42 protein-coding genes are annotated in these 50,132 nt (G+C 62.1%); 19 read left to right on the forward strand and 23 right to left on the reverse strand.

The genetic code is table 11. The annotated features are described in order from the left end of the window. Nucleotides 1-1,237 (reverse strand): serine hydrolase domain-containing protein (locus VJR68_RS02805; RefSeq protein ID WP_324146028.1); only part of this gene is annotated, 1,237 nt, incomplete at its 3' end. Between the two features lie 259 nt (nucleotides 1,238-1,496). On the opposite strand from VJR68_RS02805, the gene VJR68_RS02810 reads away from it, so the two are divergent. After that, nucleotides 1,497-2,762, forward strand: a complete 1,266-nt coding sequence (locus VJR68_RS02810; protein WP_324146029.1) for an NTP/NDP exchange transporter — start codon at nucleotides 1,497-1,499, stop codon at nucleotides 2,760-2,762. A 37-nt stretch (nucleotides 2,763-2,799) separates the two neighbouring features. Here VJR68_RS02810 and VJR68_RS02815 read toward each other — a convergent pair whose 3' ends face one another. The 3 genes from VJR68_RS02815 to mtgA form a co-directional block, all read right to left on the reverse strand. Next, complete coding sequence (locus tag VJR68_RS02815; RefSeq protein ID WP_324146030.1) at nucleotides 2,800-3,228, reverse strand: CBS domain-containing protein; 429 nt, start codon at nucleotides 3,226-3,228, stop codon at nucleotides 2,800-2,802. Between the two features lie 43 nt (nucleotides 3,229-3,271). Next, nucleotides 3,272-4,240, reverse strand: coding sequence for a glycosyltransferase family 2 protein (locus VJR68_RS02820; RefSeq protein WP_324146031.1), 969 nt, complete (start codon nucleotides 4,238-4,240; stop codon nucleotides 3,272-3,274). Nucleotides 4,241-4,304: 64 nt separating this feature from the next. Then, nucleotides 4,305-5,051: a monofunctional biosynthetic peptidoglycan transglycosylase gene (gene mtgA / locus VJR68_RS02825; RefSeq protein WP_324146032.1), complete on the reverse strand. Its 747-nt coding sequence runs from the start codon at nucleotides 5,049-5,051 to the stop codon at nucleotides 4,305-4,307. A gap of 300 nt (nucleotides 5,052-5,351) precedes the next feature. Here mtgA and VJR68_RS02830 point away from each other — a divergent pair, with 300 nt between their 5' ends. Further along, nucleotides 5,352-6,245: an Hsp33 family molecular chaperone HslO gene (locus VJR68_RS02830; protein ID WP_324146033.1), complete on the forward strand. Its 894-nt coding sequence runs from the start codon at nucleotides 5,352-5,354 to the stop codon at nucleotides 6,243-6,245. A gap of 113 nt (nucleotides 6,246-6,358) precedes the next feature. Here VJR68_RS02830 and VJR68_RS02835 read toward each other — a convergent pair whose 3' ends face one another. Beyond that, on the reverse strand, nucleotides 6,359-9,223 hold the full coding sequence (locus VJR68_RS02835; RefSeq protein ID WP_414647726.1) for a bifunctional diguanylate cyclase/phosphodiesterase: 2,865 nt from the start codon (nucleotides 9,221-9,223) through the stop codon (nucleotides 6,359-6,361). Between the two features lie 286 nt (nucleotides 9,224-9,509). Here VJR68_RS02835 and VJR68_RS02840 point away from each other — a divergent pair, with 286 nt between their 5' ends. Then, nucleotides 9,510-10,403, forward strand: coding sequence for a hypothetical protein (locus VJR68_RS02840; protein ID WP_324146034.1), 894 nt, complete (start codon nucleotides 9,510-9,512; stop codon nucleotides 10,401-10,403). A 74-nt stretch (nucleotides 10,404-10,477) separates the two neighbouring features. Here the strand turns inward: VJR68_RS02840 and VJR68_RS02845 are convergent, their stop codons facing one another. The 5 genes from VJR68_RS02845 to VJR68_RS02865 all read right to left on the reverse strand — a co-directional run bounded on the left by VJR68_RS02845 (nucleotide 10,478) and on the right by VJR68_RS02865 (nucleotide 15,222). After that, nucleotides 10,478-11,386 (reverse strand): DUF4097 family beta strand repeat-containing protein, encoded by a 909-nt coding sequence (locus VJR68_RS02845; protein ID WP_324146035.1) that lies wholly within the window; start codon nucleotides 11,384-11,386, stop codon nucleotides 10,478-10,480. Nucleotides 11,387-11,407: 21 nt separating this feature from the next. Beyond that, nucleotides 11,408-11,866 carry a hypothetical protein gene (locus tag VJR68_RS02850; protein ID WP_324146036.1) on the reverse strand — a complete coding sequence of 153 codons (459 nt, stop codon included), beginning with the start codon at nucleotides 11,864-11,866 and terminating at the stop codon, nucleotides 11,408-11,410. Next, entirely contained in the window at nucleotides 11,863-12,414 is a 552-nt protein-coding gene (locus tag VJR68_RS02855; RefSeq protein ID WP_324146037.1) for an RNA polymerase sigma factor, read from the reverse strand. The genes VJR68_RS02850 and VJR68_RS02855 overlap by 4 nt, the downstream gene beginning before the upstream one ends. A gap of 279 nt (nucleotides 12,415-12,693) precedes the next feature. Next, nucleotides 12,694-14,463 (reverse strand): phosphoenolpyruvate carboxykinase (GTP), encoded by a 1,770-nt coding sequence (locus tag VJR68_RS02860; protein ID WP_324146038.1) that lies wholly within the window; start codon nucleotides 14,461-14,463, stop codon nucleotides 12,694-12,696. A gap of 180 nt (nucleotides 14,464-14,643) precedes the next feature. Then, the gene (locus VJR68_RS02865) at nucleotides 14,644-15,222 is read right to left on the reverse strand and encodes a helix-turn-helix domain-containing protein (RefSeq protein WP_324146066.1); all 579 of its coding nucleotides are present in this window, start codon (nucleotides 15,220-15,222) and stop codon (nucleotides 14,644-14,646) included. A 120-nt stretch (nucleotides 15,223-15,342) separates the two neighbouring features. On the opposite strand from VJR68_RS02865, the gene VJR68_RS02870 reads away from it, so the two are divergent. From VJR68_RS02870 to VJR68_RS02880, 3 genes are all read left to right on the forward strand, one after another. Continuing rightward, nucleotides 15,343-16,215, forward strand: a complete 873-nt coding sequence (locus tag VJR68_RS02870) for an alpha/beta hydrolase (RefSeq protein WP_324146039.1) — start codon at nucleotides 15,343-15,345, stop codon at nucleotides 16,213-16,215. Nucleotides 16,216-16,238: 23 nt separating this feature from the next. Beyond that, a complete protein-coding gene (locus VJR68_RS02875; RefSeq protein WP_324146040.1) occupies nucleotides 16,239-18,707 on the forward strand; it encodes an acyl-CoA dehydrogenase in 2,469 nt (822 codons plus the stop codon). Nucleotides 18,708-18,821: 114 nt separating this feature from the next. Then, nucleotides 18,822-19,295: a hotdog fold domain-containing protein gene (locus tag VJR68_RS02880; protein WP_324146041.1), complete on the forward strand. Its 474-nt coding sequence runs from the start codon at nucleotides 18,822-18,824 to the stop codon at nucleotides 19,293-19,295. Here the strand turns inward: VJR68_RS02880 and VJR68_RS02885 are convergent. The 12 genes from VJR68_RS02885 to VJR68_RS02940 all read right to left on the reverse strand — a co-directional run bounded on the left by VJR68_RS02885 (nucleotide 19,261) and on the right by VJR68_RS02940 (nucleotide 33,403). Continuing rightward, nucleotides 19,261-20,193, reverse strand: a complete 933-nt coding sequence (locus tag VJR68_RS02885; RefSeq protein ID WP_324146042.1) for a type II CAAX endopeptidase family protein — start codon at nucleotides 20,191-20,193, stop codon at nucleotides 19,261-19,263. The two genes, VJR68_RS02880 and VJR68_RS02885, sit on opposite strands and share 35 nt — an antisense overlap. Nucleotides 20,194-20,305: 112 nt before the next feature. Then, nucleotides 20,306-21,304, reverse strand: a complete 999-nt coding sequence (locus VJR68_RS02890) for a diguanylate cyclase domain-containing protein (protein ID WP_324146043.1) — start codon at nucleotides 21,302-21,304, stop codon at nucleotides 20,306-20,308. Then, nucleotides 21,301-21,867, reverse strand: coding sequence for a chemotaxis protein CheB (locus VJR68_RS02895; RefSeq protein WP_324146044.1), 567 nt, complete (start codon nucleotides 21,865-21,867; stop codon nucleotides 21,301-21,303). Before VJR68_RS02895 ends, VJR68_RS02890 begins: the two co-directional genes overlap by 4 nt. Further along, nucleotides 21,864-22,709, reverse strand: coding sequence for a CheR family methyltransferase (locus tag VJR68_RS02900; protein WP_324146045.1), 846 nt, complete (start codon nucleotides 22,707-22,709; stop codon nucleotides 21,864-21,866). The genes VJR68_RS02895 and VJR68_RS02900 overlap by 4 nt, the downstream gene beginning before the upstream one ends. A 20-nt stretch (nucleotides 22,710-22,729) precedes the next feature. Beyond that, nucleotides 22,730-26,383, reverse strand: a complete 3,654-nt coding sequence (locus VJR68_RS02905) for a response regulator (protein ID WP_324146046.1) — start codon at nucleotides 26,381-26,383, stop codon at nucleotides 22,730-22,732. 145 nt (nucleotides 26,384-26,528) lie between these two features. Next, nucleotides 26,529-28,130: a peptide chain release factor 3 gene (locus tag VJR68_RS02910; protein WP_324146047.1), complete on the reverse strand. Its 1,602-nt coding sequence runs from the start codon at nucleotides 28,128-28,130 to the stop codon at nucleotides 26,529-26,531. Nucleotides 28,131-28,438: 308 nt separating this feature from the next. Beyond that, nucleotides 28,439-28,684, reverse strand: coding sequence for a BrnA antitoxin family protein (locus VJR68_RS02915; RefSeq protein ID WP_324146048.1), 246 nt, complete (start codon nucleotides 28,682-28,684; stop codon nucleotides 28,439-28,441). 68 nt (nucleotides 28,685-28,752) lie between these two features. Then, nucleotides 28,753-29,034 carry a BrnT family toxin gene (locus VJR68_RS02920; protein ID WP_324146049.1) on the reverse strand — a complete coding sequence of 94 codons (282 nt, stop codon included), beginning with the start codon at nucleotides 29,032-29,034 and terminating at the stop codon, nucleotides 28,753-28,755. Between the two features lie 89 nt (nucleotides 29,035-29,123). Beyond that, nucleotides 29,124-31,262 (reverse strand): elongation factor G, encoded by a 2,139-nt coding sequence (gene fusA, locus VJR68_RS02925; protein ID WP_324146050.1) that lies wholly within the window; start codon nucleotides 31,260-31,262, stop codon nucleotides 29,124-29,126. A gap of 154 nt (nucleotides 31,263-31,416) precedes the next feature. After that, on the reverse strand, nucleotides 31,417-32,088 hold the full coding sequence (locus VJR68_RS02930) for a M24 family metallopeptidase (RefSeq protein ID WP_324146051.1): 672 nt from the start codon (nucleotides 32,086-32,088) through the stop codon (nucleotides 31,417-31,419). Nucleotides 32,089-32,090: 2 nt separating this feature from the next. After that, the gene (locus VJR68_RS02935) at nucleotides 32,091-32,450 is read right to left on the reverse strand and encodes a DUF1304 domain-containing protein (protein ID WP_345786038.1); all 360 of its coding nucleotides are present in this window, start codon (nucleotides 32,448-32,450) and stop codon (nucleotides 32,091-32,093) included. A 17-nt stretch (nucleotides 32,451-32,467) separates the two neighbouring features. Further along, on the reverse strand, nucleotides 32,468-33,403 hold the full coding sequence (locus VJR68_RS02940) for a carbohydrate kinase family protein (RefSeq protein ID WP_324146052.1): 936 nt from the start codon (nucleotides 33,401-33,403) through the stop codon (nucleotides 32,468-32,470). A gap of 224 nt (nucleotides 33,404-33,627) precedes the next feature. On the opposite strand from VJR68_RS02940, the gene VJR68_RS02945 reads away from it, so the two are divergent. The 13 genes from VJR68_RS02945 to VJR68_RS03005 all read left to right on the forward strand — a co-directional run bounded on the left by VJR68_RS02945 (nucleotide 33,628) and on the right by VJR68_RS03005 (nucleotide 48,077). Next, nucleotides 33,628-34,674 carry a rod shape-determining protein gene (locus VJR68_RS02945; protein ID WP_188793345.1) on the forward strand — a complete coding sequence of 349 codons (1,047 nt, stop codon included), beginning with the start codon at nucleotides 33,628-33,630 and terminating at the stop codon, nucleotides 34,672-34,674. A gap of 194 nt (nucleotides 34,675-34,868) precedes the next feature. Beyond that, nucleotides 34,869-35,873 carry a rod shape-determining protein MreC gene (mreC, locus tag VJR68_RS02950; protein ID WP_324146053.1) on the forward strand — a complete coding sequence of 335 codons (1,005 nt, stop codon included), beginning with the start codon at nucleotides 34,869-34,871 and terminating at the stop codon, nucleotides 35,871-35,873. Continuing rightward, entirely contained in the window at nucleotides 35,870-36,358 is a 489-nt protein-coding gene (gene mreD / locus VJR68_RS02955) for a rod shape-determining protein MreD (protein ID WP_324146054.1), read from the forward strand. The genes mreC and mreD overlap by 4 nt, the downstream gene beginning before the upstream one ends. After that, nucleotides 36,355-38,373 (forward strand): penicillin-binding protein 2, encoded by a 2,019-nt coding sequence (gene mrdA, locus VJR68_RS02960; protein ID WP_324146055.1) that lies wholly within the window; start codon nucleotides 36,355-36,357, stop codon nucleotides 38,371-38,373. The genes mreD and mrdA overlap by 4 nt, the downstream gene beginning before the upstream one ends. Next, entirely contained in the window at nucleotides 38,373-39,488 is a 1,116-nt protein-coding gene (rodA, locus tag VJR68_RS02965; protein ID WP_324146068.1) for a rod shape-determining protein RodA, read from the forward strand. Before mrdA ends, rodA begins: the two co-directional genes overlap by 1 nt. Before the next feature lie 19 nt (nucleotides 39,489-39,507). Next, nucleotides 39,508-40,518 (forward strand): lytic murein transglycosylase B, encoded by a 1,011-nt coding sequence (gene mltB / locus VJR68_RS02970; protein WP_324146056.1) that lies wholly within the window; start codon nucleotides 39,508-39,510, stop codon nucleotides 40,516-40,518. Further along, nucleotides 40,515-41,438 (forward strand): septal ring lytic transglycosylase RlpA family protein, encoded by a 924-nt coding sequence (locus VJR68_RS02975; RefSeq protein WP_324146057.1) that lies wholly within the window; start codon nucleotides 40,515-40,517, stop codon nucleotides 41,436-41,438. Before mltB ends, VJR68_RS02975 begins: the two co-directional genes overlap by 4 nt. A 67-nt stretch (nucleotides 41,439-41,505) precedes the next feature. Then, a complete protein-coding gene (locus VJR68_RS02980; RefSeq protein WP_324146058.1) occupies nucleotides 41,506-42,735 on the forward strand; it encodes a D-alanyl-D-alanine carboxypeptidase family protein in 1,230 nt (409 codons plus the stop codon). 104 nt (nucleotides 42,736-42,839) lie between these two features. After that, entirely contained in the window at nucleotides 42,840-43,130 is a 291-nt protein-coding gene (locus VJR68_RS02985; protein WP_324146059.1) for a YbeD family protein, read from the forward strand. Between the two features lie 167 nt (nucleotides 43,131-43,297). Then, entirely contained in the window at nucleotides 43,298-43,966 is a 669-nt protein-coding gene (gene lipB / locus VJR68_RS02990; protein WP_324146060.1) for a lipoyl(octanoyl) transferase LipB, read from the forward strand. Nucleotides 43,967-43,974: 8 nt separating this feature from the next. Beyond that, nucleotides 43,975-44,997 carry a lipoyl synthase gene (gene lipA, locus VJR68_RS02995; RefSeq protein WP_324146061.1) on the forward strand — a complete coding sequence of 341 codons (1,023 nt, stop codon included), beginning with the start codon at nucleotides 43,975-43,977 and terminating at the stop codon, nucleotides 44,995-44,997. Between the two features lie 10 nt (nucleotides 44,998-45,007). Further along, nucleotides 45,008-47,296: a carboxy terminal-processing peptidase gene (locus VJR68_RS03000; RefSeq protein ID WP_324146062.1), complete on the forward strand. Its 2,289-nt coding sequence runs from the start codon at nucleotides 45,008-45,010 to the stop codon at nucleotides 47,294-47,296. 187 nt (nucleotides 47,297-47,483) lie between these two features. Next, on the forward strand, nucleotides 47,484-48,077 hold the full coding sequence (locus VJR68_RS03005; RefSeq protein ID WP_324146063.1) for a DUF4126 domain-containing protein: 594 nt from the start codon (nucleotides 47,484-47,486) through the stop codon (nucleotides 48,075-48,077). A gap of 65 nt (nucleotides 48,078-48,142) precedes the next feature. Here VJR68_RS03005 and VJR68_RS03010 read toward each other — a convergent pair whose 3' ends face one another. Then, nucleotides 48,143-49,855: a M1 family metallopeptidase gene (locus VJR68_RS03010; RefSeq protein ID WP_324146064.1), complete on the reverse strand. Its 1,713-nt coding sequence runs from the start codon at nucleotides 49,853-49,855 to the stop codon at nucleotides 48,143-48,145. Nucleotides 49,856-50,132 lie beyond the last annotated feature (277 nt).

Here is a 50,132-nt window from a genome sequence, read left to right on the forward strand (position 1 = left end):
AATCCACATGTGGCAAGTTCAGCATCGCATCGAACACCATCGGCATCAGGTCGGTGCCGACCGAACCTGGCGAATTCCACATCGAGACGATGCCGACGTGATACTTCGGCAGGAACGCGATCATCGTGCGATACCCCTCCACGGCGCCGGCGTGGAAGATCATGGTTTCGCCTGCGTAATTGAACACGCGCCAGCCCAGCGCGTAGCTCGCCGACATGAGGCGGGCGCGTCGCCATGGCGAGCCGTGCATCTCGCCTGGCGTCGGTACGCCCGGTTCGTGCAGAACATCCAATAACGATTGCGGCAGTACGTCGGGACGGCCGCCCATCTGCGCGATCAGCCATTGCTCCATGTCGCGCAGGCTGGCGTTGACGCCGGCGGCGGGAGCCACGCGGTAATAGGCTTCCTTCGGCTCGAACGATTCCCACTCGTGCGCGCCATGCGGGCGATGCGGATGCGCCCAGCTCTTGCTGCTTTCCAGTGCTTCGCGGCCGTAGCTGGCGGTGGTCATGCCCAATGGAAAGAACAGCCGCTTATCCACCTGGTGATAGAAAAAGTCACCGGTCTCGGCATAGATCACATCGCCGATCAGGCTGAAGGCAACGTTCTGGTAGCCGTAGCACTCACCGACGTTGCAGGTCAGCGTCACTTCGTCGAGCTTGCGCACCAGTTCCTCGTAGGGAACGTTGTCTTCCAGCATCTGATCGTAGGTGTTGTGCGGTAGCCCCAGGCGTTGTCCGAGGATGTCTCCCACCGTGGCAGCACCAGATGCTTGCGCGTCTTTCAGCTGGAAGAACGGCAGCACGCCGGCCAGCTTGGTATTCCAGTTGAAGTGGCCATCGTCGATCAGCAAGCCGGCAACGGCGGTGGCAAACGCTTTGGAAAGCGACGCCAGACGGAACACCGTGGCGGGTGTGACCGGCTCCTGCGTGGCCACGTCCGCGTAGCCGATCGTGCGTTCGAAAGCCACCTTGTTGTCCACTACTACCGCAGTGGCCATGCCGGCCACTTCGTTACGCTGTGCCACCACGTCCAGCCAGTGCGCATATGCATCCGTGGCGGCCTTGATGCGTTCGGGTGGAAGGCTGGTGATGAGCGCCGTGGCATCCTGGCTCGGCGAGCGGATGTCCGGCGTGGATGTCGTGCTCGTCGATGCGCACAGGACGGAAGCGGGTAGCCAGGTGGTGGCGAGGCCGAGCAAGCCGGCGATCAGCAGGGGAAGCTTACGAAACTGCATGCGACTCGCTTCTTGCAGGTGTATTGCCAGGCTAGCAGCCAGTTGGAATCGTCCATGGATAAGTGCCGGAATTGTGCTGTACTTCGGGCGGCGTCACAACGCTGTGATGCCGCCGGGCTCGGCGTGCTGCACTGCGTCGGAACAGGCCGTTACGACCCCGGGTTCAGCAGGCCGGCGTGCTAGTCTTGCGCCGCCTCCCGCTGGAACCTGACCGGTGCGTTTGCCGCTCCCTGATTCTCCACGCCGAGACGCCACGCCCATGGTGTCGGCACTCGCGTTCTTTTTCCTGCTGACCTCGTATTACATCGTCCGCCCGGTGCGTGATCAGTTGGGCGGAGCGGTGGGCTCGGCGCAATTGCCGCTGTTCTATCTGGCGACGTTCGTGGCCATGCTGCTGCTGACGCCGGTGTTCGGCATGCTGGTGGCGCGCTTTCCTCGGCGGCGCTTGCTGAGTTGGAGCTACAGCTTCTTCATAGTCTGCCTGCTTGGTTTTATCCCGGCGTTTCTGGCGCAGGATCGCATCGGCGCGCGTGTCCTGGGCGTGGTGTTCTTCATCTGGGTCAGCGTGTTCAACCTGTTTGTGGTGTCGCTGTTCTGGAGCTTCATGGCGGATGTCTTCGACAGCCGCCGCGCGCGCGAGGTGTTTTCGCTGATTGCGCTGGGCGGCATGGCTGGCGCGATATTTGGTCCATCGATAACGAGCCTGCTGGTGGGCTTGATCGGCGTGGCGCCTCTGCTACTGGTTTCGGCCACCATGCTGGGTATGGCATTGCTCCTGTTGTTGCGTATTTCGGTGCAACGCGCGGAAAGCGACAACGCGGAACAACCGATCGGCGGTTCGCTCTGGGCTGGCATACGGGAACTGTGGTCGCGCCCATTCCTCCGCTTGATGGCCATCCTGATGCTGCTGGGCGACGGTATTGGCACGCTGGCCTATGCATTGCTGGCCGATTACGTCAAAGCACACATGGCATCTGCGCCCATGCGTACGGCGTTCTATGCGCACATTGACTTGGCGGTGAACCTGCTGGGGGCGCTATTGCAGCTCACCTTGTCACCATGGCTGCTGATGCGCCGCGGTGCCGTGTGGGCGCTGGTGCTGCCGCAACTGGTGAATTTCGGCTTGCTGGTCATGGTGATGATCGGTGGCCACGCGGAGTTAAGCGTGCTGGGCTATAGCGTGCCGCTGCTGGCACTGATGATGGTCGGCACGCGCGGCTTCATGTACGGCATGACCAAGCCCGCCAGCGATGCGCTCTACACCCGTGTGCCGCGCGAGACGCGCTACAAGGGCAAGAACTTCGTGGAAACGGCAGTGTGGCGCTTCGGCGATGTGGTGATCACCACCAGCATCAGCGGCTTGGTAAAACTCGGTATCGCCGTGGGCAGCATTGCACTGATCGGCGTGGGGGCTTCGTCACTGGCCGCGTGGATTGCGCGCAAGGCAGCGACTTCGCCGGATCTGGCGCCGGAGACCAAGGCGGGCAAGGGGCAACAGCGAACGGGGAACGAAAGCCTCGCCTGACGCTTCGCGTTCCCCGTGGCCGTCCTGATCCAACTTGTTAGCTGGTGATGTATCGCTGCAACTGCTCGATCTGTTCCGCTTGCGCACTGATCACTTCCTTGACCAGGTCGCCGATCGAGATCACACCCATGACGCGATGGCCGTCCACCACCGGCAGATGGCGTACGCGGCTGTCGGTACACATGCGCATGCAATCGAACACGTCGGTGTCCGGTGTCACGGTCAGCACCGGATTGCTCATGATTTCCGACACCGGCGTCTGCGCTGATGACCTGCCCTGCAGAATGACTTTGCGTGCGTAATCGCGTTCGGAAATGATGCCCACCAGCTGTTCGCCACGCATCACCAACAATGCGCCGACACGCCGTTCCGCCATGTGTTTGATCGCTTCCAGTACCGGTGCTTCCGGTGCGATCGCGTAGATGTCGTTGCCTTTCCTGTCCAGCAAATGCTTGACCTGACGCATCAGACCTCCCCGGCGGCCGCAGCAATGGCCGCGTGGGGACAGTTTAGCGCTGTGCCGTTGCGTCGGTGTGAACCGGCGTGCGTGCGGCGGGAAAATGTTCTTCCTCGATGAAATACAGCGGCCGCTGCTTGGTCTCGTTGTAATTGCGGCCGAGGTATTCGCCGATCACGCCGAGCGCCAGCAGCTGGATACCGCCGAGGAACAGGATCACCACCATCAGGCTCGGATAGCCAGGCACGGGGTCGCCGTGCAGCAGTGCTTTCAGCATCACCTTCAGCCCAAACAGGAAAGCCGCCACGGAGGCGACAAGGCCGGTCCAGGTGGCCAGCTTCAGCGGTGCGCTGGAAAACGAAGTGATGCCTTCGATGGCGAACTGGGTCAGGCGCCAATAGTTCCACTTGGTTTTGCCGGCCAGGCGCGGGTCGCGCAGATACTTCACCGCGGTCTGGCGATAGCCGATCCAGGCAAACAGGCCTTTCATGAAACGCTGCCGTTCGCGCAGCTGTGACAAGGCCTGCAGCGCGCGGCGCGAAAGCAGGCGGAAGTCGCCGGTGTCGCGCGGCACGGGAACCTCCGAGAGCGATTCCATCGTGCGGTAGAACGCGGCAGCGGTGAATCGCTTCAAGCCGGTCTCGCCGGCACGCGCGGAGCGGGTGGCGTACACCACGTCGTAGCCGGCTTGCCATTGCTCCACCAGTTGCGGAATCACTTCAGGCGGATCCTGCAAATCCGCATCGATCACCACCGCGGCGTCTGCATCGACGTGATCCAGGCCCGCGGTAAGTGCGGCTTCCTTGCCGAAGTTGCGTGACAGCTTCAGCGTGCCCACGCGCGGGTCGGCCGCCGCCAGCGATTGCATGATGGCCCAGGTGTCGTCGCGGCTGCCGTCGTCGACGTACAACACGTCGCACGTCAGTGGCAGCTCGTCCAGCACCTTGGAAACCCGCGCATGGAAGGCGGCGAGCACGGCTGATTCGTTGTACGCAGGAACGACAACCGTGAGTCGCGGCATGCCGGGTAACCCTGTTCAAGTCGGTGGATGCGCAAAGTGTAAACGCAGGCGCGTAGCGCGTGCTCTAACGGCGTCGCGCAGGACGCACATCGCGCGGCGGCTGCCGGCTTTCCAGGTAGGCAGGACCACCCAACTGGCGCATCTGCTGCTCGATCCAGCGTGCGCGCTCCAGTACGTAACCGCTGGGGCGATCGACGCGGAAGCGATCCGGATTGGGCAGCACCGCGGCCAGCCGTGCCACCTGCGCCGGGCTGAGTTGCGCGGGCGCGGCATGGAAAAACGCGTCGCTGGCGGCACCCACGCCGTAGATGCCATCGCCGAACTGCGCGATGTTCATGTACACCTCCAGGATGCGCTGCTTCGGCCAGGTCAGTTCCAGCAGCACGGTGAAATACGCTTCCATTCCTTTGCGCACGAAGCTGCGTCCGTTCCACAGGAACAGGTTCTTGGCCGTCTGCTGGCTGATCGTGCTGGCGCCACGCAGGCGCTTGCCATCGTCTGCCGCATCGATCGCGTTTTCGATGGAGCCGAAGTCGAAGCCGTGGTGGAACGGAAATTTCTGGTCCTCGCCGGCCACCATCGCAATCGGCGCCCATGGCGAGATGCGCGACCAGGGCACCCAGTGGTGCTGCAGTTGGAAATCCTTTTCACCATGGATGAGCGCGTCGAGCCGGCGCTCCATGATCACCGCCGAAGTCCACGGTGATACGAAGCGCAAGACCAGCACCACGAACCAGCTCAGGGCCACCCATGACAGGACCACGATACCGGCGTAACGCAACAGGCGACGAAAAGGCGGAAGATGCGGCATGGCGTCGATCGGCAGGGAAAGCCGGTGAAGTATAAAAGCTGCTAGGAGCCTGTCGGACTTTGGTGGTCGAGGCGAGGCGCTTTACAACAGCGGAGCTGGTCAAATGCGTTTACGCGAGGACAGATTTTCAGCGGTTCGCAGGCCCATAGTGGTTCCATGGGTCAAGGATCGACGGAAATATGGACCGCGTAGGCGCATTTGCAGCCCGGCCAACCAAAGTCCGGCAGGCTCCTAGTGGCCATTGTTCACACCGGCGCCCATCCCCATATCCGAACCTTTGCATTTGTGAGGTAGTCCTGCGTGGAAAACGTGCTTGCCGAGGATGTGCTCCATCGTTTCCTGTTGGAACGTGCCGGCGTCCGGGGCGTCATCGTGCGGCTGGGCTCCGCCTGGCGCGAGGTGGCCGGCCGTGCCGACTATCCCGCACCGTTGCTGGATCTGCTGGGCCAGACCCTGGCTGCGAGTGCGCTGCTTACCGGCAACATCAAGTTCGAAGGCGCGCTGTCGGTCGAACTGAAGAGCCAGGGCGCACTGCGTTTGCTGTTTGCCGAATGCACCGATGCCGGCCGCCTGCGCGGCTTGGCACGCTGGAACGCAGAAATTCCAGAATCGCTCACCTTGAACGAACTGCCGCAAGCGCTGATGGCCATCACCATCGGCAAGGCCGAGCGCGGACAGCGTTACCAGGGGCTGGTCGATCTGAACCATCCCGACCTGGCCGGGGCGCTGGAGAATTACTTTCAGCAATCCGAGCAGTTGCCCGCCCGCTTCGTGCTGGCGGCCAACGAGCAGCATGCGGTCGGCTTGATGCTGCAGAAAGTGCCGGGCGAGGGTGGTCACGATGCCCAGCACGATGAAGATGGCTGGCCGCGCGTCGAACATCTCACCGCCACCTTGGGACGCGACGAACTGCTAAGCACGCAGCCGGAAGAATTGCTCTACCGCCTCTATCACGAGGAAACCGTGCAGTTGTTCAAGCCGCGTCCCTTGGCCTTCGGCTGCAGTTGCTCACGCGAGCGGGTGGAGGCCATGCTGCGTTCTCTGGGCCGCGAGGAAATCGAGGCAACGCTGGAAGCCCAGCAGGGCACGATCGAAGTCACCTGCGAGTTTTGTGCGCGCACGTATCACTTCGACCGCGTGGATGCGGAGCATTTGCTGAGTGGTGGTACGGCGGCAAATTCCACCGTGCAGTGATGGTGTAGGTTGGGGTGAGCGGAACGCGAACCCCAACATGCCGGTGGCTTGTTGCCATGTTGGGGTTCGGCTGCGCCTCACCCCAACCTACATTTGCGGGGCAGGTGAGGCGGCTATTTCACCCACACTTCCACCGGCCGCGGCTCGGCAAACAAAAAGCCTTGTCCAAAGCGGCAACCGATCTGTCGCAACATCCGGCGTTGCTCTTCGTCCTCGATGCCTTCGGCAATCACCTGCATCTGCAGCGAATCGGCCAGCACCTGGATCGCACGTACGACCGGTACGCTGTGGCTGTTGTCCTTGGCCAGTTCGATGATAAAGCTGCGATCGATCTTCAAGGTTTCGATCGGATACTGATGCAGGTAACTCAGCGACGAATAGCCGGTGCCGAAATCGTCGAGCGCAATGCTCACGCCGTGCTGGCGCAGATTGTCGAGCATGCGCTTCACCTGGGCCGGATTTTCCAGCAGCGTGCGCTCGGTGACTTCAATGCGTAGCGAGCGTGGATTGACGCGATAGGTGCTCAGCAGATTGAGCAGCCGGTCATCCAGATCGGGCTGGCGGAAATGCCGGCCCGATACATTGAGACTGACGAAACCTTCGGTGCCGGCCAACGTGCCGACCTGCGAAGCGATCTGTTCGAAAATCTGCCAGTCGATACTTTCCGCGCTGCCGTTTTCTTCGGCCACGGCAAGAAAATCGCCGGGACACAGCAAGCCGCGTACCGGATGATGCCAACGCAGCAGTGCTTCGTAGCCGACGGTACGGCCGTCTTCCAGCGCGACGATCGGCTGATAGAAAGGCACGAACTCGTTACGGCTCAGCGCGCGGCGCAGATCGCCTTCCATTTCCAGCAACGACAGCACTTCGCGACGCAGGCGATCGTCGAACACGGCAGCGCGGTGGCGGCCTTCGTCCTTCGCGCGGTACATCGCGGCATCCGCGTCACGCAGCAATTCTTCCGGTTGCTGGTAATGCGGGCCGGGCAGGGCGATGCCGATCGAGGCGGAGGTAAAGATCTCTTTCACGCCCAGGCGGAACGGCACGTGCAACTCGGCGATGATGCGCTCGGCCACGAGTTTGGCCTTGCCGACGTCGCTGATGCCTTCCAGCAGCACGGCAAATTCATCACCGCCCAGTCGCGCGACCAGGTCGCGCGTTTTCAGGCAGGCGCGGATGCGGCTGCCGGCCTGGAACAACAGGTCATCGCCGATCAGATGGCCGACCGAATCGTTGATCACCTTGAAGCGATCCAGGTCGATAAACAGCACGGCGAACAGCTTGTTGGTATCGGCGTGATACGCCTGCAGCGCCTGGCCCAGACGCTGCAGCAACAGCGTGCGGTTGGGCAGGCCAGTGAGCGAGTCGTGCAGGGTTTCGTACATCAGCCGGCGTTCGACGCGCTCGCGCTCGGCAATTTGTTCGCGCAGGTCGCGGTTGGCCAAGGCGAGCGCGCGGGTGCGTTCGGTAACGCGGCGCTCCAGATTGATGTACGCCTGCTTCAGCGATTCGCTGGTCTGCTTGCGCTGTAGCGCGTTGGCGATGTGGTAACTGACGAAAGTGAGCAGTTCCTGGTCGCGTGCGTCATAAATGTGCTTGGGCGAGTAGCTCTGCACGGCGAGCACGCCTTTGACGCGGTCGTCCCACATCAGCGGCACGCCGAGCCAGCACACCGATTTGGTGCCCATCTCCACGCACTCGCCTTCGGCGGCCAGCCGCTCGAAGGTTTGTCCGTCTGCCAGCAACGGCTTGCCGTGCTTGAGCACGTATTCGGTGGCGCCGTTGGCGACAGGTCGCGAGATGCGTGTGTCGATCTCGTCCACCGAATAAGGAAAGGTGATGTTCTGGTTGTTGTCATCCAGCAGCGCGATATAGAAATTTCGCGCGTAAATCAGGCCGCCGACCACGCGATGCACGGCGGCGTAGAAGTTCTGTTGGCTTTCCGGCGCACTGGCCAGCTCGGCAATGCGGAACAGCGCGGATTGCAGGCGCTCGCCGCGTTGGCGCTGCAACACCTGCTGGCGCAGCACGCGGTTGGTGGCACGCAGCGCCGCGGTGCGATCGGCCACGCGCCGTTCCAGCTCGGCATGCGCTTCGCGTCGTTCCAGCGCCGTCTGCATATGTTGCGCGACGTAATTGAGCAGGTCGCGATCGTGGTGGGTGTAGTGCGTATCCGGCCGGTAACTTTGCACGACGATGCCGCCGACCGCCTGACTACCGCGCAACAGCGGCACGCCCAGCCAGTGCTCGCAGGCCGGTCCCACCAGGGTGAAGCGGCCCTCGAACTGGCGTGCGAGCTCTTCCACCGAACCGATGACCGGTTGGCCGCTTTGCAGCAGGTTCCAGGTCAGGCTGTAGCGCATGTCCTGCAGCGGATAGTTTTCGTCCGGCGCCGGCGGCTTCTGATCGACCGTGTCCATGTAATAAGGGAAGCGCACGCTGTCGCTCGCCGGGTCGTACAGGAAGATGTAGAAATTCTCCGCGTACATCAGCATGCCGACGATGGAATGCAGCGATTGCATCATCTCGGCCATGTTGTGCGCGGTGCCAGCCAGCTCGGCGATGGCGTAGAGCGCGCGCTGCAGGCGCTCGGCCATGGCCAGGCGCGAAATGGATTCGTACAGCCGACCGGTTTCGCTGAGCTGCCGCAGGCGAATGCCGGCAAGGCGGCCCAGCCAGGCCAATTCCGCGCTGGCGTCCTGGCCGGGTACCAAATCTCCTTCCCACACCAGCATTTGCAGGTTTTGCGGATCCACGGCCAGGTTGATCCGGCCTGGTCCTTGTGTGCTGTCGGCCTCGGGCGGCAACCAGCGAAGGGCGCCATGCAGCCCCAGGTGGCCCAGCGCCGTCTCACAGATCTCCAGGACGCTGGAGGCATCGGCCGCGCGGAACAGCCGTTCCAGCGTTTCGCGCAGCAGCGCCGGCAAGATCTCACCGGAGGCTGAGGCAAAATGGCGGCTGTCTGGCACGGAACTCATAACCTATGAGCGGGGTCCATCGCGGTACGTCGGGCGACTATATAGTGAAGATACCGTCATGTGGCGGTGCTCATGGTTTTCACAAACCTGTACGGCGGGACTGCCTTCCCCATGCATCCGCCGTGCCAGCAAATCCTTGTTCGCAAGACCGTTTTTGTCAGCCCTGCCACAGAAAAACCTTCCTCTTTCAGGTGTTAGTAAAAAGTAAAGTAAGGTATACTTAACCCAGGGTGTCCGAGCTCGATGGTGAGCCCGGACGGGGTTGTTGGAAGGTTTTCGAATTTTCATGCGCCGATTGCTGCTCACGTTACCGCTGCTCTGCATGCCGCTCATCGCGGCAGGACAGACGCTGCCGGGCGATCCGCTGAGCAACCCGACACTGGCCCAGCAACCTCAGACTTTGCTGAAAACTGGCCAGCAGCAGCCGATGCAGGGTTCGCTGCTGGTGCAATCGGAAAACGGCGCCACGGCAGACGTGCAGAACAGCAACAACGGTTCGCTATCGCTCAACCCGCTTGCTGGTGGCGCCGTCAACAGCAGCACTGTGCAATATGGCGTCACCCCGAATGTTTCTGCGCAAGCAGGTATCACGCAGCGTTCGTGGGCCACGCAGCCGCGCATCATCAGCAGCGAAGTGGGCGCCACCTATAACGCTGGCCGTTACAGTCTAGGTGTCAGCGTGGCGCAGGATCAGGTTCCCAACGCCACGCCACTGCCGCGCGTGTTGCCGGGCGCCGTGACTGGCGTCAATGGGCTGCCGGACTTTGACAGTGCGACGCAAGTCAATGCGCGCGGGCGTTTTGCCTTGAACGGCAACAGCGGCGTGCTGCTCGGTGCAAGCATGGGCCGCATCCGCTTGCTGCCTGGCAATCAATTGGGTTTGACCACGCTCGATCAGAAGGCCCTGAGCTTCGGCATCGAGCACGGTTCGGTCAGCACCAGCATCGTCGGCCGCACCATGCAGCCAGAGCCGGGTACGGCAGTGCCGGGCATGCTCAATACCGATCGCCATTGGAACAGCATCGATCTCGGCGTGACGTGGCATTTGCCGTGGCAGGGTTCGTTGAGCTTCGGTGCGCAGAACCTGTGGTCGTCCGGCAACGCGGCAAACACGCCGGCCGGTCCGCCGGAACCGGATCAGTCACGTACACCTTACGTGCAGTACCACCAGGATCTCTGATCTATTCCGCTTAAATAAAAATGCCCCCGTTTGCCGGGGGCATTTTTTTGGCGAGAGCCTGGCGTGCCGTCTCGCTAACGCTCGCCCTTCTTGAGTCGTATATCGCCGCTGAAGGTCTCGATGTGGATAGTGGCAGAGCCATCGCCGGCTACCGTATCGAGCGTGCTGCCAGGACCATGTTCGGGATGCGTGGGTTCACCGAAGTCGGTATGCACGCTGCCGCTGAAGGTGCTTGCATGCACGTTGCTGTTGAGTGGAGCAGGGAACAGCAATTGCACGTCACCGCTCATGCTATTGACGTTCATGCTGCCGCCCTTGGCCACCACGCCAGTGAGCTGCACGTCGCCTGATACCGCACTGAGACTGAGCGACTGCCAGGGACCCCCACCGGCTTGGATGCGGCCGGAAACGGTTTGCAAGTCGACCGTGTTGCCGAGCGACGGCGCAAGAATGTCGCCGCTTACGGTTTGCAGCTTCGCTTGTTTCGCGTTGCCGGAGAACGCGATATTGCCGCTGACGCTGACGGCGTTGAGCATCGGCGTTTGTGCGTTGACACGTATGCGGCCACTGATCGAGTTCACGTCAATGTCGCCACCGTCGATGCCGTCCACGCTCGCCTCGGCACTCACTACGCTTACCTTTAGCGACGCGCCGTGCGGCACGGTCACATCCAGATGGGTGGGCCCCATCGCGTTCTCGCCGCTCCAGTTGAACCAGCCGCTATGTCCCTTGGCCTGTACATTGATGGTGAGGTTGTTGTCGCTGCCTTCGATGGTCAGCGGATCGGCCCCATCGCCGAGCTTGCCGGCCACATGCACTTCATTGCGGTTCCAGGTGGTGACGGTGACCTCGCCCTTTACGTTGGTGATCGTGATATGCGCGGTGGGTGCAGCCGGATGGCTGATATCCAGTGGTGTGTCGGCCAACGCCTGCCCTCCTGGCAGCAGGCAGAGCAGCAGCGGCAGATATCGGGTGGTTTTCATCGTTGTTATGTCCTGATGGCTTCAGCCGGCTTGTTTCTCGAGTTCGCGCAGATAGTTCTGCTGCGCGTGGGTTTGCTGCAGCAGGCGCTGCAGGGCGGGTGAATCGGGAGCTTGCTGCATGGCCTGTTGCAATTCCATGCGCGCGGCATCCAATTCGAGTGCGGCGCCGGCCAGACGTGGATCGCTCGGCTTCCAGTGGCTGTCTTCCGTGTGGGTCGCGGTATCGGCGATCTGCGGCGCGTTCTGCGATATCGCATGCATGCGCCAGATGACACCGCAGGCGAGTAGCGCGACCGCGGCAAAGCTGGCAGCCATGGCCCAGACGCGAACGCGTCGCGCACGTGATGGTGTTGCCGGCGTCGCGGCAGGAAGCGATGCGGTGTCGTCCAGCGCGGCATCGATACGCGACCACAGATCGCTCAGTGGCGCGACCGGCTGGTTCAATTCGCGCATCTGGCGCAGCCATTCGAATTCATTCATCGCGTTTCTCCCAGTACCTTGCGCAACAAACCCCGTGCACGATGCAGTTGCGCTTTGGACGAGCCTACTGCCATCTCCAGTTCGCTGGCGATTTCCTCGTGGCGCCAACCCTCCACGTCGTGCAATACCAGCACCGCGCGCGCTCGCGGCGGCAGCTTGCCGATCGCGCGTTCCAGTTCCTCGCGCTCGGCGGCGCAGAATGGCGTTTCGCCATGTTCCGGAACGTTGTCTTCGTCGACATAGCCGACCGGATCGGCGCCGCGCGCGCGGATGTCCATGAGTGCCACATTCACCGCCAGCCGGTAAAGCCATGTACCGAACGAACTTTGCTCGCGAAAGCTGTCCAGCTTCTGCCAAGCGCGTACGAATGCATCCTGCGTAAGATCCTCCGCCCGCGCATGATCGTAGCCGGACAGCCGCAGCATGGCGCCATGGATACGCCCCGCATGCTGCCGATACAGACGTTGGAACGCCTGACGGTCGCCTGCGGCTGCCGCACGCACGTCATCCTTATCGTTGTTGTTTCCCGCAGCGAGCGCAGGGGGCATGGCGCTTCCGGTGGCGATACAAGCGGCGATCATCTTGCCAGCTTGGATGCCGGTGAGGGCAGGAAGGTTTAGACGCTTGAACGTCCCTCTCCCCGAAAGAGAGAGGGATGAGGAGCCTGCCGGGCTTTGGTTGGCCGGGCTGCAAATCTGTCTACGCGGTCCATATTTCCGTCGATGCTTGACCCATAGAACCACTATGGGTCGGCGCATCGTCGAAAATCTGTCCTCGCGTAGCCAGCTTTTCGCCTCGACCACCAAAGCCCGACAGGCTCCTAAACATCAGGCATTCGCCGCTTTGCGCGGCATCTGCAGGGCCTGATGGACACGTTGCTGTTCCTGCCGCAGCCGGGCGGGCAGGCGATCGCCGAAACTGTCCAGGTATTCGCCGATGGCATGCAGTTCGGCATCCCAGCCGGCATGGTCGATATCGATCAGTTCGGCCAGGGTTTCGCGCGGTAGATCCAATCCGTCCAGCTTGAGTTCGCCGGTGGCGGGCAGTGTGCCGATGGGGGTGGCGACACCGCGTGCCTTGCCTTCCACACGGGCGATCATCCACTCCAGTACGCGCAAGTTTTCGCCGAAGCCAGGCCACAGGAACTTGCCGTCGCGGCCTTTGCGGAACCAGTTCACGTGGAAGATCTTCGGCAGCTTGGCGCCGGGTTTGTCGAACGACAGCCAATGATTGAAGTAGTCACCGTAGTGATAGCCGCAGAACGGCTTCATCGCCATCGAATCACGGCGCAGCACGCCTACGGCACCGGTCGCGGCAGCTGTCGTTTCCGAACCCATCGCCGCGCCCATCAGCACGCCATGTGTCCAATCCTGTGCTTCCATCACCAACGGCAGCAGCGATGGACGGCGGCCACCGAACACGATGGCGCTGATCGGCACGCCTTGCGCCTCTTCAGCCTTCGGCGACCAGGTCGGGCATTGCTTGGCACTGACGGTGAAGCGCGAGTTCGGATGTGCGGCCGGGCCGTTGGCCGAATCGTACGGACGGCCTTGCCAGTCGGTCACCGGCGTACCCGGCAGACCTTCCCACCATGGCTGGTTGTCGGCAGTCACGGCGACGTTGGTAAAGATGGTGTCGTGTGAGATCGAGGTCAGTGCATTGGGATTGCTGCTCATGCTGGTGCCCGGCGCCACGCCGAAGAAACCGGCTTCCGGATTGATCGCATAGAGACGGCCATCTTCGCCAGGACGCATCCAGCAGATATCATCGCCGATGGTCCACACGCGCCAGCCGTTCTTGCGATAACCCTCCGGCGGAATCAGCATCGCCAGGTTGGTTTTGCCGCAAGCGGAAGGGAAGGCAGCGGCGATGTAGTGCGTCTGGCCCTGCGGATTCTCGATGCCGACGATCAGCATGTGTTCGGCCAGCCAGCCTTCGCGTCGTGCCTGGAAACTGCCCAGACGCAACGCATGGCACTTCTTGCCGAGCAGCGCATTGCCGCCGTAGCCGGAGCCATACGATTTGATCGTCAGCTCTTCCGGGAAATGCATGATGAAGCGGCGCTCCGGATCGAGTTCACCGGTGGAGTGCAGGCCTTTCACGAAATGACCTTCGCGCTCGATGCGTGCCAGCGCTGCCGCACCCATGCGCGTCATCGTGCGCATGTTCACCACCACGTAGGGGGTGTCGGTGATTTCCACACCGCAACGCGAAAGCGGCGAATCGATCGGCCCCATGCAATACGGAATCACGTACATGGTGCGGCCTTCCATGCAGCCTTCGAACAGCGCATCGACCTTGGCGTGCGCCTCGGCCGGCGCCATCCAATGGTTGTTCGGGCCTGCATCTTCTTCGTGTTCAGTGCACACGAAGGTGAGGTGCTCCACGCGCGCAACATCGGACGGGTTGGAACGATGCAGATAACAGCCCGGATGAGTCTGTTGGTTAAGTTCGATGAGATCGCCGGTCTGCAGCATCTGCTGCACCAGCGCGTGATATTCGGCGTCCGAACCATCGCACCAATGGATCTTCGCCGGGCGAGTTTTTGCTGCCACGTCGTTGACCCATTGCGCGAGCGCCATGAGCTTGCTCGTCATGCTTTCCTCACTTTTGGTATGCCCATAAAAGATAGGCGCGACGCTAAGTTACGAGTACTGGCATGGCAAGGTGTGGTGCAGCATAAGTACGACTAAATCGAAAACGGCGCACTCAAAAACCGTAGAGGCGGCGTGTACCGCTTCTACGGGTCTCAAACTCGGTTTCGATGCGCGGCTTGCTTACGAAGGAATCAGCGTGGCGATCATGTGTTCGACGTAGGCGTCGAACTCTTCGTGGCTCAACCTGGGCAGGCCGAGCGTGAAATTCAGCTGCAGAAAGCCGACATAGGCGGCGTAGGTAAGACGTGCGCGGTTGAGCGCTTCGCCGGCTTCCATACCTGCTTCGGTGTAGGCCGTGTGAAGAAATTCGGTGCGGCGCTTGGAAACGCGTGCCATCACGGGCACCACCAGAGGATGATCCAGCGCTTTCAACAGCGCCGCATAGACGCGATGCGGATGCAGTTCGTGCGCCACACGGCGGAACAATTCCGGCAGGCGTTCACGCGGGTCGGGTATCGCCTCGATCTGGCCGATGATTTCGCGTTCGCCGTATTGTTCCCAACGTTCCAGCGCCGCTTGCAGCAAGGCCTCGCGCGTACGGAAATGCCAGTAGAAGCTGCCCTTGGTAACGCCCAGCTGACGGGCCAGCGCTTCAACGGCCAGCGCTCCCACGCCTTGTTCGGCGATCAGGTTGAGGGCGGCGTCTTCCCAGTCTTCGGCGGAAAGGCGCGTACGTTCGGGTTTCTGGCGGACATTCATACCCGTATGGTAGCCCATGCCGGTCCCCAACTGGGGCCGGCGCGATCCCTGGAACGGCGAGAATTGGCCGATTTTGTGTCGGGTTGACGGCGCCCGGGCGCGCCTCCCATACTCGTGCGTATGGAATCCAGCCAAGCCAACCCAACCACGTTCAGCGCTGCTGACGGCCTGCCTTTGGCGGTGGACGTGCGTCACGCATCGGGCAAGCCGACGTTGTTGTTTGCGCATGGTTTTGGCCAGACCCGTGGGGCCTGGCATGCCGCGGCGGCCACGATGGCGGCGCGCGGTTGCCGTTGCGTGAGCTTCGACAGCCGTGGGCACGGTGAAAGCGGTCGCATGCCGGGCGGCGACTATCACATGCAGTCCTTCGTCGATGACCTGCTCGCGTTGGCACATGCCCAGCCTGAGCCGCCGATCCTGGTCGGCGCCTCGATGGGTGGATTGCTGGGCCTGGTCGCTGGCGGCGAGATGCGTCCGTCACCGTTCCGCGCGCTGGTACTGGTGGACATCACCCCACGCTGGGAAACCGCTGGGGTGGAACGTATTCTCGCCTTCATGCAAGCGCATCCGGATGGCTTCGCCAGTTACGCCGAAGCGGCGGAGCAGATTGCCGCCTATTTGCCGCAGCGTCGCGAACGCAAAAGCGAGCAGCAATTGCGTCCCTTGCTGCGCGAAGGCGCCGATGGCCGCCTGCGCTGGCATTGGGATCCGGCCTTGCTCAGCGGTGACCTGATCGGCGAAAGCGAACGCTATCAGCCACGCCTGTTCGCCGCCGCCGCGAACGTCGACGTGCCGGTACTGCTGCTGTCGGGCGAGCGCAGCGACGTCGTCTCGCAGCACACCGTTGAAGAATTCCTCGCCCTGGCGCCGCACGCCCAACATAGGCAGGTGCCGGGCGCGACCCATATGTTGGCCGGCGATGCCAATGACGCATTCATTGCTGCCATCGCCGGTTTTATCGAAGACCTGGAATCCGCCGTGGATGCGGCGTAGCTCATTGCCATGAGGTGTTGCATATGTCCGTTCTACTGACCGTGTTGGCCGCGCTGATTGCGACCGGCGCCTGCGCTTATCATCGCAGCAGTCTGCGCACCTGGGCGATCGCCACGATTGTCACCACGCTCGCCGTGGGTCTGTTGGCGCACGCACCGATCACGACGGTGGTGCTGCTGATCATCGAATTGGCGATTGCGCTGCCGTTGTTGAACATTGCTTTTCGCCGTAAGCAGATCAGCGCGCCGTTGCTGAAGGTCTTCGCGAAAGTGACGCCGAAACTCTCCGATACCGAGCAGACGGCGCTGGAAGCGGGCACCGTCGGTTTCGAGGGTGAATTGTTCTCCGGCAAGCCGGACTGGCACGAATTGCTCAAACAGCCCAAGCCCGAACTGAGCGTAGAAGAAAAAGCCTATCTCGACGGCCCGGTCGAACAACTGTGCGCCATGATCGATGATTGGCAGATCACCCACGAACTGGGCGATCTGCCGCCGGAAGTATGGGACTTCATCAAGAAGCACAAATTCTTCGGCATGATCATTCCGAAGCAATACGGCGGCTTGGGTTTCTCCGCGCTGGCGCACTCGGCGGTGTTGCAGAAACTCGCCACCATGTCGGCCACGGTGGCTTCTACGGTGGCCGTGCCGAACTCGCTGGGGCCGGCCGAATTGCTGCTGCATTACGGCAGCGATGAACAGAAGAACTACTACTTGCCGCGCCTTGCGGTTGGCGAAGAAATTCCCTGTTTCGCGCTCACCGGTCCTTATGCCGGTTCGGATGCAACGTCGATTCCCGATTATGGCGTCGTCTGCAAGCAAGTCGTCGATGGCGTCGAAACGATCGGCATGCGGCTGAACTTCGACAAGCGTTACATCACGCTCGCGCCGATCGCCACCGTGGTGGGTTTGGCCTTCCGTTTGTACGACCCGGAACATCTGCTTGGCGACAAGGAAGACCTCGGCATCACGCTTGCGCTGCTGCCGCGCAGCACGCCGGGTCTGGAAATCGGCCGTCGTCATTTCCCCTTGAATATTCCCTTCCAGAACGGGCCGGTGCGGGGCAAGGACGTATTCGTACCGATGTCCACCCTGATTGGTGGTCCGCATATGGCCGGCCATGGCTGGCGCATGTTGGTCGAATGCCTGTCGGTAGGTCGCGCGATTTCACTGCCCTCCAACGCAACCGGTGGTGTGCGCATGGCCGTGGCGGGCACGGGTGCCTATGCACGCATGCGCAAGCAGTTCGGCCTGGCGGTCGCACGTTTCGAAGGCGTGGAAGAAGCGCTGGCGCGTATCGGTGGGCTTACCTATGCAACGGCAGCACTGTCGCGTGCTACGGCAGCCGCCGTGGATCGTGGCGAGAAGCCGGCCGTGCCTTCCGCGATTGCCAAGTACCACGCGACCGAATGGGGTCGCGCCATCGCCGGCGATGCGATGGACGTGCACGGCGGCAAGGCTGTGCAGCTCGGCCCCAAAAATTACGCCGGACGTGCATGGCAGGGCGTGCCGATCGCGATCACGGTGGAAGGCGCGAACATCATGACGCGCAGCCTGATGATCTTCGGCCAGGGTGCGATCCGCTGCCATCCGTATGTATTGAAGGAAATGCAGGCACTCTCGATCGCCGATTACAGCGAGCGTCTGAAAGCGTTCGACCGCGCGCTGTTTGGCCATCTGGGTTTCGGCATTTCCAATGCGGTACGCAGCCTCGTGCTCGGCCTTACCGGTGCGCGCATCGGCGATTCGGCCGGCGATGCGTATGTGCGCCGTTACTACCGCAAGCTCAACCGCTACTCCGCGGCCTTGGCGCTGTGTGCGGATACGTTCATGGGTGTGCTGGGCGGCAAGCTGAAGTTCAAGGAAAAACTTTCGGCGAGGCTTGGCGACGTATTGAGTTATCTCTACATCGCCAGCGCCATGTTGAAGCGTTACGAAGATACCGGCCGTCCGGAAGCGGATCGCCCGCTGTTGGCCTGGGCGTTCCACGAGTGCATGTGGCGCACGCAGATGGCGCTGGATGGTGCGATCCGCAATTTCCCCGTGCGTCCGGTTTCGTGGCTGCTGCGCGTGCTGGTGTTCCCGTTTGGCCGCCGCGAAGTGCCGCCGTCGGATCGCCTGGGGCGCCGCGTTGCCGCGATCATTACGGCGCCCGGTGAAGCACGTGACCGCTTGCTGGAGTGGACATATCTCACGCCGACGTCCAACAACACTGTTGGTCGCATGAACGAATTGCTGCCGGAAGTCATTGCCGCCGAACCGGTCGAGCGCAAATTGCTCAAGGCGCAGAAGGCAGGTCAGGTCACTTCGCACGATTACCTCGGGCAGTTGGACGAAGCGGTCAAGGCCGGCGTCATCGATGCTGCAGAAGCGGCCTTGCTCAAGCGCGTGCGTGAAGGCGTATTCGAGTTCATCTCGGTGGACGATTTCGATCCGGCGGAATTGCAATCGGCGATCACGCGCAAGGATGCGAAAAAGCTGGCTGATGCTGCATAAGTCTGTAGGTTGGGGTGAGGCAACGCCGAACTCCAACATTGCTGTGTGTGCAGATATCCGATGGTTGGGGTTCGCACCCCAACCTACGCCGCAGAGGACGAAAAGGGGAGTCACTTGAGCGCATCACTACTGTCCTTGTACCGGCGCATCACCCGCTGGCCATGCGGCCACTGGCTGTTCTCCCGCGCCGTCTGCCTGCGTGCTCCCTACTTCGCCACCATTGCTCCTCTATTCATTGCGCTCGAACCGGGACGTTGCGAAGTGCGCATTCGCGATCGCCGCCGCGTGCATAACCATATCGGCACCGTGCACGCCATTGCGCTTTGCAATCTCGCCGAACTGAGCGCCGGCGTGATGACGGAAGTTACTATTCCTGCAAACATGCGCTGGATTCCCAAAGGCATGAACGTGGAATACCTGAGCAGAGCGAAAGGCAGCATGCATGCCGTCGCCACGCCGGAGACGCCGCTCGAAGAGGTTCATGCCGGCAGGGAATGGCCGGTGCAGGTGGAAGTTATCGATCCATCAGGCACGCCGGTGTTCCGCGCACGCATCATGATGTGGGTATCGCCCCGTAAGCCGCACTGACACGACGCGACCAGAATGGCCGCACGATGCTCTTGCGCCGGATGGCGATCACCAGCAACACCAGCGACACCGATGTGCATACGGCCAACGCGACGACGGAGGCTTCCGCACCGAATATGCCGCCGCTCAACCAGTCTGGCCCCGTACGAGTCGATTGCAGCCAGCCTTTGACATCACCGCCCGAAACCGGAATGCCATAGATCGTGCCTTGCGAGATGTTCCATGCCGCATGCAAGCCGATACACGCCCAGAGCGTGCGTGTCACATGAAAAACCAGGGCGAGCAGGATGCCTGCTTCGATGGCGATGGCGGCGGAACTCCACAGCGTGGCGCCGGGATTGAAGATATGCGCGCCGCCAAAAAATACGGCGGAGATGGCCAGTGCCCACCACGTGCCGAGCCCTTCTTCGATAAGACGGAACAGCACACCGCGCGTAATGATTTCTTCGCCGATGCCGGCGCTGACACCGGCCACCAGCACTTCGGGCAACCAATCCACGTGTGCATTAACGCCCAGCACGTGATAACTGCCACACAGCCACAGCACGCCCACCACGGTGCTGAAGAGCAGGAAGCCGCCGAAAAACCATGCCAAGCCATAAGTGGGCAATGCGCGCAAGGACAACTCACGCGGTGATCGCCGTTCAACCCCGTACACCAGCACCAGATAGCCGATTACGGAAGACGAAAGTTCGATCGAGAGGATGTCCAGCGCGCGTTGCATCGGTGTCACCGCATTGCCAAGCCAGCCCAGTGACGACAGCGCGCCATGGACTGCATAACCAACCGCAAAGGCCACGGCGGCAAAGATGACGATGCGTGCAAGCGGCGAATAGATCAGCCAGCGCTGCCATGTGGGTACGAGCGGGGGGCGAAAGGCGGATTGGTTGGACACCATGGGTTCCCTTGATTGCATAGGTTGGTTTGGCGCTGGTTGGCGCAGCGTCACCGTATGATGCGCTTGGACCGTGTTGGGTTTATGCGGCGCTTACCCAAACGATTCATCCGCGTCACACGGATGCCAGCACGCACCCGTTCTTGCCGTTTTCCTTGACCTGGTAGAGCGCGCGATCGGCGGCCTGGATCAGCGCCTCGTCGGTGTCGATCTTCGCGTTCCACAAGGCGATGCCGATGCTGGCGCTTACATGGGCCAGAAACGCGCCATGTTCGCCTTGCAAGGGATATGGCTGCGCCAGCACCTTGCAAATTTCCTGGCAACGTTGCAACAGCGGCTCGATCTGGTCCGCGCCCTGGAAGATCAACGCGAACTCATCGCCGCCGAGGCGCGCCGCGGTATCGTCGGCACGTACTTGGCCCACCAGCCGCGACGAAATCGCCTGCAACAGTGCGTCGCCTGCAGGATGGCCGTAGGTATCGTTCACCGCCTTGAAGCCGTCGATGTCGACCAGTGCCAGCGCAAACGGAATGCCATGCAGCATGCTGTATTGCACTGCCGAGCGCAGCCGCTCATGGAACAACATGCGGTTGGGCAGGCCGGTCAGCATGTCATGCGTCGCCTGATGCCGCACTTGCGCCTCGACCCGCTGGCGTTCGGCGATCTCGGCTTGCAATTGCTGGTTGCGTGCCGACAGTTGCTCCAGCGTTTCCTGCAATTGCATGCGCGCGTTGTGCAGTTCCAGGAATACACGCACTTTCGAAGTGAGGATGACGTCGTTGATCGGTTTGGCGATGTAATCGACTGCGCCGGAGCGATAGCCCTTGAGCCGGTTGATGTCGTCGGAGTACGCGGCGGTAACGAAAATCACTGGCGTATCGCGCAGCTGTTCGGTTTCGCCAAGCAGGCTGGCCACTTCGAAACCATCCATGTCCGGCATGTTCACGTCGAGCAGGATCAACGCGAAGTGTTGATCCAGGCAGCGCGACAAGGCCTCATTGCCGCTGCTCGCCTCCACCAGTTCGGCGCCGCAGTCGGCCAAGAGGTGGCGCATGGCAATGAGGTTTGCGCGTGTGTCATCGACAACCAGAATCTTTGGGATGTGTGTATTCATGCCAGGCAAAGTCGGTTGAGCAGCGGGGCGATATCCGATAAGGGCAAGCAGTAATCCGCACCGGCCGCATCCAGCGCGGCCTGCGGCATGGCCGGGGCTTCGGCATCGGCGGGAGATTGCACCACCGCCACGCCACCCAGTTGCCGAATGCGTCGCAATCCGGCGGCACCGTCGGCATTGGCGCCGGTGAGGATCACGCCGACCAGGCCTTGGCGCCATGCTTCGGCGGCGGAATAAAACAGCACGTCGATGGAGGGTCGCGCATAGTTCACCCGCGCGTCGGCGGATAACGCGAACTGCATCTCGCGCTCCACCAGCAGGTGGTAGCCCGCTGGCGCCAGGTACACCACGCCTTTGCGCACCGGTTCGCGTTCGACGGCGTCACGTACGGGCAGTGTTGCGGCTCGACCCAGCACGTCGCTAAGAATATCCATCGTGTCGGAACGATGGCAGCACACCACGATCGCTTGCTGAAGCCCGTTGTCGAGGCCGCCAAGCAGGGTCATGAGTCCATCCACGCCACCCGCCGAACAACCGATCGCGATAGCGGCAGGTACGTTCATTCGACGAGATCATCCAGGTGGCTGGCGAGCCGGTAAATGCGCTCAGGCTCGATGAAGGGCACGAAGGCTTGCGCCACCGGAGATCGATCCATGTTTTCGCGGACGCCCAGGCATAGAAAGCCGGCGCGTACCAGGCTGTCACGAAACAGCGAGAGGGCGCGGTTTTGTAACGAGTTGGAAAAATAGATCAGCACGTTGCGGCAGAGGATCAGGTGCGCTTCGCAGAATACGCCGTCTGTCGCGAGATTGTGCACAGCGAACGTAACGTTTTTGCGTAGACGCTGATTGAGCTTCAGCAGCTTGTAGCCGGCACTGCAGTAATCGGCCAGCGAGCGTTTGCCGCCGGCGGCCTGGTAGTTGCGCGACCACTGCTGCGCTTCCTGCGCTGGATAGATGCCTTCACTGGCGCGTTGCAAGGAACGGTCGCTGAGGTCGGTGGCGAAGATCTGCGTGCGTTCGTACAGCCCGGCTTCTTCCAGCAGGATGGCCAGCGAATACACTTCCTGTCCATGCGCGCAGCCGGCCTGCCAGATGTTGATGTGCGGATAGGACGCCAGCAACGGAAACACTTGCTCGCGCAGCGCGCGGAACATGACCGGATCGCGAAACATGTCCGACATGGGCACGGTAAGGCCTTCCAGCACGCGCGGCAGCAGTTCCGGCTCGTGCAGCATGCGGTTGGTCAGGGCGGTGAGGGTCTTGCAATCAAGCTGGTTGGCCAGCAGATGCGTGCGGCGTTTGAGCGAGGCGGGTGCATATTGGCTGAAATCGTAGCCATGGCGCTTCTGCAGCGCCTGCACGAACAGGTCCATTTCGATGCGTTCCAGCTCGGCGGCGTCCATGATCGCTTAGGCCCTCCGGGTCAGTCGCGCAACCACATGCGCATCAGCGACGCGAGCTTGTCCACGTCGATGGGCTTGGACATGTAGTCGTTGGCGCCCGCTTCCAGGCAGCGCTCGCGATCGCCGCGCATGGCTTTCGCCGTCAAGGCGATGATCGGCAGGCTGGCAAGGCCCGGCTGGGCGCGAATGGCGCGTGTGGCTTCGTAGCCGTCCATGCCGGGCATCATGATATCCATCAGCACCAGTTCGATCTGTGGATTCTCGGCCAGGGTCTGCAAGGCTTTCTGGCCATCCTGCGCCATGTTCACGCGCATGCCCCAGTCGCGCAGCACCTTGGAGAGGGCAAACAGGTTGCGCATGTCGTCGTCCACCAGCAGCACGTGATGATCGCGCAAGCCGTCATGGCTGGGCGCCGGGCCGGGGCTGTCGTGCGCATGCTTGGTGTCGCGGATGCTGTGCAGGAACAGGCTGACTTCGTCCAGCAGCCGCTCCGGCGAGCGGGCGCCCTTGATGACGATGCTGTCGGTGTACTGGCGAATGCGCAGGTTTTCCTCGCGGCTCAGTTCACGCCCGGAATACACCACCACCGGCGGAATGCTGCCACCGGCGGCCAGCTTTTCGAGCAGGTCGATGCCGGACATGCCGGGCAGGGTGAGATCGAGCACGATGCAGTCGTAGCTGGTACCGGCGATTTTTTCCAACGCCTCCTCGCCGCTGCCGGCTTCGTCGACTTCCACGTCATCGTCCAGGCTCAGCAAGTCGTGCACGGCGCTACGCGCGGAGACGTCGTCGTCGATGACCAGCACGTGGCGCAGCCGGCCCTTGGCGAAGTGCAGCAATCGTTCGAACGCCTGGTTGATCGCTTCCCGTGTCACCGGCTTGGTGAGGAAGCCCACGGCGCCCAGCTCGCGTCCGCGGCTGGCGTCATCGGTGGCGGTGAGAAAGTGCACGGGAATGTGGCGGGTGGCTGGATCGCCCTTCAATCGCTCGATCACGGTCCACCCGTCCATGCCCGGCAGCATGACGTCGAGCAGGATGCCGATCGGGTGATAGCGGCGAGCCAGCTCCAGCCCGGCTTCACCGTGCGGAGCGTGCAGCATGCGATGACCTTTCTGCCGCACCATGTCGGCAAGGATGCGCGCGAAGGCTGGATCATCCTCCACGATCAGGATCACGCTGTCGCCCGGTTCGATGCGATCGCGATCGTCCTGCATGCCCTCGGCCGGCAGCATGGCGCGCGTCACGGGTCTCGGCGCCGGCGGACGGCTGGCCACGGGAACGGGCGCCTTGGCGGTGGTCGGCGGACTGATGCTGTGTTCCGGCAGCAGCAAGATAAATTCGCTGCCCTGGCCGACTTCGCTACGCAGCAGGATATCGCCACCCAGCAAGGTCGCCATGCGGCGCGAAATGCTCAAGCCCAGGCCGGTGCCGCCGAATTGCCGGCTGGTGCTGCTGTCAGCCTGTTCGAACGCGTTGAAGATGCGTTCCAGCTTGTCGGCAGCCACGCCAATGCCGGTGTCTTTCACGCTGATCGCCAGCAGGGATTGGCCGTGCAGGGAATCAGGCACCGATAGCGTGCTGGCCGGCCGGCCGATATGCACGCGGATGCTGCCTTGCTGGGTGAACTTGAAGGCATTGCCCAGCAGATTGTTGATGATCTGCTCCAGGCGCGTCGGGTCGGTGTGGATGACTTCCGGCAGGCCGTCGTCGAGCGTTACCTGGTAATCGAGTTTTTTCTCGCGCGCCACGTGATCGAAATTGCGGCGCACGCTGCGGAGCAGGCTCTGCAGCGGGTAATCGACCAGCGCCAGCTCCATCTTGCCGGCTTCGATCTTGGACAGATCGAGAATGTCATTGATCAAGCGCAGCAGGCCTGAGCCGGCGTCGTGAATGATGCGTGCCGATTCCACTTCCTCCCCGTCCAGATGGCCTTCGCGGTTGTCGGCCAGGCTGCGTGACAGGATCAGCAAGCTGTTGAGCGGCGTGCGCAGCTCGTGCGACATGTTGGCCAGGAACTCGCTCTTGTACTGGCTGGCGCGCGCCAGTTCCTCGGCCTTCTGTTCGGTGTCGCGCTGCAGCTCTTCCACCTGATGCTTCTGCTGGCGCAGCGAGTCGGTCATCAGGCGCAACTCTTCGTTGGAGGCCTGCAGTTCGTCGGCCTGCACGCGCAGTTCTTCCTCGGAAGCGAGCAGGCGCTGGGATTGCTCTTCCAGTTCGATCGTCTTGGCTTGCAGCGTGTCGTTGGCGGCACGCAATGCTTCCTGTTGCTGACGCATGGTGACGGAAGAGATGCGCAGCTCATCGGTTTGCTCGCGCGTCTGCTCCAGCAGCTGCTCGGTATTGACGGCGCGATTGAGGTTTTCCAGCGTCAACGCCGCCAGCGGCAGCAGTTCTTCGAGCAGTTGTTCGTTATGGGCTGTGGGTGCGGCGAAGCCGGCGAATTCCAGCACGCCGACCAATTGGCCGCGCACCAGCAGCGGCAGGATGGTGAGATGGCTCGGTGCCGCCGAACCGCTGCCCGAGTCGATGCGGAAATAATTGGCCGGAACGTGATCCTGCTCGATGGGTTGGCGCGATGCTGCGCATTGCCCCACCAGTCCTTCGCCAGGCATGTAGGCATCCGGACTGTTCTGCATGCGCAAACCATAACTGCCGAGCAGATCCAGCCGCTGGCGTGATTCATCGAAGCCATAGAACAAGGCCACGCCGGCGTTGATCAACGGCGCCACCTGGGTGACCAGCCGCTCTGCAAAGTCGCGATGGTTGGTGGCCGATTGCAGGCTGGTGGAAATGGCCGCGGCGTGGCTCTTCAGTTGCGACTGCAGATGCGATTCGATCATCATCTGCTTGAACACTTGCAAGGCGCGCGAGATTTCACCGATTTCATCGCGCCGCTCGACACCGCGGATCTGGATATTGTGATTGTGATTGGCGAGCCGGGTCATCGATTCACCCAGGCGGCGAATCGGCCGCGCAACCATGCGCGTGGTCAGCGAGATCACGATCAGGCCTAGCGTGAACTCAATCAACGTGCTGGCGATGTTGAGGTAGATCGAGTTGTTGATCTGGCTATCCGCGCTGCGCGTGCGCCAGTCGAGCAATTGCCGTTCGGTGGCGACCATATCGTCGAGCATCGCCATGTAGTCTTCGACGTGTACGCTGCGATGGGCCAAGTAGTTCGCGCGGATGGGAGCTACCTGCGAAGCTGATTGCGGATCGCCCAACTTGATGGTGGACAGGGGAGTGAAGACGAGGTCTTGCAGGTCTCGGTCCCATTGCTGGGCCAGCTGCTTGATCCGGTCGATGCGCGACTGCTGCAGCGGGTTGTCCTGCGTCTGCTTTTGCAATTCGCCAAGCTGGAGGAGGAACTTCGCATCGTCATCCTTGACGTGCTGGAGTTCCTTCGGGTCCTGGATAAGCAGCAATCCGCGTAACGCAACCTGCCCGGACAAGGCCGTGCGCTGCAATTGCCCGATCTGCTGGATCACCTGATAGGTATGTTCCACCCATTGCCGCGTTTCCGATTGCCGATGTTCCGCGGCGATGTCGGTGACGTTGTCGGTGATGAAGACGACCAGCAGCAGTCCGATCGCCAGGATGATCTTGTAGCGAATGGGCAGGTGAGCCAGCCAGCCATACTTCCTAGGAGTCGGCGTCACATTGGAGCTGACCATGCGTAATCCCGCTGAGATGACAGTTGGATATGCCGCGTCCGGTAGCCGGGACGCGGTCCCCTTGCACTCAGATTAGCGAGATGCACGGCCGGGCGGTACTGCCCGGCGAACGTGACGGTTGTGTGAAGAGGGCTTTCGGCCGCGCTTAGACGTCGACCGACGCCGCGTGTTCGCGGGTGGCGGAGAAACGCACGGCGGGCGAGCGTTCCTGGGTCAGTTGCAGGTTCACGCGAGAGGGGGCGAGGTAGACCAGTTCGCCGGCCGCGTCGATGGCCAGGTTCATGATGTTTTTCTCGCGGAATTCTTCCAGCTTTTTTGCATCATCGCAGTGAATCCAGCGGGCGGTGACCACGCCGACCTGCTCGAAGCTGGCGTCCACGCCGTATTCGTCCTTCAAGCGATACGCCACCACGTCGAACTGCAGCACGCCGACTGCGCCGAGGATCAAGTCGTTGCTCATCAGCGGGCGGAAGAACTGCGTGGCGCCTTCTTCCGACAGCTGCGCCAGGCCCTTTTGCAGCGCCTTCATCTTCAGCGGATCGCGCAGGCGTGCGCGGCGGAACAGTTCCGGTGCGAAGTTGGGAATACCGGTGAAGCTGATCGCTTCGCCTTCGGTGAAGGTGTCGCCAATGCTGATGGTGCCGTGGTTGTGCAAGCCGATCACATCACCGGGGTAGGCGCTTTCGACGATCTCGCGGTCGCTTGCCATGAAGGTGAGTGCATTGGCGATGCGCACTTCCTTGTTGGTGCGCGTCTGGATCATCTTCATGCCGGCGGTATAGGTGCCCGAGCAGATGCGCATGAAGGCGACGCGGTCGCGATGTGCCGGATCCATGTTTGCCTGGATCTTGAATACGAAGCCGGTGAGCTTTTCTTCTTCCGGTTTTACTTCGCGCGAGAGCGTGGCGCGCTGGCGTGGGGCAGGTGCGTGTTGCACGAAGAAATCCAGCAGCAATTGCACGCCGAAGTTGTTCACGGCAGAACCGAAGAACACCGGCGTAAGTTTGCCGGCGCGGTATTGCTCCAGATCAAACGGATGCGATGCGCCCTGGATCAGCTCCAATTCGTCGCGCAATTCGTTCAAGGCTTCCGTGCCGATCGCTTCTTCCACGCCTGGCGCATCGAGGCCTTTGAAAATGGTCGAATCCTGGCGCGTGAAATTCTTGCCTTGCTCGAACACGTGCACTTCATCGAGCAGCAGGTGATACACGCCCTTCAGGCGCTTGCCCATGCCGATCGGCCAGGTCAGCGGCGCACACGCGATGCCGAGCACGGATTCCACTTCATCCAGCAACTCGATCGGCGAACGGCCTTCGCGGTCGAGCTTGTTGATGAAGGTCATGATGGGCGTATCGCGCAGGCGGCACACTTCCATCAGCTTGATCGTGCGCTCTTCCACGCCCTTGGCGCAGTCGATCACCATCAGCGCCGAATCCACCGCGGTCAGCACGCGGTAGGTATCTTCGGAGAAGTCCGCGTGGCCGGGCGTGTCGAGCAGGTTGACGATCTTGCCCTCGTACGGGAATTGCATCACCGACGAGGTCACCGAAATGCCGCGCTCCTTTTCCAGTGCCATCCAGTCCGACGTCGCATGCCGCGCCGCCTTGCGGCCCTTCACCGAGCCGGCCATCTGGATTGCGCCGCCGAACAGCAGCAGCTTTTCCGTCAGCGTGGTCTTGCCCGCGTCAGGGTGGCTGATGATGGCGAAGGTGCGGCGGCGGTGGGTTTCTTGTAGGTGGGCAGACATGGGTAGTCCGGCTGGCATGCGAACCCGCAATTGTAGCTTGGATGGCTCGCAGGTACGGGTGTTTGCTACTTCATGAGGCTTAACCGCTTTGGCGCGAGACCATGTTTCGCTGGACATCGCCCTGGATGACGCTGCTCCAGGCCGCAAAGGACATATTTGCCTAGCCATCGGCGCAGGCGCTCCTCGGCCTGCTGATGGGTAAATGTGTGCTGTTCCTCAAGCGCACGCTCGCCGCGAGCGATGCCGTCGAGAAGCTTCAATACGTGCGTTGCATCTTGCATAAGCGATGAGAGTAGCCACGATAGGTGTTACACGGAGTGCAATTCCTGCCTGAGGATTTGTCGCAGCGTCTCGGCTGTGAGCGGAGGCTCTGCGCTGATGGCGGCCCGTAGCGCTTCGTTGATGGCAGTTTGATAGCCCGTGCCATGGGCTTCTGCGCGTGCCCGAAAAGCCTCGATCACGTCGTTGTCGAGCATGATCGTGATGCGTGTTTTGCCCGGAGATGGAATGACCGGGCCGCGTTTGCCTTTGCTGAAATCGTACGGTTTGCTCATGGCGTTTTTCCTAGCCCCTGAGTTGGCGAGGCGCCCGTTGGTGATGGTGATCGATGAAATCTCCTTGCCTACGCAAAATACTGAGCCACCTCTCCTGGACTTGCTTTGCGAGCGGAGATCATCCGCACGCGGCCGCCTCGTTGGCTGTGCACGATCACCAGAATGCGCCCAAGTGCATCCATGCCCAATGAAACAAATCGTTGTTCGCCCAGTGCATCAGAGTCTTCGATGGTGATGGCGGAAGGATCGCGCAAGGCTTGTTCGGCGTGAGCGAAGCTGATGCCGTGTTTTCTAAAATTTGCCGCCGCCTTGGCAGGATCGAACTCAAGCTCCATAGCGGCAATATGCATATATTATGCATATATGTCAATCCTGGTCGCTGAATGCAAAAAAGCCCGGGAAAACCCAGGCTTTTTCGTTGAGACGATTGGCGAAGGACTTACTTCGCTTCCTTCTCCATCAACTTCGCCACCATGCTCGCCGGCACTTCTTCGTAATGATCGAAGATCATCGTGAAGGTGCCGCGGCCGCTGGTGGCCGAGCGCAGGAAGTTGATGTAGCCGAACATTTCCGCCAGCGGGACGAAGCCCTGCACGAAGGCGTTGGTGCCCTTCTGGCCCTGTTCGCTGACCGAGCCGCGGCGGCGGTTGATGTCGCCGATGACGTCGCCGAGGTAGTCGGCTTCGGTCACGACTTCCAGCTTCATGATCGGCTCAAGCAGCTTGGGCTTGGACATCTTCTGCGCTTCGCGGAAGCAGGCGCGGCCGGCGATTTCGAAGGCGAGTGCCGAGGAGTCCACGTCGTGGTACTTGCCGTCGACCAGGCGAGCCTTGAAGTCCAGCACTTCGTAGCCGGCCACCTGGCCCTGGCGCGATTCCACCGTGATGGCGTGTTCCACCGCCGGGATGTATTCGCGCGGCACGCGGCCGCCGACCACTTCGTCGGAGAACACCACGCCGCTGCCCGGTTCACCCGGCTCGAAGATGATCTTCACTTCGGCGAACTGACCCGAACCGCCGGACTGTTTCTTGTGCGTGTAGGTGTGTTCGACGGTCTGGCCGAAGGCTTCGCGGAAGCTGACCTTGGGCTTGCCCATGTTCGCTTCCACGCCCAGCTCGGTGCGCATGCGGTCGATGGTGATTTCCAGGTGCAGCTCGCCCATGCCCTTGAGCACGGTCTGGCCGGTTTCCTGGTCCACTTCCATGCGCAGCGACGGATCGGCCTTCACCATCTTGTAGAGCGCGGTGGAAAGCTTGTCGATGTCGTTGCGGCTCTTCGGTTCCACCGCCACGCTGATCACCGGGTCGGGGAAGCGCATGCGCTCCAGCAGCACCGGATGCTGCGGATCGGTGAGCGAATCGCCGGTCTCGGTTTCCTTCAGCGACACGAACGCGCAGATGTCGCCGGCGCGCACTTCGTCGATTTCCTTGGTGGCGTTGGCCTGCACTTCCACGATGCGGCCGATGCGTTCTTTCTTGCCGCGGGTGACGTTCTGCAGCGTGTCGCCCTTCTTGATCACACCGGAGTAGATGCGGGTGAAGGTGAGGGTACCGAACTGGTCGTTGATCACCTTGAAGGCCAGCGCGCGGACAGGAGCGTCGTCGGTCACCTGCTGTTCGCCGATGATGTTGCCGTCCTCGTCCACCATCGAGATGCCGCCGTTTTCGCCCGGATACGGCATGTAGTCGACCACGCCGTCCAGCATCTGCTGCACGCCCTTGTTGCGGTAGGACGAGCCGCAGAACACCGGCACCAGCTTGCCGGCCACGCAGCCCTTGCGGATGCACTTCTTCAGCGTTTCCAGCGTCGGCTCCTGGCCGTCGAGGTAGGCGTGCATGGCGTCGTCGTCCATTTCCACGGCGCTTTCGATGCTGTGCGCGCGCAGTTCGGCAAGCTTGGCCACCCATTCCTTGTCGGCGGTGGTGGTGAATTCCTTGACCCTCGGATGGTCAGCGACCTGGTCCAGCGGGATGGTCTCCCACTTGCTGTCCTTGTCGCTGCTGGCCCAGATGTAGCCCTGGCCGGCGATCAGGTCGACCATGCCGACGAAGTCGTCGCTGCTGCCCAGCGGCACCTGGCAGAGCACGATGTTGGCGCCCAGGCGGTTCTTGATGCCGTCGACGGCGTGTTTGAAGTTCGCGCCGATGCGGTCCATCTTGTTGATGTAGCACATGCGCGGCACGTTGTACTGGTCGGCCAGGCGCCAGTTGGTTTCGGTCTGCGGTTCCACGCCGGCCACGCCGTCGAACACCACCACGGCGCCGTCGAGCACGCGCAGCGAACGGTTCACCTCGATGGTGAAGTCCACGTGCCCTGGGGTATCGATCACGTTGATCTGGTGACCTTTCCACTCGGTCGACACGGCGGCGGACTGAATGGTGATACCGCGCTTCTTTTCCTGTTCCAGGTAGTCGGTGGTCGTGGAGCCCTTGCCATCCTTCGTGTCATGCACGTCGATGATCTGGTGCTTCTTGCCGGTGTAGTACAGGATGCGCTCGGTCGTGGTGGTCTTGCCGGCGTCGATGTGCGCGATGATGCCGATGTTGCGATAGAGGTGGAGAGGTTTCTGGCGGGCCACAGTCTTGGTTCCGTAGTAGAAGTCGTTTGTCGATCAGAACTTTGTTGTTCAGAGAAGCGTGCGCTCCCCGTGAGGAGAATCAAAAGATGGCGGGTCGTCCATGATCCGCAGCGTACGTGTCAAATGTGTATGCCTCGTTGCCGGCCAGGCGCGTTCATGGCGCAGAGTCGGCGAGTAAATCTTCGTAAAAGGCACCGAACGGTTCGCTCGGGTGGGCAATCTGGATTTCAAGAATCCACAACCCCTTGCCGGGTGTGTGGTCGAGATCTCCCAGGTCGCCGCCCTTGTGCACCGAGTGCGGAAAGTCGCTCACCCGGTGCCCTTTGATGGCATGGTTGAAGCGCCAGCCCATCGCCTCGGCACGCTCGGACGCATAATTATAAAGCTTTTGGCCGCTCCAGCCTTCATGGCGCCATTTCTGGGCGACATCCTGGAACAAATCGCGTGCAGCCTGTGCACATGCGGCCCGTTCGGGCGCCTGCCCGACCACGAAAGTATCGCCGACGTCGCCCTCGTGCCCATCGAATACCAGGCCAAGGTCGATGAAGTAGCTGTCGTTTTCAGCCAGCCGCACACCCGGCTGAGAGGGTTCGCGATACGTCCTGACGGTGTTCGGGCCGATGCGGATGATCACCGGGTGCCACAGTCGCTCCATGCCAAGCTGCTCGAACACTTGCTTGGCTTCCGCGCGCGCCTCGTCCTCGCTGATGCCGGGCCGCATGCGCGAGCGAATGCCGTCCACGGCCTGCCAGCTCAGCTCGCGGGCGCGCTGCATCAGCGCGGGATCGAACCGCAGGCCGACGGCTTCGCGATCGTGCGCGTCCACGTTCAGCCCACCAGCACCAGGGCGATGCCGATAGCGGCGGGAAGTCCCTGGATCCACAGCACCTTGCGCGTGGCGGTCAGCCCGCCATAGATGCCGGCGACCAGCACGCAGGCCAGGAAAAACAGCTTCACGTGCGTGCCTTCGGTACCGCCAAGGATCAGCCCCCACGCCAGGCCCGCCGCGAGAAATCCGTTGTACAGGCCCTGGTTGGCAGCCAGCACCTTGGTCTGCGCGGCGTATTCGGGCGTGAGGCCGAACGCACGCCGGCCTGTGGGCTTGTCCCACAACACCATTTCCAGGATCAGGAACCACAGGTGCATCAGCGCGATGATCGCGACGACGACATTGGTAAGGATCGACATGGCGGTCTTTCCCGGCCTCAGCCCAGCGCGTAGCCGAACTGTTCCTTGAATTCGGCGGCAAATTCGTCGTAGGTGAACGACTGGTTCTGCGTGCCGGGGTGCTCCACTTTCAGTGCACCCATCAGCGAGGACACGCGGCCGATGGTGGGCCAATCCCAGCCCTTCATGATGCCGAAGATCAGGCCGGCGCGATAAGCGTCGCCGCAGCCGGTGGGGTCGACGACCTGGCGTTCGCGTGCGGGCGGAATCTGGTGGGTGGTGCCCTCGGCGTGGATCACCGAGCCGTGCGGGCCCAGCGTCACCACATAGGCCTTCACGCGCGACGCAATATCCTCTGCATTCCAGCCAGTGCGCTGCTGCAACAGCTGGGATTCGTAGTCGTTGACGATCACGTAGGTCGATTTTTCGATCATCGAGCGGAATTCATCGCCGTTGAACAACGGCATGGCCTGGCCCGGGTCGAACACGAACGGCACGCCGCGCGCGGCGAATTCATCCACGTGCTGCAGCATCGCATCGCGGCCATCGGGGGCGACGATGCCGAAGCTGATGTGCGGGATATTGCGCACGTGGTTGGCATGCGCACTGGACATGGCGCCGGGGTGGAAGGCGGTGATCTGGTTGTTGTCCAGGTCGGTGGTGATGAAGCATTGCGGCGTGAACTGGTCGTCGAACACGCGGATGCAGTCCATGCGGATGCCGCAACGGTCCAGATGCTCGCGGTAGGGGGCGAAATCCTGGCCTACGGCCGCCACCGGCAGCGGATCGCCGCCCAGCAGCTTGAGGTTGTAGGCGATGTTGCCCGCGCAGCCGCCGAATTCGCGGCGCATCTGCGGCACCAGGAACGACACGTTCAAAATGTGCACCTTGTCGGGCAGGATATGGTTCTTGAACTGGTCCTGGAACACCATGATGGTGTCGTAGGCAAGCGATCCGCAGATGACGGCAGACATGGCAGATGAAGGTCCGGGTTAAGTTGGCAAACGCATCATCGTAGCGTTTGAGCCCGGAACGGGAAACAGGGAAGCGGGAACATGCTGGTTGGCAAAAGCGTCGACTCTTGCGCGATTGCCCTTAAAAAGACCGCTTTCTTAACGCTAATGTCCTTGCGGACAAGGGGTTTGCTGACTAGACTGGCGCGCTTACTTTTTAGCCAGAGTCGATGCGCGGCGGACCCATGTTCAAGAAGTTTCGCGGGATGTTTTCCAACGATGTTTCCATCGACCTTGGCACGGCCAATACGCTTATTTATGTGCGTGGCCAGGGCATCGTCCTGAACGAACCTTCCGTCGTGGCGATTCGCCAGGATCGCGGTCCGGGCGGTCCCCGCACGGTTGCCGCCGTCGGTGGCGAAGCCAAGCGCATGCTTGGCCGTACACCCGGCAACATCGCCACCGTGCGCCCGATGAAGGACGGCGTGATCGCCGACTTCACCATGACCGAGGCGATGCTGCAGCACTTCATCCGCCAGGTGCATCGTTCGCGCCTGCTGCGTCCCAGCCCGCGCGTGCTGGTGTGTGTGCCCTGCGGTTCCACCCAGGTGGAGCGCCGCGCGATCAAGGAATCGGCCGAAGGCGCCGGCGCCCGTGACGTGTTCCTGATCGAAGAGCCCATGGCTGCCGCGATCGGCGCCGGCATCCCGGTGCATGAGGCGCGTGGTTCGATGGTGCTGGACATCGGTGGCGGTACCTCCGAAGTGGCAGTGATCTCGCTCAACGGCATCGTCTACTCGCAATCCGTGCGCGTGGGCGGCGATCGCTTCGATGAGTCCATCATCAACTACGTGCGCCGCAACCACGGCACGCTGATCGGTGAATCCACCGCCGAGCGCATCAAGCTGGAAATCGGCTGCGCCTTCCCGCAAAGCCAGGTCAAGGAGATCGAAATCTCCGGGCGCAACCTGGCCGAAGGCGTGCCGCGCATGTTCACGGTCAACTCCAACGAGATCCTCGAAGCCCTGCACGAACCGCTCGCCGGCATCGTGGCGGCGGTGAAGTCGGCGCTGGAACAGACGCCGCCGGAACTGTGCTCCGACGTGGCCGAGCGCGGCATCGTGCTCACCGGCGGCGGCGCGCTGCTGCGTGACCTGGATCGTCTGCTGTCTGAGGAAACCGGTCTGCACGTGCAGGTGGCGGACGACCCGCTGACCTGCGTGGCCCGTGGCGGCGGCAAAGCGCTGGAGCTGATCGATCAGCACGGCAGCGACTTCTTCGCCCCTGAATAAACCGAGTGGTAACCGTCCTCGCGTGCGAGGACACCTTATTCCCTCTCCCCTCCGGGGAGAGGGTAGGGTGAGGGGGCAAGGCTTGCGTCCATGTCGATTCGAAGCGCATTAGGAAAAACACTCACCACTGAGTATCCGGCGAGGTTGGCCCCTCACCCCAGCCCTCTCCCCGGAGGGGAGAGGGAGCGTGTCGTATGCCGCTAGCCCGCGAGGAATCCTCGCCCCTGTTCGCCGGTACCGCGGCCGGAACCCTGCGGCTGATGTTCTATCTCGCCCTGGCGATGGTCTTGATGGTGCTCGACCATCGCAACGGCTGGCTGTGGCGCCTGCGTTATGCCACGGCGATCGTGGTGGAGCCGGTGTATCGTTTGGCCAGCCTGCCGGCTGATGGCTTTCATGCCGCGGGTGTGGCCTTTGCCGATCGCCGCCTGCTCACCGAGCAGAACCAGCGCCTGCGCGAAGACCTGCTGCTGGCCAATGCCAAGCTCAATCGCATGGCGGCCGTGGCCGAGCAGAACCAGCGCCTGAAGGAATTGCTCGATACCCAGCACAGTCTGGAACTGCACGTGCAGATGGCGCGGGTGGTTGGCGTGGATATGGGGGCGTACCGGCATCGCCTGATGATCAACCTGGGTGCCCGCGATGGCATCAAGACTGGCCAGCCGGTGATCGATGCGCGTGGCGTGGTTGGGCAGATCATCGACGTGCTGCCAAATTCCGCCACGGTGATGCTGGTGACCGATCCGGATCACGCCGTGCCGGTGATGATCCAGCGCACTGGCTTGCGCACCATCGCGTATGGCTCGCGTAACGGCCAGCAACTCACGTTGCCGAACGTACCGATGGCGGCTGACGTGCAGGCGGGCGACAAGTTGCTTACCTCGGGTCTGGGCGGTCGTTTCCCGCAAGGTTTCCCGGTTGGCGACATCACCAGCGTGGGGCCGTCCGCCACCGGCATGTTCCTGGAAGCGCATGCGCAACCCAGCGCCGACCTGGACCGCGCCGACGAAGTGCTGGTGCTGCATGACCTGCCGGAGCCGGCCGGTCCGCCGCCGCCCGTCACGCCGGCCGGTCCGCCCGCCAGCGATGCGCCGGCGCCAGCATCCACCACCGCACCGCCTCGCGCAGCGCTGCCGGCCGTGCCGGCGTCAGTCGCCAAGCCGGCAGCCACACCACCCGCAGGGACGCCATCGACATGAGCCGTCAACGACTCTCCTTCTGGTGGTTCGTCGGCACCCTGGTGATGGCATTGATGCTGATGCTGGTGCCGCTGCCGCACGTGCTGGAGGCATTCAAGCCGTATTGGCCGGCGCTGGTGCTGTTGTACTGGGCGCTGGAGTCGGGCGACCAGCGCGTCACGCTGGGCCTCGCTTTCATCTTCGGCCTCTGCTCGGATTTATTGACGGGCGTGTTGCTGGGCGAGCAGGCCTTGCGCTTGTGCGTGCTGGCGTTCATCGCCTTGCGTTTCCGCTCGCGCCTGCGCTTCTTCCCGATGTGGCAGCAGACGCTTGCGGTACTCGCCTTGCTGGTCAACGACCGCTTCTTGCTGCTGGTGGTGCGCGCGTTTGCCGGCGAATCCACGCCGCCGGCGTTGTGGTGGGCCTCGCCCTTCGTCAGTGCCGCGCTGTGGCCCTTCCTGTTCCTGTTGCTTGACGACTTGCGGATGCGGTTGAGGCTGCAATGAAGCCAGGTGCAAAACGCCTGCGCATCTACAAGGACACGCGCGGTGAAGGCGAGCTGTTCCGGCGCCGTGCGTTTGCCGGTTTTGCGCTGATCCTGCTCGGGCTGTTTGCGCTGGTCGGGCGCTATGTATTTCTGCAGGTGCTGCACCACGACGAATTCGCGCTGCGCTCGGTCAACAACAGCGTCAAGCCGCGTGCCATTCCGCCGGCGCGCGGCCTGATCTACGACCGCAACGGCGTGCTGCTGGCTGACAACGTGCCGGCCTTCCGGCTCGAAGTGGTGCCGGAACAAGTACACGGCATGAACCAGATGCTGGCGGAACTCGGCAAGGTGATTCCGCTGGATCAGGACGATCTGGACGCCTTCCACAAGCAGCTCAAGCAATCGCGCCGTTTCGACAGCGTGCCGCTGAAAATGCGCCTGACCGAGGACGACATCGCTCGTTTTGCAGTGAACCGCTGGCGTTTTCCAGGCGTGGATGTGGTGCCGTATCTCACGCGCCAGTATCCGCTGGGTCCATTGTTCTCGCATGTCGTGGGTTACGTCAGCCGCATCGACGCGGACGATCTGGAGAACCTCGACGCGGATCGCTACAAAGGCACCACGCATATCGGCCGCACCGGCGTGGAACGTTCCTACGAGGACATGCTGCACGGCACCCCTGGCTACGAGCTGGATGAAGTGAATGCCGATGGCCGCATCCAGCGCGTGCTGAAAACCGATCCGCCGGTACCTGGCAAGAATCTCTACCTGAGTATCGACTCGCGCATCCAGAAGGCGGCGCAAGACGCTTTCGAGGGTCGTCCCGGTGCCGCGGTGGCGATCGATCCGCGCAACGGCCAGGTGCTGGCGATGGTCAGTGTGCCGACGTTCGATCCCAATCTGTTCGTCAACGGCATCAGCAGTGCGGATTACAAGGCGTTGATGACTGCACCCGACAAACCGTTGCTCAATCGCGCGCTCAGGGGCGCTTATCCGCCCGGCTCCACGGTGAAGCCGTTCATGGGCCTGGCTGGCCTGGAATATGGCGTTCGCACGCCGCAGGATTCGGTGCTTTCCACCGGCGTGTTCTACATCCCCGGGCAGTCGCGCGGTTATCGTGACGACGTGCGTGGCGGCGTCGGCACGACCAATCTCTACAAAGCAATCTACGCATCGGTCAACACGTACTTCTACAAACTCGCGCTGGACCTTGGCATCGACCGCATCAGCGAGTTCATGGGCAGCTACGGCTTCGGACATCCCAGCGGCGTTGATCTTCCCGGCGAGGTGTCCGGCATCCTGCCGTCGCGCGAATGGAAGGCCAAACATTCGCCCAAGGAGCGCAACTGGTATCCAGGCGAGACGGTGATTACCGGTATCGGCCAGGGCTATTGGTCAGTCACGGCCATGCAGCTAGGCCATGCGTTGGCGACGTTTGCCGGCCGCGGTGTGCCCTACGCGCCACGCGTGGTGATGTCGACGGCGGATGTCGGCAAGCAGCCGTCGCCCTTGCTCAATCCGCCTACCGGTCCTTCGCTGATCAAGAACATGAAAGACTGGGAAGCGGTGAACGAGGGCATGCAGCTGGTGATCTACAGCACGGACCCGACCTCGACCGGCTTCGGCACCAAACTGGGCGATGGTTTCCCGTACCGCATCGCCGGCAAGAGCGGTACCGCGGAGCGTTTCTCGCGTAAGACCGACGCGTACAACGAAGACAAGAACACCGCTTATCTCGCCGCACGCCATCGCGCCTGGTTCGAAGCCTTTACGCCGGCCGAAAATCCGCGCATCGCCGTTGCTGTCGTGTTGGAGGCCGGTGCATGGGGCGCCAAGGACGCCGGCCCGATTGCACGCAAGATTCTCGACGCATGGCTGACGACGCAGGGCGGTGCCGTACCGCCGCACCAGCCGCTGCAGGAATCCGCCGTGGCATCGTCGTCATCGACACCAGTGCCGCCGACGCCGGAAGACACGCCGCAGGGCGACGTGCCCGCTCCCGACAGTTCCAGCGCGGGAGATGACACGCCATGATGATCGATACCCTGCGCATCCGCTTCCGTCGTTTCCTGCGCCGCGTGTGGACACGCCCGCGCATCGACCTGCCGCTCGCGTTTGCCCTGCTTCTGCTATGCAGTGTGGGCCTGGTAACGCTGTACAGCGCGGGCGACAGCAACGTTGGCCTGGTCGTCGGACAAGCCGCGCGCTTCATGCTTGGCGGGGCGTTCATTCTGCTGATGTCACGCATCCCGCCCTCGGTGCTGCGCAACTGGACGCCCTGGCTCTACGCGGGCAGCGTGATGCTGTTGGTGGTGGTTGCCGTATTGGGCGAAGGCCGCGGCGCGGATCGCTGGCTCAATCTCGGCATCATGCGCTTCCAGCCGTCGGAGCTGATGAAGCTGACCATGCCGATGATGGTGGCCTGGTATCTGCATCCGCGCCAACTGCCGCCGAGCTGGAAAGACATCATCGTGGTGGGCGGCATGATCGCCATTCCCGCCGGCCTGATCGCCAAGCAGCCGGATCTCGGCACTGCCTTGCTGGTATCGGCGGCGGGTGGCTTCGCACTGTTTCTCTCGGGCATGGCGTGGTGGCGCATCGGCGTGCTGCTTGCCGGCGCAGCGGGCATGGTGCCGATTGCCTGGCATTTCATGCATCAATACCAGCGCGACCGTATCCTCACCATGCTCAATCCCGAATCCGATCCGCTCGGCAACGGCTGGCACATCATCCAGTCGCAGATCGCGGTAGGCTCGGGCGGCATCTTCGGCAAGGGCTTCGAACAGAGCACGCAATCGCGCCTGGACTTCTTGCCCGAGCACACCACCGACTTCATTTTTGCGGTGTTTTGCGAAGAATTCGGCCTGATCGGCGTGTGCGCGATCCTGGTGCTGTATGCCTTCATCATCGGCCGTTGCCTGTGGATCGCGATGGAGGCGAAGGACACGTACTCGCGTCTGCTTGCCGGCGCGATCGGCATGAGCTTCTTTGTCTACGTGTTCGTCAACGGCGGCATGGTCGCGGGCTTGCTACCGGTGGTGGGCGTGCCGATGCCGATGGTCAGTTACGGCGGCACCTCGGCGGTGTCGTTGCTGGTGGGGTTTGGCGTGTTGATGTCGATACATGCCAATCGCAAGGTACATGACTGATGGTCCGTCAAAAACGCACATGCGTGTTACGCTCCACGACATGAAGGGAAAAATCGTTTTTGCACTCGCAGCGCTGTTTTTCGCGACGCCGTTCAGCGCATGGGCCGAGCATCCCGGGCAGGCGAAACTGGTCGCTGAAGTAGCGAAAGATACCGGCAAGGATCCGGCCGCCTTGAACGCTTTGCTCGATGGCGCAAAGCGGCAGCAAAGCATCCTCGATGCCATCAGCCGACCGGCCGAAGCGAAGCCGTGGAGCGAATACCGGCAGATTTTCCTCACCCAGGCGCGGATCGACGCCGGCGTGCGGTTTTATCTCGATCATCAGGCGCTGCTGGAGCAGGTTGGCAAGAAGTACGGCGTCGATCCGCAGTACATCGTCGCCATCATCGGTGTGGAAACCTTTTACGGTCGCAATACCGGCAAGTACAAAGTGCTGGATGCGCTGGTCACGCTGGGCCTGTACTACCCGCCGCGCGCGGCGTTTTTCCGCAGCGAGCTGAAGACCCTGCTGGAATTGCCGAGTACGCAACTCGCCGGTCCGGTCGACATGCTCACCGGTTCGTATGCGGGCGCGCAAGGCTGGGGTCAGTTCATGCCCAGCAGCATTCGCGATTTCGCCGTGGATGAAGACGGCGATGGCCATATCGATTTGCAGAATTCCATGCCGGACATCCTGGGCAGCGTCGCCCACTACTTCGCCAAACATGGCTGGGTGAATGGCGGTCCTGTCGCAGCGCGCGCGCAGCCCGATGCCGCGGCGAAAGTGCTGACCGTGAAAGATGCCTCGCCGCAGTGGACGATCGAACAGCTCGAAGCGTGGGGCTACGCGCCGCTGCAGCACCTTGACCCAGGTGCGTCGAGCAGCCTGCAGACGCTGCAGGGCGCGAACGGTCCGGAGTACTGGTTCACCTTCAAGAATTTCCAGGTGATTACCACCTACAACCGCAGCGTGATGTATGCGATGGCGGTAAACCAATTGGCGCAGTCCATCATCGAAGTCGTGCACGCCCAGGAGAATGCCTCTCGATGAAGACGCTCCGGCGCCTGTCGCTGCTGCTCGCGGTTCCCCTGGTACTGGCCGGCTGCGGCGGACATCGCAGTACGCGTCCGGCTTCTTCTTCGCCTTACGCGCCATCGCATGGCGGTTCGAGCCGAAGCTCCGGCGGCATCTACGACGACACCAGCCGGCCGCAAAGCAGCCGGTATCGCGATGGCGCCGACAGCATTCCGGACGGCCCGCCGCCGGATGTCAGCAACCTGCCGGAACCCGTGCCCAAGGTCGAACCTCGCTCGTTGTACGGCAACAAGTCGCCGTATTCGGTGCTTGGCCGCACCTATAGCGTGCTGCCGACGGCGCGCGGCTATGACGAGCGCGGCATCGCCTCGTTCTACGGCAGCAAGTTCCATGGCTACAAGACCTCGAGCCTCGAGGACTACGACATGTACAAGTTCACCGCCGCCAGCAAGGTGCTGCCGCTGCCGAGCTACGCGCGCGTGACCAATCTGCAGAACGGCAAGAGCGTGATCGTGCGCATCAACGATCGCGGGCCGTTCCACGAAGACCGCGTGATCGACCTGTCCTACGCCGCTGCCGTGAAGATCGGCATCTGGCCCAAGGGCACCGGCTTGGTGGAAGTGCAGGGCATCGATCCCTCCGCGCCACCGCAAGAGGAGGCGCCACCGCCGCCACTTGTCAGCGCTACGCCCGCACATCCGCCCAGTATTTACCTGCAAGTTGGCGCATTCTCCGATCCGGCCAACGCCGAGCGTGTCGCCTCGCAATTGCGTGTCGCGAATTTTGCGCCCGTGCAGGTGTCTGATGCGACGATCGGCGGCCGTACCGTGCACCGCGTACGCGTAGGGCCCTTGAGCGATGTAGACAGCGCTGACCAGGTGAGCACCAAGATCGAACAAATGGGTCTGCCGCAGCCGCAGGTCGCGGTAGACTGACGTCTTTTCTGCGAAGAAATCATGGCGCCGCGTGCGCCAAGCACATAGAAACCGGAAGCAAGCCCACATGAATCCGTTCCGCCGTTCCCTGCACATGTTCGCCGCCGCCGCATTGGTGTTCGGCGTGAGTGCCGTTGCCCAACAGACGCCACCCAAGCCTGTACCGAATCCGCCGCCCGCGCCGGCCGCCGTCGCCGTGCCGGTACCGCCGCCACCGGATGTCGATGCCAAGGCATGGGTGTTGATGGACTACACCACCGGCCAGGTGCTCGCTTCCAAGAACCCCGACGAACGCGTGGAACCGGCTTCGATCACCAAGATCATGACCGACTATGTGGTTTCCGCACAGTTGGCCGCCGGCAAGATCCACCTCACCGATCCGGTGACGATCAGCGAGCACGCCTGGCGCGCAGGCGGTGCGGGTACTGACGGTTCCACCAGCTTCCTCAAGCTCAACAGCCAGGTGCCGCTGAAGGATCTGCTGTACGGCATGATCATCCAGTCCGGCAACGACTCGGCCATCGCCCTGGCCGAACACACCGCCGGCTCCGAGGAAACCTTCGCGAACCTGATGAACGCCTATGCCAAGCAACTCGGCATGGTGAACTCGCACTTCATGAACGCGTCCGGCTATCCGATCGCGGATCATTATTCTTCCGCGCATGACATCGCCATTCTTTCGCGCGCGTTGATCCACGATTACCCGGATGACTACGCGATCTCCGCGATCAAGGAATTCACCTGGAACGGCATCAAGCAGGGCAATCGCAATACCTTGCTGTGGCGCGATCCCACTGTGGACGGCATCAAGACCGGTCACACCGCCGAGGCCGGCTTCTGCCTGGCCGCGTCGGCCAAGCGTGGCGATGCGCGCATGATCGCCATCGTGATGGGTTCCAGCAACGAGAAGGCGCGTGCAGACGCGGCGATCGCGCTGCTCAACTACGGCTTCCGTTTCTACGAAACGCACAAGCTCTACGAGGCCAACAAGCCGCTGTCCACGCCGCGCCTGTGGAAGGGCGAAGAGGATCAACTGCCGCTCGGCGTGACGCAGGACGTGCTGGTTACCGTGAAGACCGGCGACTACGAAAAGCTCAAGGCGACGATGGACATTCCGTCCACGCTGATCGCGCCCTTCAAGAAGGGCCAGCAGGTCGGCACGTTGCACATCACGCAGGACGGTCAGAACATCATGGACGTGCCGTTGGTGGCACTCAACGATGCGCCGCAGGGCGGGTTCTTCAAGCGCCTGTGGGACAGCATCCTGTTGTGGTTCCACGGCAGCGGCAAGAAATGAGGATTCCCGATCGTGTAGGTTGGGGTGCGAACCCCAACATGGGATCTTGATCGACATGACAATGTTGGGTTCGCACCCCAACCTACGAGCCCATGGGGCCTCCTATGAAAGACCTGAGCGACATCAAGGCGCAACAAGAAGGCCAGGGGTTTCAATTCCCCGGCGAGTTCGAGATCACCGCCATGGGCAACGCCAGCGCGGATTTGAAAGCCCGCGTACCGCAGATCCTGGAGGGTATCGGTTTGCACGTGCTGCACGAAACGGTGAAGCATCGCCATTCACGCGAAGGCAACTTCCTGTCCGTCACCGTCAGTTTCCGCTGCGAAACCCGCGAGCAATACGACCTGGCCCATACCGCGCTGCGTGCCGATCCGGATATCCGCTATACCCTCTGAACCACTTGTTTTTCCCCTCTCCCCTCCGGGGGAAGAGGGCAGGGTGAGGGGCGGCTCTTGCAAGGCATGTTGCAGCAACGCGGCAAGCACATACACCCCTTCCGTCACTTGCAAGCCGCAGCCGCCGGCCACAGATTGGCCCCAATCCCGCGCAGGCCCCTCGATTCATGTCCCTCCCCCTGAAAATCCGCCACCTCGGGCGCCAACCCTACGCGCCGGTGTGGCAGGCGATGAGCGCCTTCACCGACAACCGCACCGCCGAAACCGTGGACGAACTCTGGGTGCTGGAGCACGACCCTGTCTTCACCCTTGGGCAGGCCGGCAAGATGGAGCACGTACTGGCGCCAGGCGATATTCCGGTGGTGCCGGTGGATCGCGGCGGACAGGTCACCTATCACGGCCCCGGCCAGATCGTGGCCTACCCGCTGATCGATCTGCGTCGCGCCGGGGTAGGGGTGCGCGAGCTGGTCAACCGGATCGAACAGGCCATCATCGACACCTTGGAACACTGGAATATCGAGGCCGTCCGTCGCGAAGGCGCGCCCGGCGTCTACGTGGCGGACGCCAAGGTGGCAGCCCTGGGCTTGCGCGTGCGCCGGGGCTGCAGCTTCCACGGGCTCGCTTTCAACGTAAACATGAACCTGGAACCGTTCCACCGCATTAATCCTTGCGGTTACAAGGGCCTGGCGGTCACTCAGGTGCTAGACTTGGGCGGTCCGTCGCGGCTGTCGGACGTCGAGGATGTGCTGATCGGCGAGTTCTGCCGGCAGTTCGGCTTCGAAGCTGAATCAGCTGCTCCCGTGATCCCCGAACTCCCCGCTCGCATGGCGGTCTGAGCTATTTCATGAGCGATACCAGCGCATCCTCCAGCAAGACCATTCCGATCAGCGTCGTCAGCGGCGCACCTGCCGAGAGCGCACTTGTCGACAAGCAGCTCGGCAGCGACAAGATCGCTCTCAACCGCGCCGGCTTCGATACCAACGTTCCCACACTGCGCAAACCCAGCTGGATTCGGGTGCGCCTGCCGCAAGGCAACGCCGTGCAGCAGTTGAAAGCGCGCCTGCGCGAGAACGCGCTGGTCACGGTATGCGAAGAAGCGTCCTGCCCGAACATCCACGAGTGTTTCAGCAAGGGCACCGCCACCTTCATGATCCTGGGTGACGTGTGCACGCGCCGCTGCTCGTTCTGCGATGTGGCACACGGCCGCCCCGCTGCGCCCGATCCGCTGGAGCCGGCGCGCCTGGCTGACACCATCCGCGACATGCGCCTGAAGTACGTGGTGATCACCTCGGTGGACCGCGACGACCTGCGCGACGGCGGCGCCGAACATTTCGCCGCCTGCATCCGCGCCGTGCGCCACACCAGCCCCAACACCCGCATCGAGATCCTCACGCCGGATTTCCGCGGCAAAGGCCGCATGGAACGCGCGCTGGAGGTGCTGAAGGATTTCCCGCCGGACGTGTTCAACCACAATCTGGAAACCGTGCCGCACTTGTATCGCGAAGTGCGTCCGGGTGCCGACTACCAGTGGTCGCTGGATCTGCTCAAGCGCTTCAAGGCGCAGCATCCGGACGTGCCGACCAAGTCCGGCATCATGCTGGGCCTGGGCGAAACCTACGAACAGGTGATCGAAACGATGCGCGATTTGCGCGCGCACGACGTCGACATGATCACCATCGGCCAGTACCTGCAGCCCACGCCGCATCATCACCCGGTGGTGCGCTACTGGACGCCGGACGAATTTGAATCCTTGCGCGTAGCCGGCGAGGCGATGGGCTTCCATCACGTCGCCTCCGGCCCGCTTGTCCGTTCTTCCTATCACGCCGACCAGCAGGCTCACGCGGCTGGCGTCACCGAGCACGCCTGAAGAGATACCCATGACCCTTCGCTTTCGCCCCCTGCTAGCTCTGTTGGTCGCGCTCAGCGTCACCACCACGGCAGTCTTCGCGCAATCGGCCGCCGACATGGGTGCCAGCAAGCCGCGCAAGGTTTCCACATTGCCGCTGCAGCCGACCGCCGACGAAGCCAACGCGGCGCTGATCTCCGCGCATCTGCTCACCCGCTTCCACTACGACGCGCAGCCGCTCGACGACGCGATGTCGGAGAAGATCTACACGCGCTACTTCAAGCTGCTGGATGGCGAAAAGGTCTTCTTCACGCAGGAAGACATGGCGAAATTCGCCAAGTACAAGGACCAGTTCGACAACGAGATCTGGAACAAGGACATGTCGGGCTCGTTCGACATCTTCAACCAGTACATCCTGCGCGCCATCGACCGCATGAACTATGCGCGCAGCCTGTTGAAGCAGGGCTTCGATTTCACCACCCAAGACACCTACACCATCGACCGCAAGAAGGCCGACTGGCCCAAGGACCAGAACGAGCTCAACGACCTGTGGCGCAAGCGCACCATGAACGACTGGCTGCGCCTGAAGCTGGCCGGCAAGAGCGACGACGACATCCGCAAGACGCTCGACAAGCGCTACAGCAACTACATCGACCGCATGAAGCAGCTCGATGACCAGGACGCGCTGCAGACCTTCATGACCGCGTATGCGAACTCCACCGATCCGCATACCGACTACATGGGCCCGCGCGCTGCCGAGAACTTCGACATCTCCATGAAGCTGTCGCTGGAAGGCATCGGCGCCGTGCTGCAGCAGCGCGACGACTACACCGTGATCCGCGAACTCGTCCCCGGTGGTCCGGCGATCAAGTCCGGCAAGCTGCACGTGGGCGACTACGTGATGGGTGTGGGTCAGGGCGAAAGCGGCCCGATCCAGGACGTGGTCGGCTGGCGCATCGATGACGTGGTCAACCTGATCCGCGGCAAGAAAGACACCACGGTGCGCCTGGAAATCGTCCCTGGCGACCAGGGCACCGATGGCAAGCACGACATGGTCACGATGGTGCGCAAGAAAGTCACTATCGAAGAACAGGCCGCCAAGAAGAAAGTCATCCAGATCACCGACAACGGCGTCACCCGCAAGATCGGCGTGATCGAACTGCCGATGTTCTATTCCGACTTCGGTGCACGCAGCGAAGGCGACAAGAACTTCAAGAGCGCCACCCGCGACGTCGCCAAGCTGCTGGGCGAACTGAAGACCGAAGGCGTGCAGGGTGTGGTGATCGACCTGCGCAACAACGGTGGTGGTTCGCTGTATGAAGCGAACGAACTCACCGGCCTGTTCATCGACAAGGGTCCCGTGGTGCAGGTACGCGATGCGCGCGGTCAAGTGCAGGTGCAGGGCGATGACGATCCGGGCATGGCCTGGAGCGGTCCGCTGGCCGTGTTGGTCAATCGCGGCACGGCTTCGGCTTCGGAGATTTTCTCCGCAGCGATCCAGGATTACGGCCGCGGCCTGATCATCGGTACGCAGACCTTCGGCAAGGGCACGGTGCAGACGCTGATCGACCTCAACCGCTTCGCCGCCGATACCGACAACAAGCCGGACTTCGGCGCGCTGAAGATGACCGTGCAGGAATTCTTCCGCATCAACGGTGGCTCCACCCAGTTGCGCGGCGTGACGCCGGATCTGCTCTATCCGAGCAACGGCGACGACAAGGATTTCGGCGAGTCGACCTACGACAACGCGCTGCCGTGGACGCAAATCGCACCCGCCGACTACAAGCCGGTGGCCGACATGAAGGCCTACTTGCCGCAACTCACGCAGATGCATGACGCACGCGTGGCCAAGTCGCCGGCATGGCAGCTGATGCTGGACGAACTCAACCAGTACAAGAAGCTGGCCGACCGCACCTCCATCTCGCTCAACTACGACCAGCGCCAAACCGAGCGCAAGCAACTGGATGCGATGCAGGCCGACTTCCGCGCACGTCACAAGGCGATCGACGGTGGCACCGCCGACGTGAGCGATGACGATCAACTCGACGACGGTCTCAACCCCAGCGAGCGCAGTCTCAAGTCGGAACTGAAGCAGCAGGAAGACGCCAAGAAGGCACCCGATCCGCAGTTGCAGGAAACTGCGCACATCCTGTTCGACGCTGTTGGCCTGATCGGTTCCAACCCAAAGCTGGCGGCCGAAGTGTTGCCGTACGGCGGCAAGCAGGGCGACAGCGCGTCGATGGCTTCAACCAGCAATGGGCCGGCTTCGCTGCCGACGCCAATGACGCAGCCGGCGGCGGCGGGTTCCAGCAGCAAATAAGTCGGTAGGCACGTAGGCTGGGATGAAATCCCAGCTTTCGTCGGCATGCTGAGGGTGGGATTTCATCCCAGCCTACGAAAGCGGCGCTTCGGTGCCGCTTTTTTTGTGCGCGCAAGGACGGTCATGGATTTCCCGGCCCGTTGGCGCGAGGATGCCGCAGACCTCCTTGCGACAAGGACCTGCCGCCATGGATCTGCTTTCCAATCTCGCTCTCGCCGGCGGCCTCGCTTGGGCCAGCGGCATTCGCCTCTACGCCACGCTGTTCATCGCTGGCCTGCTGGGCCGCCTTGGCTACGTCACTTTGCCATCAGGGTTGGAAGTGCTCAGCCACAACTGGGTACTGGTTACCGCCGGTGTGTTGATGGCCGGCGAATGCCTGGCCGACAAAATCCCCGTGTTCGATAGCGTGTGGGATTCCGTCCATACCTTCATCCGTATTCCCGTCGGTACCTTGCTCGCCTGGGGTGTGTTCAAGAATTCCGGCGCAGATGAACAGATCGCAGCGGCCTTGCTTGGCGGTGCGGTCGTTACCGGCACGCATCTGGCGAAATCGGGTACGCGCGCATTGATCAATACATCACCCGAGCCCTTCAGCAATTGGGGCGCGAGTGCGACCGAGGATATTTCGCTGCTGGGGATTCTGTATCTGGCATGGCAGCACCCGCTGGTACTGCTCATCGTGCTGGCGCTGTTCATGGCGCTGATCTGCTGGCTGTTGCCGAAGATTGTTCGCGGGTTGCGCATCATGGTCACCTGCCTACGCAAACTCGCCACCACGTAGGTTGGGGTGCGAACCCCAACATCCGGAACGGATGTACATGGCAATGTTGGGGTTCGCACCCCAACCTACGGCTTCGCTTGAGCTTTCTGCCACTGCTGATACTCCGTCACCTGCGGCAAATCCCGCAGCAGCTTCGAGTGCGGATCGATCACCACCAGCGCATCCGCCGGCACCTCCAACGAGCCTTCGCCATGCGTCATCGGCAGCGTGTGCACCGTTCCATCCACTTGCACCTCCACCGGCATCGGAAACGGCAAGTCACGTGGCACGCGCCACCGCAAGGTCAACGCATGGCCCACGCGCTGCTCGTCCAGTGCCGGCAACTGCGCCTGATACAGGTACACGTTGAAGAACCAGCTCACATCACGCCCGGTCACCTGGTTGACGATGCGAATGAAATCCTGCGAGCTCGCGTAATGCGGGGCGAAATTGCCGGGTTTGGGATCAGGCCGTCCATACACCAGCACGCGCAAGCTCTCGAAGAAATCGCGATCACCGATCAAACCGCGCAAGGCGTGCAGCATCAGCGCACCCTTGTCGTAGATGTCCAGGCCCGGGCCATGATCATCGTCATAGACCTGTGCTTCGGTCTGGCTTTTGCCTGAAACAATCGGGAAACGATCGTGCAACGACAGGCGCATCTTCTGCATCCACGCGTAGTAACCCATGTCGCCGTTGATCGACCCGCTGTACAGCGGCTGCATGTAGGTCGCAAACGCTTCGTGCAGCCACATGTCGTCCCAGTCGGCGTTGGTTATCTGGTTGCCGAACCACTCGTGCGCAAACTCGTGCTGCAGCAGCCAGTCGAAGCCGTTGCCATCTTTCTTGTAGCCGTTGCCGTAGGCGTTGATGGTCTGGTGTTCCATGCCCAGATAAGGCGTTTCCACCACGCCCATCTTCTCGTCGCCGAATGGGTAAGGGCCGATCATCGCTTCGTTGAACGCCAATATGCGCGGGAATTCGGCGAACAGCTTGCGCGCCTGCTCGTCTTCGCCCGGCAGATACCAGTACTGCAGCGGAATCACGTTGCCGTAGCGGCTGTGGTATTCGCCGGTCAGCTCTTTATACGGACCCACGTTGATGGAAATCGCATACGTGGTGGGATGCTTGGCACGCCAGTGATACGTGCGTTTATCGCCTTCGTCGCTGATGCCGATCAGCACGCCGTTGCCCGGCGCCACCAGCGGCTTCGGCACGGTCACGTACAGATCCACCAGATCCGGCTTGCCTTCCGGCTGATCGATGCAGGGCCAGAACAGATCGCAGCCTTCGCCTTCCACCGCGCTGCCGACCCACGGCTGGCCGTCTTTCGTGTGACTCCACACAAAGCCGCCATCCCACGGCGCCTTCTTCGCCACGTGTGGTTGGCCGCCGTAATGCACCGTGGTGGAGACATGCTCGCCGGCGCTCAATGCATGCGGCAATTGGATACGCAAACGTCCTTCCGGATTGCTCCAGGCGCTCGGCGCCAACGGTTTGCCATCTACGTCGATCGCGCTGATCGGCAAGTTGCGATCCAGGTCCAGCACCAGCGCATCGGTAGGCTCGTGCGCGGTAAAGCTCAGCGTGGCCGTGGCATCGATATGTTGCTGCGCGGGATCCACCGCGATGTGCAATTCGGCGTGATCGAAGTGCACGCGTTTTTGTTCGGCCGGCATCACGCCGCCGGAGTTTTCGGTCAGCGTGGTGAGCGGTGGCTGGTGGTGCTGGACATTGGCACAACCAGCGACGGCGAGAACAAGGCTGAGCGCGAGCAGGGCAGGACGCAATGGGCGCATGGGTCATGAGGGCCGGGTGGATATCCCGGCATCATGCGGCGTTGCGCGGCTACGCGACTAAGCCAGAAGTCATGCATGTCCCGCGTAGGTTGGACTGTCCCCGGATCAAGCCCTGTCTGTTGATCACAAATCCGATGTAGCAGTCCAGTCTTGCGATGATCGCTCCCTCCCCTGCGGCAGTAGGGGAGGGCTGGGGTGGGGTTGCTTGGGCTTTAGCGTGTCGCCGAATGTCGCGGTGTGAATCATGTGGCGCACACGCACCCCCTAACCCCAATGC

The organism is Dyella sp., from assembly GCF_035277725.1.
GTDB lineage: Bacteria > Pseudomonadota > Gammaproteobacteria > Xanthomonadales > Rhodanobacteraceae > Dyella_B.

What these genes read in the sequence shown, in the direction of transcription:
- VJR68_RS02900 (WP_324146045.1), bottom strand. Translation starts at nt 22,709, where the DNA reads ATGGACGCCGCCGAGCTGGAACGCATCGAAATGGACCTGTTCGTGCAG.
- VJR68_RS02870 (WP_324146039.1), top strand. Translation starts at nt 15,343, where the DNA reads ATGGAATCCAGCCAAGCCAACCCAACCACGTTCAGCGCTGCTGACGGC.
- VJR68_RS02875 (WP_324146040.1), top strand. Translation starts at nt 16,239, where the DNA reads ATGTCCGTTCTACTGACCGTGTTGGCCGCGCTGATTGCGACCGGCGCC.
- VJR68_RS02895 (WP_324146044.1), bottom strand. Translation starts at nt 21,867, where the DNA reads ATGAACGTACCTGCCGCTATCGCGATCGGTTGTTCGGCGGGTGGCGTG.
- VJR68_RS02815 (WP_324146030.1), bottom strand. Translation starts at nt 3,228, where the DNA reads ATGCGTCAGGTCAAGCATTTGCTGGACAGGAAAGGCAACGACATCTAC.
- VJR68_RS02840 (WP_324146034.1), top strand. Translation starts at nt 9,510, where the DNA reads ATGCGCCGATTGCTGCTCACGTTACCGCTGCTCTGCATGCCGCTCATC.
- VJR68_RS02910 (WP_324146047.1), bottom strand. Translation starts at nt 28,130, where the DNA reads ATGTCTGCCCACCTACAAGAAACCCACCGCCGCCGCACCTTCGCCATC.
- lipB (WP_324146060.1), top strand. Translation starts at nt 43,298, where the DNA reads ATGTCCCTCCCCCTGAAAATCCGCCACCTCGGGCGCCAACCCTACGCG.
- mltB (WP_324146056.1), top strand. Translation starts at nt 39,508, where the DNA reads ATGCGTGTTACGCTCCACGACATGAAGGGAAAAATCGTTTTTGCACTC.
- VJR68_RS02935 (WP_345786038.1), bottom strand. Translation starts at nt 32,450, where the DNA reads ATGTCGATCCTTACCAATGTCGTCGTCGCGATCATCGCGCTGATGCAC.
- VJR68_RS02810 (WP_324146029.1), top strand. Translation starts at nt 1,497, where the DNA reads ATGGTGTCGGCACTCGCGTTCTTTTTCCTGCTGACCTCGTATTACATC.
- mtgA (WP_324146032.1), bottom strand. Translation starts at nt 5,051, where the DNA reads ATGCCGCATCTTCCGCCTTTTCGTCGCCTGTTGCGTTACGCCGGTATC.
- VJR68_RS02915 (WP_324146048.1), bottom strand. Translation starts at nt 28,684, where the DNA reads ATGAGCAAACCGTACGATTTCAGCAAAGGCAAACGCGGCCCGGTCATT.
- VJR68_RS02885 (WP_324146042.1), bottom strand. Translation starts at nt 20,193, where the DNA reads ATGGTGTCCAACCAATCCGCCTTTCGCCCCCCGCTCGTACCCACATGG.
- VJR68_RS02905 (WP_324146046.1), bottom strand. Translation starts at nt 26,383, where the DNA reads ATGGTCAGCTCCAATGTGACGCCGACTCCTAGGAAGTATGGCTGGCTG.
- lipA (WP_324146061.1), top strand. Translation starts at nt 43,975, where the DNA reads ATGAGCGATACCAGCGCATCCTCCAGCAAGACCATTCCGATCAGCGTC.
- mreC (WP_324146053.1), top strand. Translation starts at nt 34,869, where the DNA reads ATGCCGCTAGCCCGCGAGGAATCCTCGCCCCTGTTCGCCGGTACCGCG.
- mreD (WP_324146054.1), top strand. Translation starts at nt 35,870, where the DNA reads ATGAGCCGTCAACGACTCTCCTTCTGGTGGTTCGTCGGCACCCTGGTG.
- VJR68_RS03000 (WP_324146062.1), top strand. Translation starts at nt 45,008, where the DNA reads ATGACCCTTCGCTTTCGCCCCCTGCTAGCTCTGTTGGTCGCGCTCAGC.
- VJR68_RS02890 (WP_324146043.1), bottom strand. Translation starts at nt 21,304, where the DNA reads ATGAATACACACATCCCAAAGATTCTGGTTGTCGATGACACACGCGCA.
- VJR68_RS02820 (WP_324146031.1), bottom strand. Translation starts at nt 4,240, where the DNA reads ATGCCGCGACTCACGGTTGTCGTTCCTGCGTACAACGAATCAGCCGTG.
- VJR68_RS02865 (WP_324146066.1), bottom strand. Translation starts at nt 15,222, where the DNA reads ATGAATGTCCGCCAGAAACCCGAACGTACGCGCCTTTCCGCCGAAGAC.
- VJR68_RS02975 (WP_324146057.1), top strand. Translation starts at nt 40,515, where the DNA reads ATGAAGACGCTCCGGCGCCTGTCGCTGCTGCTCGCGGTTCCCCTGGTA.
- VJR68_RS02945 (WP_188793345.1), top strand. Translation starts at nt 33,628, where the DNA reads ATGTTCAAGAAGTTTCGCGGGATGTTTTCCAACGATGTTTCCATCGAC.
- mrdA (WP_324146055.1), top strand. Translation starts at nt 36,355, where the DNA reads ATGAAGCCAGGTGCAAAACGCCTGCGCATCTACAAGGACACGCGCGGT.
- VJR68_RS03010 (WP_324146064.1), bottom strand. Translation starts at nt 49,855, where the DNA reads ATGCGCCCATTGCGTCCTGCCCTGCTCGCGCTCAGCCTTGTTCTCGCC.
- VJR68_RS02980 (WP_324146058.1), top strand. Translation starts at nt 41,506, where the DNA reads ATGAATCCGTTCCGCCGTTCCCTGCACATGTTCGCCGCCGCCGCATTG.
- VJR68_RS02845 (WP_324146035.1), bottom strand. Translation starts at nt 11,386, where the DNA reads ATGAAAACCACCCGATATCTGCCGCTGCTGCTCTGCCTGCTGCCAGGA.
- VJR68_RS02920 (WP_324146049.1), bottom strand. Translation starts at nt 29,034, where the DNA reads ATGCATATTGCCGCTATGGAGCTTGAGTTCGATCCTGCCAAGGCGGCG.
- VJR68_RS02860 (WP_324146038.1), bottom strand. Translation starts at nt 14,463, where the DNA reads ATGACGAGCAAGCTCATGGCGCTCGCGCAATGGGTCAACGACGTGGCA.
- VJR68_RS02985 (WP_324146059.1), top strand. Translation starts at nt 42,840, where the DNA reads ATGAAAGACCTGAGCGACATCAAGGCGCAACAAGAAGGCCAGGGGTTT.
- VJR68_RS02855 (WP_324146037.1), bottom strand. Translation starts at nt 12,414, where the DNA reads ATGCCCCCTGCGCTCGCTGCGGGAAACAACAACGATAAGGATGACGTG.
- VJR68_RS02835 (WP_414647726.1), bottom strand. Translation starts at nt 9,223, where the DNA reads ATGAGTTCCGTGCCAGACAGCCGCCATTTTGCCTCAGCCTCCGGTGAG.
- VJR68_RS02850 (WP_324146036.1), bottom strand. Translation starts at nt 11,866, where the DNA reads ATGAATGAATTCGAATGGCTGCGCCAGATGCGCGAATTGAACCAGCCG.
- VJR68_RS02940 (WP_324146052.1), bottom strand. Translation starts at nt 33,403, where the DNA reads ATGTCTGCCGTCATCTGCGGATCGCTTGCCTACGACACCATCATGGTG.
- VJR68_RS03005 (WP_324146063.1), top strand. Translation starts at nt 47,484, where the DNA reads ATGGATCTGCTTTCCAATCTCGCTCTCGCCGGCGGCCTCGCTTGGGCC.
- rodA (WP_324146068.1), top strand. Translation starts at nt 38,373, where the DNA reads ATGATCGATACCCTGCGCATCCGCTTCCGTCGTTTCCTGCGCCGCGTG.